Below are 57,215 nucleotides of genomic sequence, written 5' to 3' on the forward strand. Positions count from 1 at the left end.
CGAGTACGGCGTAGCCGACCTGCGCGGCCTGGCGCCGAAGGAGCGCGTGGAGAAGGTTATTTCCGTGGCGCACCCGGATTACCGTCCGTTGCTCGAGGAGTACTTCAACCGTGCCAAGGAAAACAAGTTCCAGCACACTCCGCACGACCTGAAGACCGCCTTTGACTTCCAGGTCCGCTTCATGGAGAAGGGCGATATGCGCGGCTAATGTAGCCACGCCCCGGCAGGCGCTCAGCGGCGAGCTGGGCGCCTTTCGCTTGCCGACGCCCCCCTAATTAGGACTTTGCAAATACCGCACGCTAAAATGTAGCGACGTTGGGCCTTTAGCTCAGTTGGTAGAGCTACGGACTTTTAATCCGCAGGTCGTGGGTTCGATCCCCACAGGGCCCACAACGGGAGCCACCTTTTTGGGTGGCTCCTTTTAGTTTTTGACCATCTTCTTAATGGCGCGCATGGCCTCTTCTAGCTTCTCGGTGGCTATCTCACCGTCCTCGGCGGCGGCACCAGCCACACAGTGCTCAATATGGTCTTCTAGGAGCGCCAGTGAGACATTCTCCAGCGCCGACTTCACCGCCGAAATCTGGGTAATGATGTCGATGCAGTATTGGTCTTCCTCAACCATGCGGTGGATGCCGCGTGCCTGCCCCTCAATGCGCTTGAGTCGGGCAAGGTAGCGATCCTTGCTCTTAGAATCCGCGTTATATCCGTGCACGTGCGGCTCGTGGCAGGAGCACGTTTGATGCTGGTCAGACATGGTTCCTAATCTTTCTTGGGGAGCGATTTTGTAACTAGGTGAGGTCTCCAGTATATTTCTAGAGGTCGCCTTAGCGCGACGGGCCCCCATCGTCTAGCGGCCTAGGACACTGCCCTTTCACGGCAGCGGCACGGGTTCGAATCCCGTTGGGGGTACCAACACGAAAGTGTTGGTTCGAATTGGATATTCGATTGGCCTTGTGGCGCAGTTGGTTAGCGCGCCGCCCTGTCACGGCGGAGGTCGCGGGTTCAAGTCCCGTCAAGGTCGCAGAATGAGCAGCAATCGCTTCGGCGGTTGCTGATTTTTGTTTTGTTAGGCTGGCGCTATGGAGCCATACGTCGGAATCGCTGTCTTTGAACTCGCCTCCGAAAGCTCGGAGCATTCTAACTTCTTCCGAGAGGACTTCTTTCTCGTCTATGCAGGCTCGGATGAGGAGGCGCACCGGAAGGTCGAGGCACGGGCCCATGAGCAAGAATATGAGGGCCTGTGGCTGCGCCACATTGTCGACGTTGCACCCGCTCTCTACGGCCATGTGGACCGAGATTGCGACCTTTACTCGCGGCACTTTGCTGCAATGGAAGACTATGAGCGCTTTGAGATGAACTTGGGCGGAAAAGATCCGCTGCAGGCCTCTAAATAGCTTTCTGACGTGCTGATTTGGTGAGTATTGGGAGTCTTCTGTAAAGTATCTATCCGTGCCCAAGAGCACACACATAATTAAAAATGGCCCTGTGGCGCAGTTGGTTAGCGCGCCGCCCTGTCACGGCGGAGGTCGCGGGTTCAAGTCCCGTCAGGGTCGCGGAAACCTTCGGGTTTCTGGCCAGATAGCTCAGTCGGTAGAGCACACGCCTGAAAAGTGTGGGGTCGCCAGTTCGATCCTGGCTCTGGCCACAACAATGGCTCCTCGTAAGAGGGGCCATTTTTGCTTAGTATGGGCACATGGAACATGCTATTGCACACCAGACAGATAAGTCCCGCTACGTCCTTACCGTGGACGGCGTCGAGGCGGGCGCGTGCCACTACGTAGATGCCGGCACGACTCGCGAGTTCAACCACACGGTCATCAAGGATGCTTTCCGCGGCCAAGGATTGTCAGCGCCGCTGATTAAGGCTGCGCTTGACGACGCCCGGGGCGTCGGCAAGCAAGTCATTGCTTCCTGCTCCGCCGTGGCGCACTTTATCGAAAAGAACCCCGAATACCGCGATCTGCTGCGCCCAGAAGGCATGTAAAAGCGGCCCACAGTAGCCTGTGAGCCGCCGGGAGAGAATTTAGATGTAGTAGTCAGGGTCGACCAGTTTAATGCGCTCATTCGGGTTGCGCGGACGGTTCTTGGCCGGAATGCCCACCGCGATATTTTCGGCGGGAACATCCTTCGTCACCACGGCATTGGCGCCAATGGCCGATCCTTCACCGATCGTAATGGGACCGAGCACCTTGGCACCCGCACCGATGGTCACATTGTCTTCGACGGTGGGGTGGCGTTTGGTTTGGGTAAGGACCTGGCCGCCGAGGGTGACACCGTGGTAGAGCATGACACCATCGCCAATCTCTGCGGTTTCACCAATGACAATGCCCATGCCATGGTCAATAAAGAAGCGGCGGCCGATAGTTGCGCCTGGGTGGATTTCCACGCCGGTAAAGAAGCGGTTAATCTGCGCCAAGATGCGCGCGGGCCCGCGCAGCCCTCGCTTCCACATCCAGTGCGAAATGCGGTGAGACCACACCGCGTGGAGGCCGGAGTACACTACTGCATTTTCGATGTCGCCACGCGCGGCCGGATCGTGATCTCTTGCATTTGCTAAGTCTTCACGGATGTAGCTCATAATGTTCATGCCCACATAGTACTGGCATAAAAAAGGCACCCGCCAAGGTTGGCGGGTGCTTTTATTCAAGCGAAGTAATTTAAGCTTCGCGGATGTCCTCGAAGAGGATGGTGGAGACGTAGCGCTCACCAAAGTCTGGCAGGACAACTACGATGGTCTTGCCCTCGAGCTCTGGGCGCTCCGCCAGCTTCAGAGCTGCGGAAACGTTAGCGCCGGCGGAGATACCAACCAGCAGGCCTTCCTGGGTAGCCAGGTCGCGGGATGTCTTGATGGACTCCTCGGTGGTGGCCGTAAAGACTTCGTCGAGAAGCTCGCGGTTAAGTACCTCAGGAACGAAGTTAGCGCCAAGGCCCTGGATCTTGTGCGGGCCAGCGTGGCCTTCAGACAGGACAGGGGAGTCGGACGGCTCGACGGCTACCAGGTGCAGGTCCGGATTCTTGGACTTCAGGAAGCGGCCTGCACCGGTAACGGTGCCGCCGGTGCCTACGCCAGCAACGAAGGCGTCAACCTTGCCCTCTGCGTCTTCCCAAATCTCCGGGCCGGTGGTTTCCTCGTGAATCTTCGGGTTCGCCTCGTTAGCGAACTGTGCAGCCAGGATGGCGTTATCGGTCTCGGCGACAATTTCATTCGCCTTGTCGACGGCGCCCTTCATGCCCGCCGCACCCGGGGTCAGCACGATTTCTGCGCCGTAAGCACGCAGCAGCACCTTGCGCTCGTTGGACATGGTCTCCGGCATGGTCAGGATGACCTTGTAGCCCAAGGTGGCGCCAGCCAGGGCCAGGGCGATGCCGGTGTTGCCGGAGGTGGCCTCCACGATGGTGCCGCCTGGCTTGAGCTGGCCGGACTTCTCGGCCGCTGCGACGATGGCCTTGCCGATGCGGTCCTTCACGGAGTTGGCCGGGTTAAAGGACTCAACCTTGGCAAGCACGGTGGCGCCCTTGCCCTCGGTGAGACGGTTCAGGCGGACCAGCGGGGTGCCGCCGATGGTTTCCATAATGTTGTTGTAGACAGCCATTCTGTGGACTCCTTTGGGAATCAGATTTGGGTTCAAATCGCGTACAACGCAAGCGTACACTACACAAGTAGACCAGTCAGTATATAAATTCTAGACCGGGCATTCGGGCATTCCATGTGGGATTGCAGCGCCGGATAAGCCGAGGGCGATTTCGAATTACCCCCACATGCTGTCTATACTTCCACTCAGTTGCCCGCTGATCCCCAAATTCCCGGGGGAGGACGGGTACACCTACTTGGTTACCCCCGACGAGGAAAGAGTCTCATGGAGTCGCATCGCCTCAAAGATGATGAAGAATCCGTACGCGCGGCCCTGTCGTCCCTGAAGACCGCTACAGGTATTCCGGTGACGATGTACGCCACGCTGCTGCCCGATAATCGCCTGCAGATCACACAGTGGGTGGGGCTACGCACCCCAGCGCTGCAGAATCTGATCATTGACTCCGGCGTCGGTGTAGGTGGGCGAGTGGTCAGCACTCGCCGTGCGGTAGGTGTATCCGACTACACGCGTGCCACCACCATCTCGCACGAGAACGACCGCGTAATTCAGGACGAGGGCCTGCACTCCATTGTGGCCGTGCCCGTTACTGTGCAGCGCGAAATTCGCGGTGTCCTCTACGTCGGCGTTCACTCCCCAGTTCGTTTGGGCGACAAGGTCATTGAAGAAGTGACGATGACCGCGCGCACCCTCGAGCAAGACTTGGCCGTTAATTCCGCCATGCGACGTGCTGATGGGTCCAAGGGCGGAGCCGCCCGCGGCCACGTCATGAACGGTGCCGAGTGGGAGCAGGTCCGTTCCACTCACTCCAAGCTGCGTATGCTGGCCAACCGCGTAGAAGACGAAGAACTGCGCAAGGAGCTAGAGACGTTGTGTGACCAGATGGTCTCGCCGGTGCGCGTGAAGCAATCCACCAAGCTCTCCGCCCGCGAACTCGACGTTCTCTCTTGTGTGGCCCTAGGCCATACCAACGTAGAAGCAGCTGAGGAAATGGGAATCGGCGCAGAAACCGTGAAGTCTTATTTGCGCTCGGTAATGCGCAAACTCGGTGCGCACACCCGCTACGAGGCGGTTAATGCCGCTCGTCGTATCGGCGCATTGCCTTAAGAACCGGTAGCGTAGGCAGTTGTGAAAGATCAGTTTATTGTTTCCGGCGGTGCCCGCCTAGAGGGCACCGTTAAAGTAGATGGCGCGAAAAATAGCGTCTTGAAGCTCATGGCCGCATCCTTGCTGGCGGAGGGCACTACGACGCTGACGAACTGCCCAGAAATTCTGGACGTCCCCCTCATGAAGAAGGTTCTCGAGGGGCTCGGCTGCGAGGTAGTTATCGAGGGTTCTGAAGTCCGGATTACGACCCCTGCACAGCCGCAATCCAACGCGGATTTTGACGCGGTCCGCCAATTCCGCGCATCCGTCTGCGTGCTCGGGCCTTTGACCTCCCGCTGTGGCCACGCGAAGGTAGCGTTGCCTGGTGGTGACGCGATTGGTTCCCGCCCGCTCGATATGCACCAAACCGGCCTAGAAAAGCTCGGCGCCACCACCCGTATTGAACACGGTGCCGTCGTGGCAGAGGCTACGCACCTGCGAGGTGCGAATATCCGCCTGGACTTCCCGTCCGTAGGCGCAACCGAAAATATTCTTACCGCTGCGGTCCTCGCCGAAGGGGAAACCGTTCTGCATAACGCAGCTCGCGAGCCGGAAATCGTCGACCTGTGCACCATGCTCAAGTCCATGGGCGCCGATATCGAGGGCGAGGGAAGCTCGGTGGTGACTATCCGCGGCGTCGATAAGCTGCAGCCCACCCAGCATGAGGTTATTGGTGACCGAATTGTGGCCGGCACGTGGGCGTACGCCGCGGCCATGACCCAGGGCGATATCACCGTGGGTGGAATTTCCCCGCGCCACCTGCATCTGCCGCTCGAAAAGCTGAAGTCCGCCGGCGCGGAACTAGAGACCTATGAGAATGGTTTTCGCGTGCGCATGGATCAGCGACCACAGGCTGTGGACTACCAGACCCTGCCATTTCCGGGATTTCCCACCGACCTGCAGCCGATGGCTATTGGCATCTCTGCCATTGCGGACGGAACGACCGTCATTACGGAGAATGTCTTTGAATCCCGCTTCCGCTTTGTGGATGAAATGCTGCGCCTGGGTGCCGACGCCCAGGTTGACGGTCACCATGTAGTAGTCCGCGGTAAAGAGCGGCTCTCTTCTACTCACGTATGGAGTTCCGACATCCGTGCGGGTGCGGGTCTTGTGCTTTCTGCACTGTGTGCGGATGAAACCACCACCGTCCACGATGTCTTCCACATCGACCGCGGATATCCCAACTTTGTAGAAAACCTGCAGCGCCTCGGCGCCACAATTGAAAGAACTCAAGAAGAAGAGCTCTTTTAACGACGTCCCCAGCGCACCGTTTTCCCTTGTGTGCTGGGGATTTGTCATTATTGGTGGGGTTGGGCTAGATTAATCCAAGTCGCCGCGAGGTAGCCGGTTGGTTACTTTGAAGCGAATTTTGTACGGACTTGGTTCGATGATTTGACTTGGTTCATTTGGTTGGGTAAGTTTGTACGAGCCGCCAACGAGAGGTTAACGGGAAGTTAATTTTCTTGTGGTGTGTGGATGATGTTTGAGAACTCAATAGTGTGCCAATGTACTTTTTATTTTTTGTGTGCATGGTTGTGTGTTGATTGGTTTGTCTGCCAGCAGGCCTAGTGGTTTGTTGGTTGGTGTGTGCCGGTTGGGTATGTGGAATACGTACCTTTTTGAATGCTGTTTGGTGTTTCGGCTGCATTGAGATGGATTGGTTGGCATGTGATTGTGTTCAACTTTGTGGTTTCCTCTTTTTTGCCCCGTCGGGTTGAGGGAACTGTATTTTTCTTTGTAGTAATTTTTGGACGCCAGCACGGGCTGCATTGTTGTGTGGTTTGTGGTGGTTTGTTCTTTTGTTGGGTTTCGGGCTTTTCACGGCCTGTTTCGGAATTTTGTTCTGAAATTTTTTTGTGGAGAGTTTGATCCTGGCTCAGGACGAACGCTGGCGGCGTGCTTAACACATGCAAGTCGAACGGAAAGGCCCTGCTTGCAGGGTACTCGAGTGGCGAACGGGTGAGTAACACGTGGGTGATCTGCCCTGCACTTCGGGATAAGCCTGGGAAACTGGGTCTAATACCGGATAGGAGCCATTTTTAGTGTGATGGTTGGAAAGTTTTTTCGGTGTAGGATGAGCTCGCGGCCTATCAGCTTGTTGGTGGGGTAATGGCCTACCAAGGCGGCGACGGGTAGCCGGCCTGAGAGGGTGGACGGCCACATTGGGACTGAGATACGGCCCAGACTCCTACGGGAGGCAGCAGTGGGGAATATTGCACAATGGGCGCAAGCCTGATGCAGCGACGCCGCGTGGGGGATGACGGCCTTCGGGTTGTAAACTCCTTTCGCTAGGGACGAAGCTTTTTGTGACGGTACCTAGATAAGAAGCACCGGCTAACTACGTGCCAGCAGCCGCGGTAATCCGTAGGGTTCGAGCGTTGTCCGGAATTACTGGGCGTAAAGGGCTCGTAGGTGGTTTGTCGCGTCGTCTGTGAAATTCCGGGGCTTAACTCCGGGCGTGCAGGCGATACGGGCATAACTTGAGTACTGTAGGGGTAACTGGAATTCCTGGTGTAGCGGTGAAATGCGCAGATATCAGGAGGAACACCGATGGCGAAGGCAGGTTACTGGGCAGTTACTGACGCTGAGGAGCGAAAGCATGGGTAGCGAACAGGATTAGATACCCTGGTAGTCCATGCCGTAAACGGTGGGCGCTAGGTGTGAGGGTCTTTTCACGACTTTCGTGCCGTAGCTAACGCATTAAGCGCCCCGCCTGGGGAGTACGGCCGCAAGGCTAAAACTCAAAGGAATTGACGGGGGCCCGCACAAGCGGCGGAGCATGTGGATTAATTCGATGCAACGCGAAGAACCTTACCTGGGCTTGACATACACTGGATCGCTGCAGAGATGTAGTTTCCCTTTGTGGCTGGTGTACAGGTGGTGCATGGTTGTCGTCAGCTCGTGTCGTGAGATGTTGGGTTAAGTCCCGCAACGAGCGCAACCCTTGTCTTATGTTGCCAGCATTTGGTTGGGGACTCATGAGAGACTGCCGGGGTCAACTCGGAGGAAGGTGGGGATGACGTCAAATCATCATGCCCCTTATGTCCAGGGCTTCACACATGCTACAATGGTCGGTACAACGCGCAGCGACACTGTGAGGTGGAGCGAATCGCTGAAAGCCGGCCTTAGTTCGGATTGGGGTCTGCAACTCGACCCCATGAAGTCGGAGTCGCTAGTAATCGCAGATCAGCAATGCTGCGGTGAATACGTTCCCGGGCCTTGTACACACCGCCCGTCACGTCATGAAAGTTGGTAACACCCGAAGCCGGTGGCCCAAACTTGTTAGGGAGCCGTCGAAGGTGGGATCGGCGATTGGGACGAAGTCGTAACAAGGTACCCGTACCGGAAGGTGCGGGTGGATCACCTCCTTTCTAAGGAGCTTTTATTATTCGGGTGCAGTTGCACCCTTTGGTTGGTTGAGTATGCGAGTGTCATGCTGCCGACCTTATTGTTGTAAAAATTGTCCGGGTGAAACACACACCCTATAAGACATGACCAAGTGTTTGAATGGCGCTTTGTGACACACGTGCCGTGCACAGTTGTAAAAGTAAGTTGTTTGTATGTTGGTGCATTGTTGGGTGTCTGGGGCATTATTCCCCCTTTTTTGTGCCTGACCTTTAGTCTTGCTGACACTGTGTGTGTTGGCTGGGTGTGGTTGGGGTGTTGTGTGAGAACTGTATAGTGGACGCGAGCATTAAACACGCCGGATGGGCTGCATTTGTGTGGTTTGTTTGTGTGTGTTTGTGTGATTTCTTTTTTCTTTAGTCAATTTTTTTGTCAAGTTCACTTGTGTGGCCACCCGCTTGTTTGTGTGGTGGTTTGTGTGTTCGTTATTAAGGGCGCATGGTGGATGCCTTGGCATGCTGAGCCGATGAAGGACGTGAAAGGCTGCGTTAAGCCTCGGGGAGTTGTCAATTGAGCGTTGATCCGAGGATGTCCGAATGGGGAAACCTGGCCCTGGTTATGTGGGGTTACCCTTCAGTGAATTCATAGCTGTTGTGGGGGTTTACGCGGGGAAGTGAAACATCTCAGTACCCGTAGGAGGAGAAAATAATAATGATTCTGCTAGTAGTGGCGAACGAACGTGGATGAGGCTAAACCGTGTGCATGTGATACCTGGTAGGGGTTGTGTGTGCGGTGTTGTGGGCCCCAATTGACGGTGACTGCCATCATCGTGCTTGTGTGTTGTTGTTAGGTGAAGTGGTTTGGAATTACCTGCCGGAGAAGGTGAGAGTCCTGTAGTTGAAGACAATGGCATGCGGGTTGTTGGGTTGCCCGAGTAGCAGCGGGCTCGTGGAATCTGTTGTGAATCTGCCGGGACCACCCGGTAAGCCTAAATACTCAGTGTGACCGATAGTGTATTAAGTACCGTGAGGGAATGGTGAAAAGTACCCCGGGAGGGGAGTGAAATAGTTCCTGAAACCATGTGCTTACAATCCGTCAGAGCATCTTTTGTGTGTGATGGCGTGCCTTTTGAAGAATGAGCCTGCGAGTCAGCGGCATGTCGCGAGGTTAACCCGTGTGGGGTAGCCGTAGGGAAACCGAATCCTAATGGGGTGTCAAGTGGCATGTCCTGGACCCGAAGCGGGGTGATCTACCCATGGCCAGTGTGAAGCAGCTGTAAGAGGTTGTGGAGGCGCGAACCCACGTAGGTTGAAAACTGCGGGGATGAGCTGTGGGTAGGGGTGAAAGGCCAATCAAACTCCGTGATAGCTGGTTCTCCCCGAAATGCATTTAGGTGCAGCGTCGTATTATAGCTTGGTGGAGGTAGAGCGACTGGTTGGTTGAGCGGGACTACAATCTTAGCAATGTCAGCCAAACTCCGAATGCCACTAATTGTGTTGTACGGCAGTGAGACTGTGGGGGATAAGCTTCATAGTCGAGAGGGAAACAGCCCAGATCGCCGGTTAAGGCCCCTAAGGGTGTACTAAGTGGAAAAGGATGTGGGATCGCGAAGACAGCCAGGAGGTTGGCTTAGAAGCAGCCATCCTTGAAAGAGTGCGTAATAGCTCACTGGTCGAGTGGTTCTGCGCCGACAATTTAGTGGGGCTCAAGTACACCGCCGAAGCCGCGGCAAACAATTTTTGTTTGGGTAGGGGAGCGTCGTGCATGGGTGGAAGCGTTACCGTAAGGAGGCGTGGACTGTGTGCGAGTGAGAATGCAGGCATGAGTAACGAATTGATAGGTGAGAATCCTATCCGCCGGATGACTAAGGGTTCCTGGGTCAAGTTCGTCTTCCCAGGGTGAGTCGGGACCTAAGGCGAGGCCGACAGGCGTAGTCGATGGATAACCAGTTGATATTCTGGTACCCGTACATGCGCGCCCATGATGAAGCACTGATACTAACCACCGCGGATGCACTACTGGTACTCTTTGAGTGTTGGTGGTGTTGATGTCGTGGGGCCTGATGTGTGGTTCAAGTGATGGGGTGACGCAGTGAGGTAGCCACGCCACTTAGTGGATTGGTGGTGTAAGCGTGCAGACCGTGTGGTAGGTAAATCCGCCGCACATATGGTTGAGGCGTGATGCGTAGACCCATTGGGGTTGATGGTGGTGATCCTGTACTGTCGAGAAAAGCCTCTAGCGATGTGTGTGTATGGCCCGTACCCTAAACCGACACAGGTGGTCAGGTTGAAAATACTAAGGCGTTCGGGTGAACTGTGGTTAAGGAATTCGGCAAAATGCCCCCGTAACTTCGGGAGAAGGGGGGCCTCACGGCGTGAGCACTCTTTGCGGTGTTAAGCGTTGTGGGGTCGCAGAGAATAGAGGGAAGCGACTGTTTATCAAAAACACAGGTCCATGCGAAGACGTGAAGTTGATGTATATGGACTGACGCCTGCCCGGTGCTGGAAGGTTAAGAGGACCGGTTAGTCAACTTTGTTGGCGAAGCTGAGAATTTAAGCCCCAGTAAACGGCGGTGGTAACTATAACCATCCTAAGGTAGCGAAATTCCTTGTCGGGTAAGTTCCGACCTGCACGAATGGCGTAACGACTTCTCTGCTGTCTCAACCACAGGCCCGGTGAAATTGCACTACGAGTAAAGATGCTCGTTACGCGCGGCAGGACGAAAAGACCCCGGGACCTTCACTATAGCTTGGTATTGGTGTTTGGTTCGGTTTGTGTAGGATAGGTGGGAGACTGTGAAGCCGTCACGCTAGTGGTGGTGGAGTCGTTGTTGAAATACCACTCTGATCGGATTGAGCATCTAACCTTGGCCCATGATCTGGGTTGGGGACAGTGCCTGGTGGGTAGTTTAACTGGGGCGGTTGCCTCCCAAAATGTAACGGAGGCGCCCAAAGGTTCCCTCAGCCTGGTTGGCAATCAGGTGGTGAGTGTAAGTGCACAAGGGAGCTTGACTGTGAGACAGACATGTCGAGCAGGGACGAAAGTCGGGACTAGTGATCCGGCACCTACTTGTGGATGTGGTGTCGCTCAACGGATAAAAGGTACCCCGGGGATAACAGGCTGATCTTCCCCAAGAGTCCATATCGACGGGATGGTTTGGCACCTCGATGTCGGCTCGTCGCATCCTGGGGCTGGAGTAGGTCCCAAGGGTTGGGCTGTTCGCCCATTAAAGCGGCACGCGAGCTGGGTTCAGAACGTCGTGAGACAGTTCGGTCTCTATCCGCCGCGCGCGTTGAAACTTGAAGAAAGCTGTCCCTAGTACGAGAGGACCGGGACGGACGTACCTCTAGTGTGCCAGTTATCCCGCCAGGGGTATGGCTGGTTGGCTACGTACGGAAGGGATAACCGCTGAAAGCATCTAAGCGGGAAGCCTGTTTTAAGATGAGGTTTCGTTAAGGTCCCCTAAAGACGATAGGGTAGATAGGCCAGACCTGGAAGCACTGTAAGGTGTGAAGGCTACTGGTACTAATTGACCACAACAAACACCAACACCAAGAAAATAACTTGGCAAAAGGTAAGAAAGAAGAAGAAACAATGTCACTGTCGTGACCGCGTCCACTATGCAGTATCTGACACAACACCCACCCCTAGGTGGGCACCCAAAAAGAAGGGGTTTGTGCTTCGCATGTTTGTCGGTGGTCAATAGCTGCAGGGAAACGCCCGGTCCCATTCCGAACCCGGAAGCTAAGCCTGCACACGCTGATGGTACTGCAACCGGGAGGTTGTGGGAGAGTAAGTCACCGCCGACACCAAACAACAACAAACAACAAAATAATGAAACAAGAAGGGAAGGAGACGGCCAAGCCACCGTCTCCTTCTCTTTTTACGTTTTGCCGCAACAGGCGCCACACGACGGAACTTCGCCACACACGTCCAGTGGCTTTAGACCCCATGGAACTGCACACCTGCCGGGAAAGTGGCAGGCAAAGAACCCTAAACCTTTGCTTTTACCCCCGCTTTCTTGTGGGGTGCGACTCTGGGGATCCCTGCGGTTTTAGGGTGCCCTATTCGAACACAAACACCCCCACCACAGCCTCACGTCCGGCACTCGGGATACTATAAGGGCACTTGTTAGAAAACACGTACGAACCCTGTTCTTCTCTGCTGGAGTGCCCCATCCATGACTGCCACACTAAGCCCGCCCGAACCAGATACCACCCTCGACTACCCAAACACCCTCCTCATCGGCGACCAGTCCGACGCTTATTACCTAGACGACGGTGATGTGCCGGAAGCGTTCTACACCACCAACGCCCCCGGAAACCACATTGGTAAAGCCGGCACCTATACGCGCAAAACCTCCTGGTTCCTCTACCGCGCCATCCTCCCCCAACTAGACGAAGATGTTGACCTAAGCCTGACCAGTCTTGCCAAAGACCTCGGCATCTCCTACTCCAAGCTCCTCGGATACATCCTGAAGTGCCCCGAGTTTTGTTCCTAGGCATTTGCCTTGATTTCTATTATTTCCTGTGGCGGTTTCTGCTTCCAAAATTCGGTTTCCACTTCGACTGGGGTTCGGTATCCCAAGCTTTGGTGAAGCCTCGTCTCGTTCCACCATGACACCCACTCGAACGTCGCGATTTCTACCTCGACAACATCCTCCCACCTGCGAGTATGGATCAGCTCGTTCTTGTAGGAGCCGTTAACGTTTTCAGCCAGAGCATTGTCATAAGAATCCCCGACAGTTCCGGTGGAAGCGGCAATCCCGTGCTGGGCAAGGCGCTCGTTGTAGACCACGCTGACGTACTGCGAGCCGTGATCCGAATGGTGAATGAGACCTGTTGTTTCCTCAGCACACACGATCGCCTGATTAAGAGCTTGCAGCGGCAACGCTTCGGTGCGCATGGAGTCTGATAACGCCCACCCAACGATCCGTCGGGAGTAAACGTCGGTGACAAACGCGGCATACACAAAGCCTTTCTTCGTGCGCACATACGTAATGTCAGCCACCCACAGTTTGTTCGGGCCGGGGGCTTTGAATTCACGCTCGACCAAGTCTGGGCGCAGATCAGGCACGTTAGGCTTACGGGTTGTAAGAGGTGATCTGCCTTTGCCTTTGCCTGATACACCGGCCAAGCGCATTAAACGGGCAGTTTGTTCACGACCGATATCGATTCCGTCACGGCGGAGAGCATGCCACATTTTCCGTACACCGTAGACACCGTAATTATCCCAATGAACAGTTCTAATGCGTTCGACCAGCACAGCATCACGAAGGCGACGAGCACTTAACCCACGGGCCTTGGACTGGCGATAGCCACGCGAGGTGATGAACCCACCAGACCGGTTTTTCTTCAACGTCTTACAGATGAACTCGACAGAGAAACGATTCCGGTATTCATCGATGAACCGGATCATTTCCGACGTTTTGGGTCGAGTTCCGACGCGAAAAAAGCTGAGGCAGCCTTTAAAAGTTCATTGGTGTCGCGTAGCTCTTGATTTTCACGGCGAAGCCTCGCGTTTTCGGCGGCCAGATCTTCAGGCACGGGTTCTGGGATGTTTCCCGCACGGCGGGCCTGTTGGGTCCATTGACGGGCTGTGTGCCATGACACCCCCAGCTTTGGGGCTACTGCCTGGCACGCGGCTTGCATCGACATATTTTCCGCCAAGATGCGGTCCTCTACAAGACGGACCACACGATCCTTCGCATCCTGGTCAAATTTTCTTGGCATATTCCAGATTTTCCCATCTACTCAAACGGAACAAAACCTGGGACACTTCATCCGTGCCCACTTCCGCGTCCGCCAACTACCCCTAGTCACCGAAGTACAAGGCCACCACTGGATCCTCGACCTTAACAAGCTGCGCATCATCGACCGCGAACTCAACAGGCTTGAAGACAACCCAGAGCATCTTGAAGCCATCGACGCCGCACTCGCAGACTTCCTCACCCCCACCACACCCAACCAAACAGTACCCACCGATGCTGATCTGCGCCGATTTATCCGCACCTTCATCGACTGCCACCTGCGCCCCGAAGACAAAGAACAACAACCCCAACCACGACTGCGCATCAACTACAACCCAGATAACACCACCACATTCACACTCACCTGCGATAGCGCCACCGCCACCATCATCGCCCGCCACATCGACGCCCACACCAACCAGGCCACAACCACCGCCGCACAAGGTCTTATCGACCTCATCCTCGAAGACACCCACACCAGCGTCGCCATCAACACCTTTACCACCAACCCCGACACCAACCTCGTCTTCCACCCCGGTGCCGGATGGATAAACCTCAACCACGCCCCTATAGACAACACCTTCATCCGCCGACTTAAAGCCGACGAGGTAGACTCCTACACCCCCAACACCGACATCCGCGCCTACACCCAAGGCAGAGACGGCACCTGCCGCTGGCCCGGCTGCACCGTCCCCGCCACCAGGTGCCAACTCGACCACCGCATCGAATACCACCACGGCGGGCCCACCAGTCCGGATAATTTAGTAAACCTCTGCCAAGGGAGTGTCAGGGAGTTTGTGTGTGAGGCTCTGATCTAGAAGGAGTTTCACCGATAATGACTACGGTGTCACCGAAGAAAAACCATGACCCGGCGAGGGTCAACGAGATCAGCGAGAAGCTGATGGAAAATTCTGAAATCGCCAGCTTGATTAGCGAGTTGTCGAGCTCCGCTGATGATGCAAGCGAGCTGATCAAAGGCCTGCTACAGGCATCGATCAACGCTGGCCTTAAGGCGGAGATGGATGCGCACTTGGGCTACGGCCATTGCGACCGCAAAGCGAAATCCCAGGTCGAAACCACACAGGAGAATAATCACCGTAACGGGTCGTACACCAAGACCGTCAATTCTGGCTACGGCGCAGTTGAGGTGACCGTGCCTAGGGATCGTGCCGGCACGTTTACTCCCCGGATGGTGCCCAAGGGTGCACGCAGGCTCACAGAGCTCGACGACATGATTATCTCGCTGTATGCCGGTGGGATGACCGTGCGCGATATTCAGCACCATCTCGCAACCACCCTGGGGGTGGATATGAGTCCGGATACGATCAGCACCATTACCGATGCGGTCTTGGACGAGGTCATGATCTGGCAAAACCGCCAGCTCGACGAGTTCTACCCGGTGATCTTCCTCGACGCGCTACGCGTCAAAATCCGTGACGGCCACCGCGTGGTCAACAAGGCTTGCTATATGGCGGTTGGTGTCGATATGGACGGCATCAAGCACATCCTGGGATTGTGGATCGCCGACAATGAAGGCGCCGCATTCTGGGCATCGGTGTGTGCGGATCTAGCCAACCGCGGTGTCCAAGACGTGTTCATCGTGTGCTGCGACGGGCTCAAAGGCCTGCCTGAAGCAGTTGAGGCAACCTGGCCGAATTCCATGGTGCAAACCTGTATCGTGCACCTGATTCGGGCGGCCAACAGGTGGGTGTCCTACCAGGACCGCAAAGGTGTCTCCCGCGCGCTGCGTGAGGTCTACACAGCCGCTAACGAGGACACCGCACGTGCCAGCCTGGATGCTTTCGAGGCCAGTGAACTTGGCCGGAAATACCCCCAGTCGGTCAAAGTCTGGCGCGACGCTTGGGAGCGGTTCGTGCCGTTTCTACAGTTCCCACCGGCGGCACGCCGGGTGCTCTACACCACCAACTCGATCGAGTCGCTGAATGCTGAACTGCGTAAAGCTACCCGTAACAGGGGCCAGTTCCCGAACGATACCGCAGCGCTGAAGACGCTGTGGCTGATGATCTGCAACATCGAAGACAAGCGCGCTGCCCAGCGAGCGAAGAAAGCAAAGCGCGACGTTGAGTGCAACGGCTATATTGAAGGAGCGAAAGCCACCGGGTGGAAACAAGCCATCAACCAACTAGCCGTGGCTTACCCCAACCGATTCGCGGACTACTTGTAAACCAAGCCCCCGCACACAAAAAATCGGACACTCTCTCTGCCAACACCACCACAACATCAAAACCGACCGCAGAATCCACTACATTCTCGACCCCATCACCGGCACCATCGCCTGGCTCCACCACGACGGCACCTACCAACTAGACCACGCCACCGGACCACTAGCGACCTCCCAAGCCCACTGGAACCACACCTGGGCCCAATACCTCGCACTACAACAACAAAGAACAAAAAGAAGGGAGGGCTAGGGAGTAGACCGGAGCCTGCGGTGTTGTGACCAGGAGAACGGTCGTGCCGGCTTCTCGCATGCCGTTTTCCTCCTCAGGGATGATGTCGGCCGGAGACCACGGTCGCTAGACTTAAATTGGTAATTTCCCATTTACAAGGAGAACTTGTCTCATGACTGATGCTGCGGCTCGCGCCGTTGACTTGTTTAAGCAATACGGAAGCGATGACACAGCCGTCGTCGCTCTTGATCATGTATCCATTGATTTCGGTAGGAACGAATTCACTGCGATCATGGGCCCATCGGGTTCCGGTAAGTCGACGCTGATGCACACCATGGCTGGTCTCGATTCAGCGACCTCCGGATCAGCATTTATCGGTGATACCGATATTTCTGCGCTCAATGATAAAGACATTACGTCGCTGCGTCGTGACCGGCTGGGCTTTATTTTCCAGTCCTTTAACCTTGTGCCCACGCTGACTGCGGCGGAAAACATTACGCTGCCTACGGATATTGCGGGTAAGGACGTCGATAAGCAGTGGTTTGAGGAGGTCACTAACCGCCTTGGCCTAGCGGAGCGCCTGGAACACCGCCCAGCTGAATTGTCTGGCGGACAGCAGCAGCGCGTGGCCTGTGCTCGTGCATTGGTTTCTCGGCCGGAAATCATCTTCGGCGATGAGCCAACGGGCAACCTGGATTCGAATTCTTCGGCCGAGGTGCTCGACATTTTGCGAACCGCGGTGGATAAAGACAACCAAACAGTGGTCATCGTGACGCACGATGCCAAGGCCGCCTCGTATGCGGACCGGGTGGTTTTCCTTGCTGACGGCAAGCTTGTGAATGAGTTGCACAATCCGACGATGGAGGCCATTCACCAGGTAATGGCGGAGATTGAGGGCTAAATGGCACGCGGAAACGCAATGCGCAGAGTATCTCTGCGTAATATTGTGGCGCATAAGTTGCGCCTTGGGCTGACGATTCTTGCGGTGGTTTTGGGCACTGCGTTTATTGCCGGCTCGTTTATGTTTACCAATTCGCTGAAGTCTACGTTTGACTCCGCCGTGGATAATCAGTTCCGCGGCGTGGATGCAGTGGTGAGCCAAAAGGACGACAATGGCGCGAAACTGGATGACAAGTTGCGCCAAAAGTTGGCCGACGATAAGGATGTCAAGAACATCAATATCGCGGATTCGGAGACCGTTGTCGCGGCCGATGAGAACTCGGAGGCCTATCAAACCCAGGGCGGCACGGCCAGCGTTGTCCCGTTCTACCCAGAAGACAAGGTCGTTGGTGGCGCCGATGAGCTGAAGGAGGGCGAGGAGCCTAGCGGTAAGAACGAGGTCCTCGTCAACTCTTCCGCGGCCGACAAATACGACATTTCCGTGGGCCAGAAGCTGACTGTGGTTCACCCTGATGAGCAGGATACGGTGACGGTTTCTGGCATCTCGGAGCCCGCGGTCGACCAGGGCGAGAGCATCGTGCTGAGCATGGCTGAAAAGGATTACCTGGAGCGCTACGGTGAGCCGAGCCAGCTCAAGGTTTCTGCAGCCGATGGAGTGGATGCGAATGCCTTGGTGGACCACCTGAATGAGAAGTATGAAGTCGAAGCGGAGTCGGGTGAGCGCCTGGCTGAGGAGACCTCGGAGATGATGTCTTCTGCTTTGAAGTTCATCAATTACTTCCTCATCGCGTTCGGCCTAATTGCGCTGCTGGTGGGCACCTTCATCATTGCAAATACTTTCTCGATGATTGTCGCACAGCGCACCAAGGAGTTTGCTCTCTTGCGTGCGCTGGGTGCTTCCCGTCGCCAGATCACAAACTCGGTGGTGGTGGAGTCCGCCATCGTTGGTGTTCTGGGGTCCATAGTTGGCGTAGTTGCTGGTATGGGGTTGGTCGCAATCATTAAGGCAGTCATGAGCGCGCAGGGAATGCCTCTCGATGGCGGCTTGGGCCTGAGCGTTTCGGCAATCGTAGTTCCAATCATTTTGGGCACTATCGTGACGGTTGTATCTGCGTGGGCGCCGGCACGGCGCGCGGGCCGCGTGCAGCCGGTTGAGGCAATGCGCACTACCGAATCTGCTTCCGGAACTTCCCTGAAGGTACGCACGATTTTCGGTGCCATTATCTTGCTGGTGGGTATTGTTGCGGCGTTGGCAGGCGTGCTTTCCGACGGCGAGACGAACGTCCGCGCCATCCTCGTCGGCGTCGGCGCATTCGGTGTCATCGTGGGATTCTTCCTAGTCGGCCCTGCTTTGTCGCTGCCTTTGGTGCCGACGGTGGGCAAGGCAATCGGTAAGCCGTTCGGCGCCATCGGTTCGTTGGCGGCTACCAACTCTCGTCGCAATCCGCGCCGCACCGCCGCCACTGCCTTCGCGCTGACTTTGGGTGTGGCCCTAGTGACCGCTATTGGCATGCTGGGCGCAACTATGAAGTCCTCCGTGGCCGATACCGTGGAGCAAAACATCACCTCTGATTACCTGCTTTCCGGTCCTAGCTCTGGTGAGTTCCCGACGCCGAAGGACACGGGTAAACGCGCGGCGGAGGCCGAGGGCGTCGATAAGGTGATTACCGTCGGTATGGCTCCGGTGGCCGTCGATGGTCAGGCATCGATGGATTATGGTCCACAATTCCAGCAAACGATGACTGCGGATGGAGATCCGTCGTCGATGATTGCGCTCGATATGGTCGAGGGTGATGCCAACTTGGAGAAGGGCTTCATTGCTACCGAGGACTTTGCCAAGGAACACGGCTGGAAGGTAGGAGAGACCTACAAGGTTACTTCTGCGGAAAAGGACAAGAAGGCCGAGGCGAAGCTGGTCGGTACCTTTAAGCCCACCGATGTAGTGCAGAACATGGTGCTCTCGCAGGATGTGGCTGAGAAGGTTGCGCCGGAGAGGTCCTTTACCGTCCAAATGGTGGGCGTCTTGGGCCAAGAAGGCTATGACAAGGAAGAACTGCGCCATAATCTGGAGGATGCGGTCAAGGATTTGGTCGTGGTTCAGGTTAATTCTGGTGAGGAGTATGCCGGCCAGGCGGCTGGCTTTATCGACCAGATGCTTTCCATCCTGTATGGCCTGCTTGCCCTTGCGGTGATTATTGCCGTGCTGGGAATTGTCAATACCTTGACCCTGGGTGTTATTGAGCGCCGCCAGGAGATCGGCATGTTGCGTGCCGTGGGTACGCAACGCCGCCAGATCCGCACGATGATTACCCTGGAGTCCGTGCAGATCGCGCTCTTTGGCGCGGTGATGGGCATCCTCATTGGTCTCGGCTTGGGCTGGTCCTTCATTGAGATCCTCGGCGATGAGGGGTTGGACTCTGCGCAGATTCCGTGGGCGATGGTGCTCATCATGTTGGTGGGCTCGGCCATCGTGGGTATTATCGCGGCAGTATGGCCGTCGCACCGCGCGGCGAAGACGCCGCCATTAGAAGCAATCGCTGACTAGCTGCATAGTCTAAGGCCTCCCCTCATCACACGACGAGGGAAGGCCTTATTGCTTTTTATGCGGCCATCCACGCTTTGAACGCCGATATTGCATCCTTGGTCTTCATCTCGGGCAGGTAGGCGTGCATGGTGGCCAGCGCGATGGCAGGAAGCTTCAATTCATCGTGATAGCACAGGTACCACGGGTGCTCTTCGGGCTGAAATTTGCGCTTGCTGGCCGCGAGGGTGCGGAAGCCGTAGAGCGGTTCGACTTCTTCTCCAATGCGATTGAGGGCGACGTCGAGCCAGCTAGGATCGTCTGGCTGTCCGGCCAAAGGCGCACCGGACAAGGAGATCCAGGCAAGGCCTTCGGACTGGGCAATGAGCATAGCCTCTGAGATGAGGAGCTCAATTACTCCCTTAAAGCCGTGCTCGTTGCGGCGCATGACGTCGAGAACGTAGCCGGCAATAGCACCATCTTCGTATACCGGCATCCAACTGGTCACACCATGCAAAGTGCCATCGGCGGACTCAGCGAGCAAAACCCGGGTGCCGTTCACCATCATTTCTTCTAAGCCGCCGAGGGTGAAGCCCATCTCGGGCAGGGCCTTGTCGGAGACCCAGTCCTCGCTTAGTGCGCTAATGCGGGCGATAGAGGTAATATCTAGCTCCTCCCAGGTGGTCCACCGAGTGCTAATCCCTTCTTTCTCGGCTTTATTTCGTGCAGTGCGCACATTTTGGAATTTCTTTCCTTTGAATTCCACGGACTCGCAGTTGAGAACTGCTTCTTCTGCAACTTGAAGGCGTTTGAACTGCGGGTGAGCATCGGCGAACTGCGCGTTGACGGAATACCACGCCACGGCCCAGCCTTGTTCGGTAGCAAAGCGCTCGAACTCAGCGCTGATATCGCGGCCGACGGGGGCGCCCAGCGTGAGGGCGATGCCATTGGAGACTCGATACGCCACATAGGAGTCGCCGTGGAAGAAGTACCGGTTGGATTTCCACAGCGTCATAAAGGAAAGATGATCACCGGTACCGGCTTCGAGTAAGCGCCGCGCGGTGCCGCGGTCGGACTCTAGTGCAGGGTTAACAGGGCGAGAAAAGCCGAGGTAGAGCCGGACTGCCAGAAGCATCCAGAAGGCGTTTCCAACCCATAGGTAGATGAACCAGGAAAACATCGTTGCCGGCGCGACGTGGTGGGGGAGGATAAACGCAACGACGGCCGGAACGAAACGCAATGGGGTTTCTGCGAGGATGTCGGCAAGATTCGCTGGGGGAACGGTGTTGTGCAACGAGGCGGTAAGGATCCACAAGCCCGCACCGAGAGCGGCGGCAAGTATAGCGAAGGCAATAGTGCGGGTGAAAAACGTGCGGTTTTCCCGGATCCGGAAGAGCGAACGATTGATAAGCAGCATGAACAGTGCCAAGAGCCAGGGCAGGATGACGAGCACGAGGTTGGGCAGAAGGTAGCTCAGGCGGGAATCGTCCCAAAGCTGGTAGGTCAGCAAGGCGATGGCCAGTATTTGAGTGATAACCGCCATCCACCACGCGAGCACGCGGCCGCGCATGAGACCAAAGCACACCACCAGCTGGATGATGAACGGCATGATATTGGCTACCAAGGCGCCGATGCCTTGGGCACGGGCAAGATCGACTGCTGCGGTGCAGCTGGTAGAAGTTAGCGAATCTGTGCAGACTTGGGTCGCCTCCAGAGCAGAAAGGTGTGGCGCCCACAGGAGCTGTGTGATTTGGGAGAAAGGACCTTCGGCCATGGGGTCGAGTGCCACGAAGGCGGGGCCAATGGCTACGCAGGCGACACCGACGGCGAGGAGCACGCGATGCTCCCTGATGGAAGGTGGTGCGGATTCGGGCTTAAAGAGTAATTGGCCAGCCGTAATAGAAAGAGTGGCGGCGACGATGCCGAGAACGTCTGACATGGTGCCGGAATAGAACACAAAAGTGGTGGTAAGCACGATAAGCGAAACGCGCAGACGGCGGCGCCATAAGCGGGGGAGTAAAGCGGAGGCAAAACCGGCGGCACCGGCGATGAAGCCGATAGGGGTGAGGAAGGTATCGCTCAATAAGTCATTTCCCCATCGATTTAGGCCTACGGTCTCAATGCCGCGGGCAAGGACGATGGACAGTGGGACGCTGATGAGCTGGGAGACAACTCCTACCGCCAATGTACGCAAGGACCCCAAGCGCCATTCTGCGGGTACGAGCCATAGCACGATGAGCGCTGACAAGATAATGGCGCCGCCGGGGTGCGCGGTAGTCAGCGCCAGCCAGTGGGAGGTGGGGAATTCCACTAGGTGGAGCGCCCACATGATGACTAAGATGGACAGGGAAACAGGAAACCTGGTCAGGATGGTTTTAAGAACGGACATCGTTGGCTCCAATTCCGTCGAAGGGATCCTTAATCGCTGTCATGCCACCGCGACGGGCGGCCCAAGCGAAAGATTCGCGCAGAGCTGGGCGCCACACCTGAAAGGAGTGGCCGCCGGGGCGGGTGCCGAAGTATGTTTTCATGCCAGCGTTGCGGGCGGCGTCGGAAAGCGAGCGCAGGGCGTTGACGGAAGCTGTGTCCTTATCGCCAGCGATGAAGATGGCCTGGGCGGAGTAGCGCTTGTGGGCGAGCAAGTGGGAGGGATCCTGGTCATTGAAGGCGGACTCGTCGCCAGCGAAGAATTTCTTCACTGTTGCCGCGTGGTTGCCAATGGTGGGCTCGGCTTCGCCGGAAATGTCGATGATGGAACCATAGGCTTCAGGGCGGTTGGTAGCGATCTGCAGGGAGCAGGTGCCGCCGTAGCTTAATCCGCCCACGGTCCAAGTGCGCTGATCCGGGTTGACTTTGAATTTTTGCTTAATGGCTTGTGGTACGTCCTGGCTGAGGTAGGTCATTACCCTGGCCTGGGAGCTATCGGCGCAAATGGGATTGGCGGTTTCAGAGCCGGTGGCGTCTACGGCAACGACGATGGGGCTGCGGCCTCCATTCGCCGCCTGGAATTGGTCCGCGGTTTCGGCAGCCTCTCCTGAACCGAACCACTGCTCCGGGCCGCCCGGGTTGCCGTGCAGGAGGACGATGACGGGCAGGGTGTGGTCCGTCCAGTATGCAGGCGGGATATATGCCGTAGCTTGGCGGGCGGAGAAATGGGAGGTGGTGCCGGGAAGATCGACATGGACGATGGCTGCACCAGATTTGGTGTGGGAAAACTCTTCGTAGTTCATTTCCTTTGCCACAGGGCGCGGGTCAAGGGACGCAATATCTGGATAGGTTTGGTACTCCATGTTGACGATGCCGACCATAGCCAAAAGGGAAAAGATTCCGGCGGTGACCGTGACAATCTTGGGTTTGCGCACCACTGCCGCTACGGGGATGAAAGCTGCGAGGAAGATGTACCACGGCACTTGCCAGTGCCGGAGAAAGTACCAAGCGATGACGCACAGCAGGGCCGCGATGACCAGCGGCCATACCTTGCGTTGGAGGAGAATGATAATGCCCGCAATCGCGAGGATGGCGTAGAAGATCACTCCATTGATGGGATCCGCCAAAGGCAGATTCAAAAGGAAACTCACGCGGAAAATATTAAGCTTGAGCAAGCCAAAAGTAACTGCCAGTTAGCTGGGAGTTTACCCTTAAAACCCGTGATAAATGCGGGCCGCCCAGATGGTGCCGCGCCAGGCTAAAACGATGCCGAGGCCAATGGTCCAGAAGAGGTACTTGCACAGTCGCCACCACTGCTTACGTTTGACCATTTCGCCCAGTTCTTTCGCCAATGTGGACCAGGTGGAAAGGCCGCCGGCGAGGCCGAGGGCGAGGAAGGGGTGGATAAGGGGGACGTCGGCAAGCTGGGCGAAACCATAGGCCAGGCCAATGGCGAGGGAGCCCAAAATATTCGCCACGAAGGTGCAGTAGGGGGCGGGTATAAGCCGGGCAAAGCCATAGCGCAGGCTACCGCCGATGAAGCCGCCGAGAAGGACGCACAGAAGATTCATCGCAGCTTGTCACCTGCCAGGTAGCCGCCCACGCAGCCGCCAATGGTGGCTAGGGCATAGGCTAAAGCGATGGTCCAATGGGCCTCGGAAGTCAGGAAAGCGAAGGTGGCAAAGCTAGTGAAACCGCCGAGCACGCCGGTGCCCCAAAATGGGCTGGGGCGGAAATATCCCATTAGGGCACTGCCGAGGACATTGATAAGGAGCAGCGGGAGCATGCCGCCGCCGAGCGCTACGGAAAGCAAGTATCTGGCAGCCGCACCGAGCGCAGCGCCAGCACCCACGACGAGGAATTGAGGCATGCGGCCTATGTTACTTCCAGTTCATCCCTTGGGACTCTACGAACGCGCGCACCTCATCCACTGGCTTGTTGAGATTGGGGTCGAAGGCTAGGTAGGCCTTGGTCTCGCGGGCCACAAGGCCGGAGAGGAGGAGCAAGCCAATGAGGTTCGGGATGGCGATGAGACCGTTAGCCAGATCGGACAAGGTCCAAGCGAGCTCGAGTTCCGAGACGGAGCCGACAAAAAGGAGACAGGCAAAGAACATGCGGTAGGGGATGGAAGCTTTGCGCCCGCACAGGGATTCCAGGGAACGCTCGCCGTAATACGCCCAGGCCATGATGGTGGAAAAGGCAAAGAAAATAATGGAGAGCGAAACGATGGTGCCGCCCCAATCTCCCGGTAGTACGCGGGAGAAGGCCTCGGCCGTCATGATTCCGGCCTCGTCGCGGCCCATATCCCAGGTGCCGCCTACAACAATGACCAAGCCGGTGATGGTGACCACGATGATGGTGTCGATGAAGGTCTGGGTCATCGATACTAACCCCTGGCGCGCTGGGTGCGGGGTTTTGGCGGCCGCGGCGGCGATGGCGGCGGAGCCCATGCCGGACTCATTGGAGAAAATGCCGCGGGCCACACCGTATTGAATGGCCATCATGATGGTGGAGCCCACGAACCCGCCACCTGCGGCGGTGCCGGTGAAGGCATCGCTGAAGATCATGGCGAAGGCTGCGGGGATCTCCGTGGCGTGCGAGAAGATCACATAGAGCCCGCCCAGGACGTAGACGATGATCATCAACGGGACGAAGGCGGCGGTAATGCGCCCAATGGCCTGGATTCCGCCGAGGAGCACGGAGCCCACCAGGACGAAGAGGATCGCGCCGGTGGCCGCCGGGGCGATGCCGAACGTCGATTCCATATTGGTGGCCACAGCATTGGCTTGGGCGAGGTTGCCGATGCCAAAGGACGCGCAAATTGCAAAGATGGCAAAGAATACTGCTAGTACCGATCCGAGTGGTCCGGGGATGCCACGCTTCAGGTACTGCTGTGGCCCACCGGACATCTCGCCCTTGGAATCCGTGGTGCGAAAACGCACGCCCAGGTAGGCCTCGGTGTACTTGGAAGCCATGCCTACGAGGCCAGTAATCCAGATCCATACCAGTGCGCCAGGGCCGCCGATGGACAGTGCAGTGGCCACACCTACGATATTTCCCACGCCTACGGTCGCGGCAAGGGCGGTGGTCAGCGCCTGATAATTGGAAATATCACCCTCGGTGGACTCATCGTCAGAGTCTGTGGCAAAGATGTGACGCATCGCGCGGCCCAGCGCTCGGAATTGGAGTCCTCCCAAACGAATGGTCAGCCACAGGCCGGTTCCCAGCAGGAGGGGAATGAGGATGAACGGTCCCCACACCACAGTGCTGATGGCGGAGAGGATGGAATTAAGCGAGTCCATTCTGTAAATCTAGCGAACTATAGAAATAGAGTAAATTTGCCTATACCCCCAGCCGGGGGAATATCCGTCCTGCGCAAACGCGGAAGAGCAGGCAAGCTGGATATATACGTCGTCCCCACTTCTAAGGAGCACGCTATGGCCCACGAGCGCGCCGGCACACTGGCACAACCCACGGATCTTATTGATATTGCAGAATTGGTCACCGCCTATTACACCCGTACCCCGGATGCGGATAACCCGGATCAGCAGGTGTCCTTCGGAACCTCTGGCCACCGCGGCTCCGCGCTCGATTGCGCTTTTAATGAGGCTCATATCCTAGCGATTACCCAGGCCATTGTGGATTACCGTGCGGAACAAGGCGTTGCTGGGGCGATTTTCATCGGCCGCGATACGCATGCGCTCTCCGAGCCTGCCATGGTTTCCGCCCTTGAGGTGCTGCTAGCCAACGGTTTGGAGGTTCGCGTCGACGAGCGCGGTCGCTACACGCCGACGCCGGCGGTCTCCCATGCAATCCTGACTAACCCTGGCACCGATGGCATCGTGATTACCCCGTCCCATAATCCTCCCCGCGATGGCGGTTTCAAATACAACCCGCCTACCGGCGGCCCGGCCGGCGCTCAGGCTACCGATTGGATTGCTGACCGCGCGAACGAGTACTTGCACGCTGAGCTGGAGGGCGTCAAGCGAACGCCTGTCGACGGCGTGCTGGACGAGCGCTGCATCAAGCATGACTACGTACACAACTACGTGGCTGACCTTAAGAATGTGGTGGATATGCAGGCTATTAAAGATTCCGGCCTGCGCATCGGCGCAGATCCCATGGGTGGTGCCTCCGTGGATTATTGGCAGGCCATTGCGGACCATTACGAGCTCAATATGACGGTTGTGAATCCGGAGGTGGATTCCACTTTCCGCTTTATGACCTTGGATACGGACGGCAAGATCCGCATGGATTGTTCTTCGCCGGATGCTATGGCCTCGCTTATCGACGCCCGCTCTAAGTTCGACCTTGCCACCGGCAACGACGCCGATGCGGACCGCCATGGCATTGTCACTCCCGATGCCGGCCTGATGAACCCCAATCACTACCTTGCCGTGGCTATCGAGTACCTCTTTAGTCACCGCCCGCAGTGGGGAAATGCCGGTGTGGGAAAGACCCTGGTGTCCTCCTCCATGATTGACCGCGTGGTGGAAAGCTTGGGTCGCGAATTGGTGGAGGTTCCCGTCGGCTCCAAGTGGTTTGTTCCGGGATTGGTCGAAGGCGCCATTGGTTTCGGTGGTGAGGAATCCGCCGGGGCGTCTTTCCTGCGCTTCGATGGCTCCGTGTGGTCCACCGATAAGGACGGCATCATTATGGACCTGCTCGCCGCGGAGATTACCGCCGTCACCGGCAAGACTCCGTCCCAGCGTTATGCAGAACTGGCGGAGAAATTTGGCGCCCCAGCCTATGCTCGCACCGACGCCCCCGCGAACCGCGAGCAGAAAGCCATCCTCAAGAAGCTGTCTCCTGAAAAAGTTTCCGCCACGGAACTGGCGGGCGAAGACATCGTGGCCAAGCTGACGGAGGCACCCGGCAACGGTGCGGCCATTGGCGGCCTGAAGGTAGCGACGGAAAATGCTTGGTTCGCCGCTCGTCCTTCCGGCACTGAAGATAAATACAAAATCTATGCCGAATCTTTCTTGGGTGAGGAACATCTCAAGCAGGTGCAAGCAGAAGCACAGGCAGTTGTTTCCCATGTATTAGGGGTTTAACGCTACACTCAACCTCATGAGTAGCAAGATTAATGGGAAGCTGGTGCTCGACGTCATCAGCTTCATCGCCCGTTTCTATATGGCCTGGGTGTGGATTGACGCCGGCGTGCATAAGCTCGGCAAAACTTTAGACATGACCCAGGCCATTAAAGGCTATGACATTTTTACGCCTGATTGGGCTCTTTACCTCGCAACGGTCATTGGCCCACTGGAGGTTATTGGTGGCGTGCTCTTGCTGCTCGGGCTGTTTTTGCGAAAGTCCTCCATCGTGGCCACCTGCGTGTTGCTGCTGTTTATGGTGGGTATCGCACAAGCCTGGGCCCGCGGACTAGATATTGACTGTGGCTGCTTTGGCTATGACGCCCAAAATCCCGACCGCGGAATGGATTATGCGAAGACGCTGCTGCGCGACGCAGCATATCTATTCCTGACCCTATGGACCATCAAGCGCCCCTTCACCAAGTTTGCCCTTCACCCCTAAACGGTGGGCAAGGTAGGCTGAATTGGTCCGAAGATTTTTAAAGGCAAGGTTCAAATGAGCAAAGTAACTGACCCTAACGCCAAGGGCGGCAACGGTTTTATTTGGGGAGTCGGCGTACTCCTCGTCATCATTGCCGTTGTCATTGGCTACATCGTGTGGAACGGTAAACAGTCCGATGATGGCATCGAAGACGTCAATATGACGATGGAGTACAGCGACGGCGCTATCACGCTGAAGGGCGAGAATGCTACAGACGATACCCCTGAGGTGGATCTGTACGAAGATTACTCCTGTCCACATTGCGCTGAATTGGCACAGGCCACTGATGGCAAAATGAAGCAGGCTATCGAGGACGGAAAGCTTGTTGTACACGTTCGTACCTTAAACTTCCTAGACGGTAGGGAGATTGAAACCCAAGAAGGGTATTCTACGAAGGCTGCTGCTGCTATGTCGGAGTTGGCAAAGTCCGGCGACGCCAAAACCTACTGGAATTTGCGTGACTTCCTCATGCAAAATCAACAAAGTGTTGCTAATAAGTGGGAGACCGGAGACATCGCTGACAAAGCCAAGGAACTTGGTGCGGAAGATGATGTCGTTGAGTCCATAAAGAACGTGGACATCAAGCAGGGCAATAAGGTGGCGAAGACCAACTACGACAAGCTGGATAAAGAAACCGGCTCTGTCTCTTCGCCGCGCATTGTCCAAAATGGCAAGGATGTTCCATCAGAAAAGGATCAAAAGGCCGGCAAGAACCTGGGTGATTGGGTAGAGATCGTCACCCAGTAGCAGGCGATTTGGAGAGTTAAATACCCTCCATGTATATTTAAGCGAGTTGCAGCCCACAAGGTTGCACCTCGTTTGAGGGGCTATGGCGCAGCTGGTAGCGCACCACACTGGCAGTGTGGGGGTCACGGGTTCGAATCCCGTTAGCTCCACCATATAAAGGAGAGGAACATTAGTTCCTCTCCTTTATCTTATTGCGGTGGGCTAGAGCTTCGCCAGGTCTTCATCGAGCATGCGCTGATCGATGGCGATGCCCACGGCCGCGCCGCTGCCCATCGCTTGCGAGACTTGGTCCGGTGAGCTGACCACATTGCCGGCCGCCCACAGGCGCGATACCGAGGTCTGGCCATGCTCTACGCTGACCCACCCGTTGGCCGATTCGCAACCGGCATCCCGCAGCAGTGCGTCATTGGGCAGAAAATCGGGCCCGGTAAAGCATGCTTCATAGGTGTCTTCTCCAGTAGAGCTTTGCACTACTACGCCGGTTGACGATGTCTCCTCTGGCCGGACCTGTGTCACCTCTGCATCGACTACTTTTACGCCCAATCCGGCGAGTTGAGTGCGATCAAGATCGGTGAGCTCAAGGCCGTTGGGATAGAAGGTCAGCGTGTCCGACCACTTGGACAGCAGCTTGCTGATCCGGATGGTAAAAGGCGGATTCGCGCCGCCGATGAGCGCAACCTTCTTCCCAGTGACTTCGTAGCCATGGCAGTACGGGCAGTGAAAGACCCTGGTGCCCCACAAATCGCTGAGGCCGGGAACTGCAGGGAGCTTGTCCGTGAGCCCCGTCGCGATGAGAACGTGGCGGGACTCGAGAACCTCGCCGCTGGCAAGTTTTGCCTGCCAAGGCTCGCGCTCGGAAACACGGGTGAGTTTCTCCACCGAGCCCTGGGTAATGGTTCCGCCGAATTTCTTGACCTCGGTGTGACCGCGCTGAAGCAGTTCGGTAGGAGCCGCGCCATCGAGGCCAAGGATGCCGTGGGCATGGTCACTAAAGCGATTGCGGGGAGCCCCGGAATCGATTAATTGAGTATTTCGGTTAGCGCGGGCCAAGGTGATGGCGGCTGCGGTGCCGGCAAAGCCACCGCCGATGATGATGACGTCCGAGTACATTGCTCCTTCTTTATGGGAAGTGGGTAGCATGGTGCGCAGCCGAGTATATGCAGTCAACATCAAAGGGGGCTCGCGCGCAGAATGAATCGTGATTCCACAGGGTTCTTTACGCACGAAGCGCTCTATGGGGCGTCGCCTGTACAGGCGGTAGGCAGGTTCTTTGTAAAGTACTTCAACTTTCGTGGCCGGGCGTCCATGAGTGAGTTTTGGTGGGTCTTTGGCTTCCTCGTGCTGAGTTCTGTGGCAATCGGCATTATCGACCGGCACTTTGGCGTGGATATTGAGACTATTGCAGAGGCGGTGCTTGTGATTCCAGTCGTTTCCTTGATGTGTCGGCGCTTGCATGATTCCGGGCGGACGGGGTTGTTATGCCTGATTGGGTTCATTCCCGTGCTCGGTGGGATTGCGTTGCTCTTTATGATGGCGCTGCCCACGCGCGAGCGCGCGGCGCTTTAAAAATTTCCTTGCCTGATTAGGCTGGGTGACATGCAGACTTTTTCAAAGCGAGTACGCGAGACGGATCAAGCAGGTGCCGAGGCGGCCGGATTGCGGTGGCTCGGGGAAGCCACCGACGCGGTGGTCAACGTCGTGAGCGCCGACGGGCTAGAAATCGTTACCGAGCGCGTGGACGAGGTCATGCCCACGCCGGAGGCGGCGAGGAAGTTTGGTGCGGAGTTGGCTCGCATGCACCGTGCGGGAGCCGAAGCGTTTGGCGCGCCTCCTACCGGGTGGGAAGGAAAAAACTTCATCGGCAGTATCGAGCAAGACTGCATCCGGACGGATAATTGGGGCGAGTTCTACGTTAATCAGCGCGTATTGCCCTTCGCGGAACTTGCGGGGATAAGTGCGGCGCAATTGGACTTGGTAAGGCGTGCTTGCGACGCCATCGCCGCGCGCAGTTGGGATGTGGCACCGGCGCGCATCCACGGCGATCTATGGGCGGGCAATCTGCTTTTTGGGTCCGACGGCGGCATCATGATTGACCCCGCCGCCCATGGTGGGCACCCGCATACGGATTTGGGGATGTTGGCGCTTTTCGGGGCACCGTACCTCGAGGAAATCTTCCAGGGGTATGGTGCGCCGAAGGACATAGAGAAGTGGATTCCCATGCACCAACTGCACCCGTTGGCGGTGCATGCGCTTACGCACGGCGCTAGCTATAACCGGCCGCTGGAGCGCGCGGCGGCCGCAACCTTGGAGGCGCTGGGCTAAAGGTTCGGCCCCTGCGGCATGATGCGCTTATGGGCACCGCGGCGCCATAAGGTTTCGATGCGTTCGCGGGCGGCGTCGGGAACCGTCTTGCCCTCTAGGTAGTCATCGATGTGGGCGTAGGTGACGCCGAGGGCCTCTTCGTCAGGAAGCTGAGGCTTATCGTCCTCCAAGTCCGCGGTGGGAACCTTTTCCCAGGTAGAGCGCGGGGCGCCGAGGTGCTTCAGGAGGGCGGCACCTTGGCGCTTATTGAGGCCGGCCAAAGGGAGGAGATCTGCCGCGCCATCGCCCCACTTGGTAAAGAAAGCGGTGACGTTTTCCGCCGCATGGTCGGTGCCAATGACTAGCGCGCCGACCTCGCCTGCGATGGCGTATTGGGCGGTCATGCGCAGGCGCGCTTTGGTATTGCCGCGGTTGAAATCGGTGACGTCGGCAAGCTGCAATGCATCCGCCACCTGCTCGTCGAGGGCCAGGGTGGCCGGCTTGATATCGACGGTGGGGCGGTGATCGGGCTGGATGAAATCTAAGGCAATCTGGGCATCGTCCTCATCGGCCTGCACGCCGTGGGGTAGGCGCACGGCCCAAAACTCCGCGCCGTCGACGCGCTCCACCGCCAGCTGCGCAAGCTTTCCCGCCAAGGTGGAGTCCTGGCCGCCAGAGATACCCAGCACGTAGCCTTTAGCGCCGGTGGTGCGCAGGTAATCAACCAGGAAATCCACGCGGCGCTGCACTTCGGCTTCTGGATCGATAAAGGGGCGCACACCCAGGGCTTTTATGATGGTTTGCTGCAGATTTTTGGCATCGTTCGACATGACGTTCATGGTAGCCGCCTGACACAATATTGTGCTGTGAATAAGGAAGTTTATGTCAAGGTAGTAGCTGGCATAGCGGCCCTGGGCGGGCTGCTATTTGGATACGACACCGGCGTGATGTCCGGTGCCTTGCTTTTTATTAGCCCCGCATTCGATATGAGCGCGCACCAAGAGGGCTGGGTGACCTCGATGCTGCTCGTGGGTGCTGCAGTAGGGGCGCTGACGGCCGGGCGCATCGCCGATAGATTCGGCCGGCGGCTTACGCTGATTGCCGGCGGCATCATTTTCGTGCTGGGCTCCGTCTGGTGCGCCCTGTCCGGCTCGGTGGGAATGCTGGCAACGGCACGCACCTTTTTGGGCTTTGCCGTGGGTGCAGTCTCCATCGTGTCCCCCATGTACATCGCGGAGATCGTGCCGGCCAAGGTGCGCGGGCGCATGGTCTCGCTCAATACCCTAGCGATTGTGGTGGGCCAGTTGATGGCCTACCTGGTCAACTCCGCGCTGGCTTCTACCGGTAGCTGGGAGTGGATGCTGGGCCTAGCCGCCGTGCCGGGCCTAGCGCTGGCGCTCGGAATGGCTTTCCTGCCAGAGACGCCGGTATGGCTGGCTACTAACGGCCACATGGCTAGCGCCCAGGAGATTGCCGGGCGCGCCGGGATGGATATTTCGGAGCTGACCTCGCAGGAGACCGCGCGAAAGTCCAGCGGATCCGAATGGAAGGCGCTGAAGGCCAATCGGTGGATGCAGATTACGGTGCTGCTTGCCATGCTGATGGGGCTGACGCAGCAGATTACCGGCGTCAACGCCATCGTGTACTTCGCGCCGACCATGATGAACCAGGTGGGGATTTCCACGGCCAACTCGGTTTATACCTCCATCGTTATCGGCACGGTATCCGTGCTGGCTTGCTGGGTGGGGCTCAAGGTCGTGGACCGCATTGGGCGAAAGCGACTATTGCTTACCGGTCTGACCGGCAACGTGGTCTCGCTGTTTATCCTCTCCTTTGCCTATTCCCATGCGCAGGACTCCACCGCCATGGCGATGGTCTCGTTGGTCTTTATGGCGCTGTTTATCGCCTTCCAGCAGGCTGCAGTGTCGCCCACTACCTGGCTACTCATCTCCGAGCTGGTGCCGCTGCAGGTGCGCGGCCTAGGCATGGGCATTGCGGGACTCTCGCTATGGGCCACCAACTGGGCCGTGGCGCAGTACTTCCTGCCGCTAGTGGAGTGGCTGACCGGCCCGGTGGCGTTTATCGTCTTCGGAGTCTTTGGTCTCATTGCCATCGGCTACACCAAGGTTTTGGTTCCAGAGACTATGGGACGTAGCCTGGATGAGGTAGGCGAGGAGATGAAGTCGCGCTACGAGCGCGAGTCCGCACCCGTGAAGCCTTAGTGTTTTGGTATTGACGGCCGTGTGAGGTAACATTTTTCCTCGTGTCATGGATGGGGATTCCCAGTCCGTGCTTTACTTATTCAACCGCATGTAGATTGCGCATAACGAAAGGAGCGCCCGATGAAGGTCCGTAAGTCCCTTCGGTCGCTGAAGAAGAAGCCGGGCGCCCAGGTTATTCGCCGCCACGGTAAGGTCTTCGTGATCAACAAGAAGGATCCCCGTTTCAAGGCTCGTCAGGGCTAATTGAGACGCGATTCCATCCGCTCCCTCCGGCTTTCCGGAGTGGGGCGGATTTTTTCATGCGTGAGCTCTGGCACAAAAGGATACATTCTCTTCAGTTCCGGTAAACATAAAGGCAAATATATGAATATAATTATTTTGTCTATTGATGTCGTGAGAAAGAAGAATAATGTCCCAGCGGATCGTCGCCGCGCTCACTGCCGCCGCACTCGGATTGTCTGCCCCAGTGGCTCATGCCGCAGAACCACAGTGGGAATCCTCTGCACCGGAGTCTCTTGGTATCAATGACCCGTCCTGTGTGCCTTCAGGGGACATCACTGAGCCCGTTGTGCTGCTGCATGGAACCTCGAATAATGCTTCCGTGTGGGGAAATTTGGTCCATCTCTTGCAAGATCAGGGGGCGTGCGTGTGGGCCTTTGACTACGGCGCCGATGATGTCACCTTGCAGAATATGATTCCAAGCGTCAAAGCCATCGCGGACCTGGATGATTCGGCCGCGGAAATTGCGGATCAGGTGGACTATGTCCGCGAGGTCACTGGCTCGGACAAGGTGAACTTGGTGGGCCATTCCCAGGGCGGTATGCACATCAAGACGTATACACAGATGCATGATGGGGCGGGTCATGTGTCCCATGCGGTGGCGCTAGGTGGCAACTTCCACGGCACCACGCTTAACGGGCAGGGGGAGACGCTTTCTAAATTCATTGCCTTCGCACCGCACCTCGCCGCCTTCCTGGCTAGTACGGCCGGCATCCAGCAAGTAGTGGGGTCGGAGTTTATGAAACGGCTCAATGCGCTGCCGGATACCGCGCCAGGCGTGCTTTATACCTCCATTTACTCACCGGGGGATACGACGGTGACTCCGAATAGTTCTTCGCAGCTGGCGCTTGGCGACGGCGCCGATGTGGTCAACCTCGACCTGGGCGAGATCTGCGGCGTGGCTCCTCGGCACGACAAGCTGCCGACCAACTGGACGGTGTTGAGTCAGGTCATCTTTGGTCTGAAGCGCGCCCCGGGGGAGGGACCGAACCCGTCGACCTGCGTCTCTGAGGGGGTGCCGATAAGCGGGGCCTAGAGCGGGCCGCCAGCCCCTTAAATGTGAACTTTGACACACAAAATCGTGAACTCCAGGTAAACCTGCAGGAATCCCATTGGTGTAGTTTCATGGCTGTCCTTAGGTGTGGTCAACATGTGGGGTCCGGGGGTGTGCCATCCTGGGAATACCATGGCTGTAACTACTACATATTGTGTTAGTTGCGGGTATTTCCCCCAAAGTATAGTGTCGTTGATGTTGCTCAGAGCGGCGCAGGAAGCGCCCGTTTAGGCGGGAAAACGCTCCCCGCTCTGACGAATTTTTCAATGCAGGAGCTTTAAGGATCTATATGTCTATCACCGTTTACACCAAGCCAGCTTGCGTCCAGTGCAATGCCACCAAGAAGGCCCTCGACCGCGCCGGGCTCGATTACAACCTGGTCGATATTTCTGTTGATGATGAAGCCCGTGATTACGTCATGGCACTGGGCTACGTTCAGGCACCAGTAGTTGAAGCTAATGGCGAGCACTGGTCCGGTTTCCGCCCTGACCGTATCAAGGGCTTGGCTTCCGTAGCGGCATCCGCCTAAGAGGTAGGGAGGCCAGTAGCCATGTTGGTCGTGTATTTTTCCTCCGCGACGGAAAATACGCACCGGTTCGTGCAGAAACTGGGCTTTCCCAGCGCGCGCATTCCGCTGCGCCGCACGGAGGAGCTCCTCAAGGTCAACGAACCTTATGTCTTGGTGTGCCCCACCTATGGCGGGGGCGCTTCCATCAGCCACCAAAACTCCCGGCCCGTGCCAAAGCAGGTTATTAAGTTCCTCAATGATGAGCACAACCGCAGCCTCATTCGCGCGGTAATCGCGGGTGGCAATAGCAATTTCGGTGCCGATTTTGGCAAGGCTGGTGACGTCATCAGTGCCAAATGTAAAGTGCCCTATGTATATCGTTTCGAGTTGCTGGGAAACGATGACGATATAAAAATTTGTCGTGAAGGTTTATTGGCTAACGCCGCCGAGCTCGGGCTCGAGGCCGCGGCCTAGCGCCCACTACGACTTAAATAAAGATCCTGATTTTTAAGAAAGGCCTTGTCAGCTGTGAGTACGCAATTGGGGAAGACCGTCGCCGAGCCAGTAAAGCCAGAAGAGCAGTTGGATTACCACGCTCTGAACGCGATGCTGAATCTCTACGATGATAACGGCAAGATTCAGTTTGAGAAAGACCGCGAGGCCGCTAACCAATTCTTCCTGCAGCACGTTAATCAAAACACGGTCTACTTCCATGATCTGGAAGAAAAGATCGATTACCTGATTAATAACAAGTACTACGACCCGCAGGTCATTGAGCAGTATGATTTCTCCTTTATTAAGGAGCTATTCAAGCGCGCTTATTCCTATAAGTTCCGCTTCAAGTCCTTCCTGGGCGCGTATAAGTACTACACCAGCTACACGCTGAAGACCTTCGACGGACGCCGCTACTTGGAGCGTTTTGAAGACCGCGTCTCCATGACGGCTCTATTTTTGGCGGATGGCGATACTGGCCTAGCGGAGCACCTCGTAGACGAGATCATGACCGGCCGCTTCCAACCGGCTACCCCGACCTTCCTCAACGCCGGCAAGGCCCAGCGCGGCGAGCTCGTCTCCTGTTTCCTGCTGCGCATCGAGGACAACATGGAGTCCATTGGCCGCTCCATCAACTCCGCGCTGCAGCTTTCCAAGCGTGGCGGCGGCGTGGCCCTCCTGCTGTCTAATATCCGCGAGTCCGGTGCACCAATTAAGCACATTGAGAACCAGTCTTCCGGCGTCATCCCCGTGATGAAGCTGCTGGAGGATTCCTTCTCCTACGCCAACCAGCTCGGTGCCCGCCAGGGTGCCGGTGCGGTTTACCTCAACGCGCACCACCCAGACATCATGAACTTCCTGGACACCAAGCGCGAGAATGCGGATGAGAAGATCCGCATTAAGACCCTCTCGCTGGGCATCGTCGTGCCGGATATCACCTTTGAGTTGGCTAAGCGTAATGATGATATGTACCTCTTCTCGCCGTATGACGTCGAGCGCGTCTATGGCAAGGCCTTCGGTGACATCTCCGTGACCGAGCACTATGAGGAGATGGTGGAAGACCCACGCATCCGCAAGAAGAAGATCAACGCCCGCCACTTCTTCCAGACCGTGGCAGAGCTACAGTTCGAGTCCGGTTACCCGTACATCATGTTCGAGGACACCGTAAACCGCGCGAACCCAGTGAAGACCTCGTGGATCAACATGTCCAACCTGTGCTCGGAAATCCTGCAGGTTAACTCCGCATCCGAATTCAACGCGGACCTGACCTATGAGGAGTTGGGCAGCGATATTTCCTGCAACTTGGGTTCCCTGAATATCGCGATGACCATGGATTCGCCGGACTTTGCCAATACGGTGGAAACCGCCATCCGCGGCCTGACCGCCGTGGCGGATAAGACCTCCATTGACTCCGTGCCGTCCGTGCGCCGTGGTAATGATGAGTCCCACGCCATCGGCTTGGGCCAGATGAACCTGCACGGTTACTTGGGCCGCGAACACATCGAGTATGGCTCGGAAGAGGGCTTGGACTTTACCAATGCTTATTTTGCCGCCATTTTGTATGCGGCGCTGCGTGCCTCCAATAAGATTGCCCGCGAGCGCGGCGAGTACTTCACGGAGTTCCCCCAGTCCGAGTATGCCTCGGGCGAATTCTTTGACCGCTACGATCCGGAAGAGTTCAAGCCGAAGACCAAGAAGGTACAGGAGCTTTTCGACGCCTCTTCGATCCACACCCCGTCCGCCCAGGACTGGGAGGACTTGAAGCAGGACGTGGCTAAGTACGGCCTGTATAACCGCAACCTGCAGGCGGTACCGCCGACGGGTTCGATTTCCTATATCAATAACTCCACCTCGTCCATCCACCCGATTGCCTCCAAGATTGAGATCCGCAAGGAGGGCAAGATCGGCCGCGTCTACTACCCGGCGCCGCACATGGATAATGACAACCTGGAGTATTTCAAGGATTCTTATGAGATCGGCTACGAGAAGATCGTCGATACTTATGCCGTAGCCACGAAGTATGTGGACCAGGGCCTATCGCTCACGCTCTTCTTCAAGGACACCGCGACCACTCGTGAGGTCAACCGCGCGCAGATTTATGCGTGGCGCAAGGGCATTAAGACCTTGTACTACATCCGCCTGCGCCAGATGGCGCTGGAGGGCACCGAGGTCGAGGGCTGCGTATCCTGCATGCTCTAAACCGGTGGTAGGGCGCCTCGATGCACGTCGCGGGGAAGGACGTGCATCGAGGCGTTTAGCCGTTTTCGGCCCTAGTGCGGTCGAGAATGGTGCGGGAGGTTTCTTCGGCGGCGTCGGCAAGCCCGGCATCAATGGCGCGGGCCAGTTCCATGTGCAGCTGTGTGGTGCCGCTGATGGGGTCGCGTTTGCGGGAGCCGAAGACGGACTTACCCTTGAGCATCGCCACTAGGGAGGGGGCGAGCGCGGCGAGCATTTCATTGCCGGAGGCCCGCAGGATGAGGGTGTGGAAGCGCAGATCGGTTTCCAATTCTTCACCCACGCGCGGAGACGGGGTGGATTCCAGCTCGGCCAATCGCGCGGCGAGGCGCAGCAATTCTGCCCGCTGCTGGGCGGTGGCGTTGCCGGCAGCCAGACGCGCGGCCACCGGTTCGATGCCAAGCCTTAGCTCGTTGAGCCGGGCCACTTGCTGCCCGCGCGTTTTATCGTTGTCTAAGCGCCAGCCAATGATCGCTGGGTCATATACCGCCCACTTCTCCATCGGTAGCACCGTGAGGCCCACGCGGCGCCCAGAGCTCACCATGCCGAGATGCTCCAAGGCGCGCATGGCCTCTCGGGCTACGGTGCGGGAGATGCCAAAGCGCTTTTCGACGTCCTCCAGCCGGAACCGCTCGCCCTCCGCGAGGTCTCCGCTTACTATATCCGCGCCGAGCTGGTCCACCACGGAGCCGAGTAGGGGAGGGGTAGCGCTCATGCGGAAATCCTTTCTTTGCATGCTCCGAAGTAACTGGGATCAGTATAGGTAAGTGGTATCCAGCACAATGGCTTAGAGGGGCGGCCGAATTGGGTATGCTGGGGAGCTAAAATTGTCCGTATTATGTATTGGAGTGACGCCGCGTGTCGCACGAGTACGATGACTATCTTTCTAGTCATGAAAAGCCAGTTGAAGCCATTAACTGGAATAGCATCCCGGATGAAAAGGACCTTGAAGTGTGGGACCGTCTCACCGGTAACTTCTGGTTGCCGGAAAAGGTTCCAGTCTCCAATGACCTTCCCAGCTGGAAGACGCTGACGGAGAAGGAAAAGGAAACCACCATGCGGGTCTTTACCGGCCTGACGCTGCTGGATACCATCCAGGGCACAGTGGGTGCGATTTCGCTTCTTCCGGATTCCCAGACTCTGCATGAGGAAGCGGTCTACACCAATATCGCCTTCATGGAGTCCGTGCATGCCAAGTCCTATTCCAATATCTTTATGACCCTGGCGTCCACGCCGATGATCAACGATGCCTTCCGCTGGTCCGAAGAAAACGAGAACCTGCAGAAGAAGGCCAAGATCATCTTGTCCTACTACAAGGGCGATAATCCGCTGAAGAAGAAGGTGGCGTCCACGCTGCTGGAGTCCTTCCTGTTCTACTCCGGCTTCTACCTGCCGATGTACTTCTCCTCCCGTGCGAAGCTCACCAACACTGCCGATATCATCCGCCTGATCATCCGCGATGAGGCCGTGCATGGTTACTACATTGGTTATAAGTTCCAGCAGGCGTATAAGCAGCTGGATGAAGAGCGCCAGGCGGAGCTGAAGGAATACACCTTCGACTTGGTCTATGACCTCTATGACAATGAGATCGACTACACCGAGGATCTCTACGATGACCTGGGCTGGACCGAGGACGTTAAGCGCTTCCTGCGGTACAACGCCAATAAGGCGTTGAATAACTTGGGCTTCGAGGGGCTCTTCCCGGCCGATGAGACCCGCGTTTCCCCGGCTATCTTGTCCTCGTTGTCGCCGAACGCCGACGAGAACCATGACTTTTTCTCTGGTTCGGGTTCTTCCTATGTCATCGGCAAGGCTGAGGACACTACGGATGATGACTGGGACTTCTAAGCATTCCTGCTGATCAGCGTGGTCTAGCGGCACACCTTCTGCTCGAACTCAACCGAAAGGTTGATAACGAGCGGGGGTGTGTTTTTACGTTTTGGGGCCGCACAATTCGGCGCGACTGTGACATATAGCACGCTGTATCTTTGGCGAAAACCGTAGGTGGAAATAGTGGCTGCGCCACGTGCAGGGGCAATGTGGCAGATGTGGTCAGTGGTGAGGTGTGTCCTTGCGTCCGAGTATTGGGGGAAGCTGGAAAGAACAGGGGAAAATGGCCTAATATAAGGCGAGTAAACCTAGGTGTAGGTGGAGTCTGTCCACAGACACTTTGTTATTCAGGAGGATTTTATGACCGCTGTGGCGCCACGGGTCGACGACTACGTCGCCCCCACACGTCCAGAGCCAACCGGTAACGCGAAGACCGGTTCAAAGGCTTGGGTATTTCTAACCACCACCGACCACAAGCAGCTGGGCATCATGTACTTGATCATGTCCTTCAGCTTCTTCTTCCTCGGTGGCTTTATGGCACTGTTGATCCGCGCGGAGCTGTTCACCCCGGGTCTCCAGTTCTTGTCCAATGAGCAGTTCAACCAGCTGTTCACCATGCACGGCACCGTGATGCTGCTGCTGTTTGCAACCCCAGTTGTGTGGGGCTTTGGTAACTACATTCTGCCGCTGCAGATTGGTGCGCCGGACGTGGCCTTCCCGCGTCTGAATGCCTTCGGCTTCTGGGTTACCCTGCTGGGCGGCATCGTCATGCTGCTGGGCTTCGTTACCCCAGGTGGTGCGGCTGACTTCGGCTGGACCATGTACATGCCGCTGGCTGATGGTGTCCACACCCCGGGCATCGGCGCGGATATGTGGATTGTCGGCGTGGGCGCTACCGGTGTCGGTACCATTGCCTCCGCTATCAACATGATTACGACCATCCTGACCCTGCGCGCACCGGGCATGACCATGTTCCGTCTGCCGGTCTTCAGCTGGGCTGTGTTTACCGCATCCGCCATCGTGTTGATGATTTTCCCGCTGCTGACCGCTGCGGCACTGGGTGTTCTGTATGACCGCAAGCTGGGCGGCCACATCTACGATTCCGCTAATGGTGGCGCCATCCTGTGGCAGCACCTGTTCTGGTTCTTCGGCCACCCTGAGGTCTACGTCCTCGCGCTGCCGTTCTTCGGCGTTGTGTCTGAGGTCGTTCCGGTCTTCTCCCGCAAGCCGGTCTTCGGCTACATCGGTCTGGTCTTCGCACTGCTGGCCATCGGCTCCCTGTCTATGGCTGTGTGGGCACACCACATGTTCGTCACCGGCGCTATCCTGCTGCCGTTCTTCTCCTTCATGACGTTCCTGATTGCGGTTCCAACCGGCGTTAAGTTCTTCAACTGGGTCGGCACCATGTGGAAGGGCCACATCACCTGGGATACCCCGATGATCTTCGCCATGGGCTTCATGGCAACCTTCCTCTTCGGCGGCATGACCGGCGTTATGCTGGCATCCCCGGCACTGGACTTCCAGCTGGCTGAGTCCTACTTCTTGATTGCACACTTCCACTACACCCTGTTCGGTACGGTTGTGTTCTCCGCCTTCGCCGGCCTGTACTTCTGGTTCCCGAAGATGACCGGCCGCATGCTGGACGAGCGTCTGGGCAAGATTCACTTCTGGTTGACCTTCATCGGCTTCCACGGCACCTTCCTGGTTCAGCACTGGGTCGGCAACATGGGTATGCCGCGTCGTTACGCTGACTACCTGGAGTCCGATGGCTTCACGGTCTTCAACCAGATTTCCACCATCTTCTCCTTCGTCTTGGGCGCTTCCGTTATCCCGCTGATTTGGAACGTGTTCAAGTCCTGGCGCTACGGCGAGATTGTTACCGTGGATGACCCATGGGGCTACGGCAATTCCCTCGAGTGGGCAACCTCCTGCCCGCCGCCGCGCCACAACTTCGTGTCGCTGCCGCGTATCCGCTCCGAGCGTCCGGCCTTCGAGCTGCACTACCCGCACATGGTTCAGCGCATGCGCGAAGAAGCACACGTGGGTAGCCACTAAAGCGATATAACTCGCTAAAGCACTCCTGACTTAAGCCGCCTCCCAGCCCGCCAATGAACTGGCCCCCGAAAGTTGGACTGGTTTAATTCTAGGCGGTTAGGGCTTCAAGGGTCTGATTTCGATATTGCATCGGGGTCAGGCCCTTGAGTCGTTGTTGGATGCGTTCGGTGTTGTACCACCGGATGTACTCGTCGATTGCCTGGTTGAACTCTGCGACGGTGTCGAAGGCTTCTCCGTGGTACATCTCGGTTTTCAGGTGGCCGAAGAAGTTCTCCATGACCGCGTTGTCGTAGCAGTTGCCTTTGCGTGACATCGATTGGACTCCCTGGTGCTGGCTAATCAGGGTGCGCCATGATGAGTGCTTGTATTGGAATCCTTGATCGGTGTGGATCATCCAGCCCGGCTCTGGAGCACACGCTTTGATCGCCTGCGCCAACGAAGCCGAGGTAAACGCCGTAGACGGCGATGTGGCCACTGTGTGGGCGACGATTGAGCGGTCGAACAGGTCCATCACCGGTGAGAGATACACCTTGCGGCCAGCGACTTTGAACTCGGTGACGTCGCTGACGAAGACAGTGTTGAGCCTATCGGGGGTGAAGTTGCGCTCGAGTGTGTTCTCAGCGATGTAGCTGATTGTGCCAGTGTAGGAGATGTAGGGCCTGCGCTGGCGGATCTTGGCTTTCAAGCCCATGGCGCGCATGAGCTTGTAGACAAGTTTGTGGTTGACCACCCAGCCCTGGTTACGCAGGTCGAGCAGTACCCGCCGGTAGCCGTAGCGGTGTTTGTTGCGCTGAAAACTGTCCCGGATCGCTTGTTTGAGCTCGGCATGTTTATCCGGTGCGGTGAGTCGTTTTTGGTGGTAGAAGAATGTCGAGCGTGCCATGCCGGCCGCATCCAGGAGGTAGTCCAAGCGGTGGTGTGACTTGAGGATGACGATTGCCTGGGCTTTCAGGCGTGTCCCTGGTTCCTCAAGTCTCGCAATTTTTTTAAGTAGGCGTTTTCCGCTTCCAGCCGCTCAACCTGGCGGCGAAGCTTTTCCTCTTCCGTGAGGCGTTTCGGCGCAGCCGATCCTTTGGGCCTGCCCTTCGGCTTCGGGCGCAGAGCCTCGTCGCCGCCTCTGCGCCACTTAGCCACCCAGTCCTTGACGAGGTGGTCGGATGAAAGATTGAACTCTCGGGCAAGATCCATCATCGACTCACCCGCAAGATGACGTTCTACAACTTCCTTCTTCGCCTCGAAGGAGTAGTGCTGCTTGTTTGGTTTCTCCACGAGACATAGTCTGCCACGCAGTTGGAAACGGCGATAAAGTCTACGCGTTGCGTCTCTCGAGACACCGACAACACGAGCAGCGGCTCGGCAACCCATTCCCTGCTCGAAAAGCTCCACTAACTGCTCACGCTGAACTTCACTCAGCGAACTACGTGCTCTCAAAGAAAATGCTCCCCACTAGTTGTTGGCAACTGATTTCTCAGTCCAACTAATGGGGAGCAGTTCACAAGGGCCGTGGGAGGCGGCTTTGGCGTATCTTATTTGCCCCACGTGCGATAATGGGCCGCGTGAGTACCCAAGTTGATACCTATGCCGTCATTACCACCACTGGACCGGACAAACCTGGGGTCTCGGCTGCCTTCTTCCGCGTGTTGGCGTCTTATAGCGCCGCGCTTGTCGACGTCGAACAGGCCATCTTTTCCGGCCGTATCACCCTCGCTGCCCATACCCGCATTCCCAGTGCGCGCGCCGAGCAGATTGCACAGGGGTTGCGCAATACCTTGAGCATCTACGGGCAGCAGGTATCCGTGGACGTACGGGAGGAGGAATCTAGCGCGCGAGCTCGCTCTACGCATGCGGTGGTCCTCATGGGAACGGAAGTAACCGCCCACCACGTAGAGGAGGTCGCCCGCGTATTGGCCAACTTCGATGCCAATATCGATCGCATCCGCGGGCTTTCCACCTCTCCACTGACCGGCCTAGAGCTTTTCTTGTCCCTCGATGGTTCCGCGGCACCCGTACGCCAGGCGCTGGCAGAGCTGGCACAGCAGATTGGCATCGACATTGCCATCGAACCGGCGGGTCTGGGCCGGCGTTCCAAGCGCCTCGTCTGCTTCGACTGCGATAGCACCCTCATTCAAGGCGAGGTCATCGAGATGCTGGCCGCGCACGCCGGCAAGGAGGAAGAGGTTGCCGCCATCACGGCCCGGGCTATGCGCGGCGAATTGGACTTTGAGGAGTCCCTGCGCGAGCGCGTGGCCGTTTTGGCCGGCCTGGATGCTTCCATCGTTGATGAAGTAGCCCGCGAGATTCAGCTGACCCCCGGTGCCCGCGAGACTATTGCCACGCTCAACCGCATCGGTTATCGCACCGCTGTGGTCTCGGGCGGGTTCATCCAAGTCCTAGAGGGCCTAGCCGCAGAAATGCAATTAGATTACGTCCGCGCCAATACCTTGGAAATCGCCGATGGCAAGCTCACCGGCCGCGTAACCGGCAGGGTGGTTGACCGCAAGGCCAAGGAGGAATTCCTGTGGGAATTCGCCGCAGATTCCGGGGTAGGCATGCGCCAGACGGTCGCCGTGGGCGATGGTGCCAATGACATCGATATGATTACCGCCGCGGGACTGGGCATTGCCTTTAACGCTAAGCCGGCGCTGCAAGAAGTGGCGGATACCTCGGTAAATCACCGGCGGCTGGATGAGGTACTACAGATTTTGGGAATCCCGGCCGAGGAGGTTGTGCATGGATAAGTTTGGAAACGCCCACCAGCGCTTGGTAGAAGCTTGTGACTCGCGCTCGTGGCGCGATGACCCAGAAAACCCTGACGAGCCCGCCACCATCCAAGCGATGCAGATTGCGCTTAACCTGCCAAAGCAGGAGCCGCCGGCGCGCACGGAGGTGCTGGAGGCGGCCGCCAGCGCCGTTGTGGCCGTGTGCTTGGACGAGCGCGCGGGGGAGGACGGGGCCTTCGCCCACGCCCTGGACCAGTGGTACGGCCACCGCATCCGCAAGATCGCCCGCCGGGCCCGCAATAAGGCCTGGCGCGATGTGCAGAGCCTGCCCGGCGTGACCGTGGCGGACCGTGCCCGGGCCTTCGCGCCTTCGGCTGTGGGGGAGGTGGATCCGCTCATCGGCAAGCTGCAAATCGGTCACACTGACCTTGCTTATGATGAGCCGGGAGCCCCGCTTGGCGATGCCCCCGTTATCTACGTCGACCGCAGCCTCAACATGTCTGCGGGCAAGGCCGCAGCGCAGGTGGGCCACGGTTCGATGATGCTCGCCGCGGCGATGTCGGTGGGGGAGGCCCGTGCCTGGGCCGACACCGGTTTTAAGCTTTCGGTTCGCGAGGTATCCGGAGAATATTTTCGCACCGCCTGTGCGCAGGACGGCGCCGTGGTCATCGTAGACGCCGGCTTTACGGAGATTGCGCCGGACTCGGCTACCGTGTGCGCCCTGCGGCGACCAATCGCTTAAGCGCGCCGCGCACCGTATCCGGGTCGGTGGTTTGCCAAAAGCGCGGCATGGAGGCCTTGAGGAAGCTGCCGTAGCGCTTATACTCCAAGCGGCTATCGAGCACGGCCACCACTCCGCGGTCGGTCACGTGGCGCAGCAGGCGGCCTGCGCCCTGTGCCATGAGCAACGCGGCGTGGTTGGCGGAAACCTCCATGAACCCGGAGCGGCCCGCAGCATCGGCTGCCTGGGCGCGCGCCTGCATCAGGGGATCGTCCGGCCGGGGGAACGGAATGCGGTCGATGATGACCAACGAACAGGCCGGTCCTGGCACGTCCACGCCTTGCCACAGGGTAAGTGTGCCGAAGAGGCAGGAGTTTTCCTTCTGGGAGAATTTTTCTACCAGTGCGCCGATGGAATCCTCGCCTTGCACGAAGAGGTCAAAGGGGATGCGCGGCTTGAGGGTGGTGGCCGCCTCTTCCGCGGCGCGGCGGGAGGAGAACAGACCAAGCGTGCGCCCGCCGGCGGCCATAATGAGCTCGTAGATCTCATCGATGGTTTCTTTGGGCAGGCCATCGCGGCCCGGCGCGGGTAGGTGCTTGGCGGTGTACAGGATGCCGGATTTGGCTGGGTCGAAAGGCGTGCCCGCATCCAGGGTGTCGTAGGTGCCGCTCGGCATGCCCCACTGCGCGGCCATGGCATCGAAGCGGCCGCCGAGGGCGAGGGTGGCCGAGGTCAGCACCACCGTCTGCTCCCCAAAGAGGTTCTCGCGCAGCATGTGGGCGATCGACAAGGGAGCCACGGCGAGTGTTTCGGCGTCGCTGCGCGGATCGCGCTCGAGCCAGACGACGTCGTCTTGCTTGGCCGGGTCATCGGTGGCGAAGACCTCCAGCATGCGCGCTACGGCCTGCGCGAGGTCGGAGAGGTGGTTGCTCAAGTTTTGGCGCTCGGCGTTTTTCTCCGGATCGTCGGTGGCCTCGCCTTCTGGTGCGTGAGAAATGAGGGACTTAACGCGCAGGAATTCGTCGGCAAGCGCGCGCAAGTGGCCCTGTGAGGTTTCATCTAAGTCCGTCCAGCGGCCTGGCTCTTGGATTTTCATCAGGTCATCAAATTCCTCGGCCAAGTCCGAGAGACTGCCAGCATTGCCCAGCGACTTCGCGCGGTTGGCAGCCATCTTGATGGCGCGGGTAGTAATCTCCGCGGTAGATACAGAGGTGATGCGGCCATCGAGCTCGTGGGCCTCATCGATAATGGCGACGTCGTGCTCCGGCAAAATATTTGCCTCAGAAACCGCGTCGATGGCGAGCATGGCGTGGTTGGTGACCACGATATCGACGTCGGCAGCCGCCCTGCGAGCCTCTTCTGCAAAGCAATCTGGCCCGTGCGGGCAGCGCGACGCGCCCAAGCACTCGTTGGACGTTACGGAAACCGCCCGCCACACCAAGTCCGGCACGCCCGGCTCTAGATCATCGCGGTCACCGGTGTCGGTTTCCTGCGCCCACTCGTGGATACGGCGCACGGCCTTGCCGCGGTGGGAGATCTCGGATTCGTCGATAAGAGCTTCCGGGTCATCCGGCGTAGCCGCAATCTTATTCATGCACAGGTAGTTATTGCGGCCCTTCATGATGGCGAAGGTAGGCGTACGCTCCATAACAGGGGCGAGTGCCTTAGCAAGCCGCGGCAGATCGCGCTCCACCAGCTGGCGCTGCAAGGCTAGCGTCGCGGTGGAGACGATGACGGTGGACCCCGAGTTCATCGCATGCCGGATAGCCGGGACCAAGTAGGCCAGGGATTTACCGGTACCGGTACCTGCCTGCACTGCCAGGTGGCGCTCCTTTTCGAGCGCAGCCGTGACGGCCGTGGCCATGCGCACCTGGCCTTCGCGCCGGCTGCCGCCCAGCGCGTCAACGGCCTTGCCCAGCAGCGTTTCCGTGTCGAGGTTTAGGGGCTCATCTGCGTGCTCACTCACCCCACACAGTCTAGCGGCCTACTTTTTAAAGCCCACCATCCGCGTGGGCACGGCCGCCTCATCGCGCGAGAGCGCCAGGCCTTCCCACGGCAGGGTCTTGCGGGCCTGATCCAAATACTCGCGAGAGGCATGCAGATTCGGCAAGCCGTCAACGATGTGCCCATCGCGCATGAGCGGAATGGTCATCTCGCGGGTATCGAGCTGGCCGGTATCTGGCGCCGGTTCCTCAAAGGGGTAGACGATTTCCTCCACCGCCACGCCCGAGGAACGGTAGGTGCGCAGCGCCCGCTTGGCACCGCCGACGGACTGCTTGGAAGTAGAGCGCTTGGCCACTGGGATGCCATCTACCTCCACTACCTTGTAGACCATGCCGGCTGTAGGCGCGCCGGAGCCGGTGACCACGGACGTGCCGACGCCATAGACATCGACCGGATCGCCGCGCAGGCCAGCGATGGCAAACTCATCGAGGTCAGAGGAGACCACGATATTGGTATTGTGGTTGCCCAAATCATCCAGCTGCTTGCGTACGCGGCGGGTGACGGCGCCCAAGTCACCGGAATCTATGCGGACCCCACCTAGCTGCGGGCCACCTACTTTCACTGCGGTTTCTACGCCCTTGGTGATGTCATAGGTATCGACCAGCAGGGTGGTCTCTACACCCAGCGTGTCGATCTGGGAGCGGAAAGCGGCTTCTTCGTTCGGGGTGTCGTCCGGGTTGGTATGCGCCAAGGTCCAGGAATGAGCGGCAGTGCCGGAGACCGGGATGCCGTAGCGGTAGCCTGCCTCCAAATTGGAGGTGGCTTCGAAGCCAGCCAGGTAGGCCGCGCGGGCGGCGGTTACCGCCGCATACTCGTGGGTGCGGCGCGAGCCCATCTCGATAATCGGGCGGCCATCGGCAGCCGTGACCATGCGGGAAGCAGCCGAAGCCACCGCGGAATCGGCGTTCAGGATGGACAGGATGACGGTCTCAAGGATTAAGCATTCACCAAAAGTGCCGCGCACGGTCAGGATGGGGGAGTTGGGGAAATAAAGCTCACCCTCGCGGTAGCCGTCAATCTGCCCGGAAAAGCGATAGTGACGCAGGTATTCCTTGGTTTTGTCATCCAGGAAGTCCATCTCTGCTAACTGATTGGCCGAAAAGCGAAAATCCTCCACCGCACGCAGGACCCGCTCGGTGCCGGCAACCACGCCGTAGCGGCGCTCATTGGGCAGACGGCGGCCGAATACCTCACAGGTGACCTGGCGGTTTGCCGAGCCGTCTCGCAGCGCGGCCTGGAGCATAGTGAGCTCGTATTTATCCGTCAGTAGAGCAGTGGAGCGATCATTAGGAATAGCTTTGTCATTCACGGGAGTGATAATACCCACTGACTAGGTGTTTTTCAGAGGTTTAGATTCTTAGGGCCTAGATTGTCCGCAGTCAGATTGGGCTGGCCCACAATAAATCCCCAAAAGTGGTTAGGCTAGAAAGCATGAAGGCGCAATTTCCCGTAGTCCGCATGAGCTCTCCTATGGCTACGCCCGAATTGGATGAAGAACTCGACGTAGATGTGGCCACGAGTGAGAACCTCCCGTGGATGTGCATCGTGTGGGATGACCCAGTCAACCTAATGACCTACGTGTCCTACGTATTCCAAACCGTTTTGGGATATGACAAGAAGCGAGCCAATGAACTCATGATGCAGGTCCATACTGAGGGCAAGGCCGCCGTCTCCAGCGGCGAGCGCGACAAAATTGAGGCAGACGTGAAAAAGCTCCAGATCGCGGGTCTGTGGGCAACGATGCAGCAGGCAGGTTAAATATATGCAACCGTGGAAGAAAAAGAAGTCCCTCATGCGCGCGCCGAAGATAACGGCCGTTTTTGAGCCAATGGAGCGCGAGGTATTAGGTGATCTCACCGCTACCGTCTCCGAGGCGATCATCGGGCGCGCGCAGTCCGCACCTAAGGATGAGCTAGCAGAGATGCTGGACATGCCTACCGGCCACACCGAAGCCCCGGACGATCCTTCACTGGCCCGTCTCTTTCCAGACTTTGAAATGCCCGGCGATGAGGAATACGAAGGCGATGCTTCTTTGCTGCGCTCGCTGCACGAGAATGACATTGCGCGCGCAAAGCTAGAAAACCTTCAAGTCATCGGTTCGGCCCTTGGCCCCACCGGCGGGGTAGAGGTCACCATTAGTGAGCAGGAGGCCCAAGCCTTTGTTGCCGGCCTTAATGATTTGCGCCTCTATGTTGCGGCAGGCGATGTTTCCGATGAAAACCTGATGTTGGACCGCGACAGCCTCGTGGAATGGTTGGCTTTCTGCCAAGATTCGCTGCTGCAGGTGCTGATGGACTAATGCTAGACGGCATGAGCATCGGGCACTATAGCGGCACCGATACCGGAGTCACAGTGCTCTACTGCGGGCCGGGTGGCGCGCTCGGCAGCGTCGACGTGCGCGGTGGCGGCCCTGGCACCCGCGAAACAGATCTTTTGCAGCCGCATAATACGGTCGAGCGCGTCCACGCCGTGGTGTTGGCGGGCGGTTCCGCCTTTGGCTTGGCGGCTGCCGATGGCGTAATGAATGAGCTGGCACACGAGGGGATTGGCTTCCCTGTCTTTGGCGAGGATAAGCCTGGACCGCGCGTGCCCATCGTCCCCGGAGCCGTCATCTTTGACCTCTTGGTCGGGCCTTCCCGCCCTGGGCCGAAAGAAGGCGCAGCCGCGCTGCGAGCCGCGTTCGCGGGCAGCGACGAATCCATGGGGTCGGTGGGAGCCGGCGTGGGGGCTACCGCTGGCAAGCTGCGCGGTGGGTTTGGCCTCGCTTCGCGCCGAGTGGGTGAGTATGAGGTCTCCGCCGCGATGGTCGCCAATCCCGTAGGCGAGGTCATCGATCCGCAGTCCGGCCGGCTGTACGGCGCGCCGGGTCGCACCCCGGTCAATGCGGCCGCCTACCGCGCCTTGCCGCACCCAGCGGAGTCCAAGCTCAATACCACCATCGGCGCGGTGCTTACCGACGCCCCCGTAACCACCGCCCAAGCCCAACGTCTGGCAATGACTGCCCACGACGGCATCGCTCGTGCGGTGCGGCCTGCCCATTCACCGCTAGACGGCGACACCATCTTTGCCTTGTCGACCGCGCAGCGCCCAGCTGAACTCAGCACGCAGGAGATCACCCAGCTATGCGCCGCAGCCGCCGATGCCGTGGAGGAGGCTATCGCCAACGCGGTTACCGCCGCCGATCCCGGCCTAGGCTTGAGCGCGTACCGCGATCTGCTGGACTAAGATAAAGCGCATTATGACTTCAGGCGGAATATCTAACTACCGGCCGGCGCCCTCGGGGCCGGTCAATCGCGGCGATTCCAAGAATTACACCCGCAGCGGCCGCATCACCACCGGCTTTTCCATAGCCTTTGGCTTCCTTGTCGTGGAGTGGGCAGTCCATATTGTCAACGCCTATCTCTTTGGCGGCCAGCTATCCAATTACGGCATCCGCCCGTTAGATTTCAACGGCATTTGGGGGATTTTTGCCGCTCCACTGCTCCACGCGAACTTTGAGCACTTGATGTCTAACTCGGTGCCCGGCGCCATCTTTTGCTTCCTCATCGGTCTTTCCGGCCGCAAGGCCTGGTGGGAGGTCACGCTGATTACCACGCTGGTTGCGGGCCTCGGAACCTGGTTTATCGGCGGTCCCGGTACCTCGCATATCGGTGCCTCCAGCTTGGTCTATGGCTGGCTGGCATATCTGATTGTGCGCGGAATTTTTAATCGCTCGCTCATCCAGACCATCTTGGGCATCGTGCTCGGCTTCGCTTACTCCGGCTTGGTATGGGGCGTGTTGCCCGTCTACGAGGGCGTGAGCTGGCAGGGCCACCTCTTCGGCGCCATCGGCGGAATCCTCGCCGGCATGACCATTACCTCGGACGACCCGGTTAAGGCAGTGAAGCGTTAATGCCAACTGCAACCTCTCCCATCGGCATCTTTGATTCCGGCGTGGGCGGGCTCACCGTGGCCCGCGCGGTGATGGAACAGCTGCCGCACGAATCCGTCATCTATACCGGTGATACCGCCCACAGCCCTTATGGCCCGCGGCCCATCTCTGAAGTCCGCGCCTTTTCTCAAGACGTGGCCGATCGGCTGGTGGAGCGTGGTTGCAAGATGCTGGTCATTGCCTGCAATACCGCCACCGCCGCCTTCTTGCACGATGCGCGCGAGCGCTACGATATCCCCATCGTGGAAGTCATCCGGCCCGCGGTGCGCCGCGCCATGTCCACCACGCGCAACGGAAAAATCGGCGTCATCGGCACTGAGGGCACCGTCAAATCCGGTGCCTATCAGGATCTCTTCGCGCTCAACCCCAAGGTGCAGGCCTTTGCCACCGCCTGCCCGGATTTTGTTCCCTTTGTCGAGCGCGGCATTACCGCCGGCCGCCAGATCCTCGGCGTCGCCGAGGGCTACCTGGCCCCGCTGCAGGAACAAGGGGTAGACACGCTGGTTCTAGGCTGTACGCATTATCCGCTGTTGACCGGGATCATCCAGCTGGCGATGGGCGATAATGTCTCGCTGGTGACCTCTTCGGAGGAGACCACCAAGGATGTGATGCGGATCCTCACGGAAACGGATATGTTGGCCCCCGCAGAGAATCAGCCGGTCCACACTTTTGAATCCACCGGAGATCCGGAGGCTTTTGCCCGCCTTGCCAGGCGCTTTCTCGGCCCCCAGATTGCATAAGGAAGTGGAATTTCTCCCCCGTTTGCACGTTGAATACGCATGCGGGGTGATTTCATGGAACTATTGAGCCCATGAAGCTGACCATCCTAGGCTGCTCCGGTAGCGTCCCCACCGCCCAGAATCCCGCCTCCGGCTACTTGCTGTCCTTCGATAATGCGCCGTCCATCGTCCTCGACATGGGCCCTGGCACCTTGGCGCAGCTGGAACAGCAGCAGGATCCTTGTGATGCGCACGTGGCCTTTAGCCATCTGCATGCCGATCACTGCCTGGATTTTCCTTCCCTGATGGTGTGGCGCCGCTTCCATCCCACCGCGCCGGCTGCTTCGCGCAATATGTGCTTCGGGCCGAAAGCTACGCCCACGCACCTGGGTCGCCTGTCCTCTGATGAGGTCGATGGCATCGATGACATGTCCGATACCTTCGCCTTTAGTGCCTGGGAGCCGGGCGAGCGCCAGCTCGTGGATGATGTCTATATCACTCCCTTCCCTGTAAACCACCCGGTAGAGGCCTATGCCTTGCGCGTGGAGCACACGAAGACCGGGCACACCATTACCTATTCCGGTGACTCTTCGTATACGCCCGCGCTTGTCGAAGCCGCCTGTGGTGCCGATATCTTCCTCTGCGAGGCGGCCTGGGGTGAGACCTCTGAGGGCAAGGCGCCGGACATGCACATGTCGGGCGCGGAAGCCGGTAGGGCGGCACGCGAGGCGGGTGTGGGCAAGCTGGTGCTCATCCACATTCAGCCGTGGGGCGATGCGCAAGCTACTTTGGAGGCAGCCCGCTCCGAATTCGATGGCGAGATTGTCCTCGGCGCCGCGGGGATGGAGTTCTAAGATACGCTGGACGGCATGACTGAATTTACTCGTGCCGATGGGCGCGCGCTCGACCAGATGCGCAGCGTCCGCATTACCCGCAGTTTCACCACCAACCCGGCCGGCTCGGTGCTGGTGGAGTTTGGCAATACCCGCGTCATGTGCACCGCATCCGTAGATTATGGCGTGCCGCGCTTCAAGCGCGATTCGGGCGAAGGCTGGCTTACCGCCGAGTACGCCATGTTGCCTTCCGCCACCCACGACCGCATGCCGCGCGAATCCATGAAAGGCAAGGTCAAGGGCCGCACCCATGAGATTTCCCGCCTCGTCGGCCGCTCCCTGCGCGCCGCGGTGGACCTGGAGGAGCTGGGCGAGAACACCATCCAGCTCGACTGCGACGTCCTCCAGGCCGATGGCGGCACCCGCACTGCGTCTATCACCGGCGCCTACGTTGCGCTTGCCGACGCCATCGCACACCTCAAGGCCGAGGGCGTTGTCCCCGGCGAGCCGCTGCTCGATCCCATCGCTGCGGTCTCGGTAGGCATCATAGACGGCGAAATCTGCCTCGACCTGCCTTATGAGGAAGACTCCCGCGCCGAGGTCGACCTCAACGTAGTAATGCAGGAATCCGGCGATTTCGTGGAAATCCAGGGCACCGGTGAGCACGGCCTCTTTGGCCGCGAGGAGCTCAACGAGATGCTGGACGTAGCCCAGAAGGGCTGCCGCGAGCTCATCGCCGCACAAAAGGCGGCGCTGGGGTGGTAATTCTCGTCGCGTCCAATAATCCGAAAAAGCTCGCGGAGCTCGAGCGCATCCTGGCCGATGCCGGCATCGAGGGCGTCGAGCTGCGCCCGCTATCCGCTGTGGAGCCTTATCCGGAGCCGGTGGAAGACGGCCGCACTTTTGCCGATAACGCGCTCATCAAGGCCCGCGCCGGCGCGGCTGCTACCGGCTTTGCTACCGTCGCGGATGATTCCGGCCTGGCCATCGAAGAGCTTAACGGCATGCCCGGCGTGCTTTCCGCCCGCTGGTCCGGCCAGCACGGCAATGACCAGGCCAATAATGACCTGGTCTTGGCACAGATGGCCGATGTTCCCGATGAGCGCCGCGCCGCCGCCTTTGTCTCCGTCTGCGCGCTCGTGACTCCCGATGACACCGAGCACGTGGCTGAGGGCCGCTGGGAAGGCCGCTTCCTGCGCGAGCCGCGCGGGGACAACGGCTTTGGCTATGACCCGCTCTTTCAGCCAGAAGGCGAGTCCCGGTCGGCTGCGGAGATGTCCCCAGAAGAAAAGAACGCGGTCTCGCATCGCGGCCGCGCTCTAAGTCAACTAGTCCCCGCCATCGCGGAGCTGGTTCGCAGTTCCTAAAGCTGGAACTCTTCCTCAATTTCCCTGCGGCGCTTGTGCTCCATCCAGAAGGACAGGAAGGGCACCACGCCGGCAAGGGCGGTGGTAAAGAGCTTGCCCACCGGCCACAGCGCGCGCGGGCCGAGGATGAGGATGGACAGCAGGTAAGTCATGTACGCGATGCCGTGAACGATCGCGATGTAGGTGGCCCACTCTGGGATCTCCATGCCGATGAGGTACTGGCAGACCATGCGGATGACCAGGATAATCAGGAAGATACCGGTCACGGTGGCTGCGATGGAGAAAAACTTCAAAGGTCCGCGGATGCGGGCCTGGCGGGCGGGGTGAACTTTATTGGTCATAATCAGCTTTCTTCGTTCTCGCCGCGCCGGCGGCGCGGGGTATTCATGGCGTTAAACGTTTCCACATCTATCTGAGGCCGCTGGGGCAGGAAATCTTCATCGATTTTGGTTTCCGCCTGCGGTTGTGCAGGAGACTCAGCCGGGGCCTCAGTGACGGTGCTATCCATGTCGCGGGCTTCTTCCTCGGCCGCGAGGCGCTCGTTTTCATAGCGCAGCGTGGTGCGATAGGCGTAGACCACGAACACGGCGAACAGTGGCCACTGGAAGGCATAGCCCAAGTTTTGGAAGGTGCCCGAGCCGGAGCGGAAGCGTGTCCATTGCCAATAGGCCAGGAATAGGAAGAGCACGACGAAAAACGCGATGAGGAGGATGTGCCACCACCGCACCTGCACGCGCTTGTTCTTCTTTTCCTCTTGAGTGCTCACGCGATCCACCCTACCCACCAGCGGCCGGAAAACAGAACACCCCTGGTTTCTGGATTGCCGGCATGCCGTGTACACTATGGCAAGTCCCCCGCGCCCGTGGCGGAATTGGCAGACGCGCTAGATTTAGGTTCTAGTGTCTTAGGACGTGTGAGTTCAAGTCTCACCGGGCGCACAATCGGCGCCGTCGGCTCGCAGAGCCGGCGGCGCTTTCGCATATCACCGCCCGCATAGTTGCCCTAAGATAGTCATCATGAAAAAGCTGCTTTCCACCCTTATCGCCGTCATTCTCATTGCCGCCGTGGCTGCCGCCGCGGTGTTCGTTTGGCAGGTACGGGAACCGGTGGAGGTGGAGACCGAATCGAGTAATACCAAGGTCATCAAGGCCGTGGAGCGCGAAGAGCAGGTGGTGCTCGTCTCGCTGGGTGTCGAGGGCCTATCGGAGGAATCCGCCACGAGCACGCTGTGGAATTGGCAGGTCCCGGGCAGCGAGCGCACCCAATACATCAAGTACTCTTACCGCGCCAAGCTCGGCATCGAAGGTTCGCAGGTTCAGGTGGAAGAAGAATCCCCGCGCCACTTCCGCGTGGAGATCCCCGAGTTCATTTTCATCGGGCACTCGGATGAGAATTTCGAAACCGCGGTGGAGGACAATGGCGCGTTGAGCTGGATTACCCCGGATATCGATAAGGCGGAAACCATCACTAAGATCCTCAACGAGGACAAAAAGAAAGAGGACATCGCGGATAATCGCGATGTCCTCCAATCCCAGGCCAAGCAGTTCTACACCGGCATTATTTCCGGTGTGGACCCAGAGGCCGAAGTGGACTTTTCCTTTCGCTAACTAGTCCACCTCGGTGAACTTGCGGTCCCACGAGGAGCGGACAGGGTTGGCGTCGGCCAGCAGAATATCGAAGCGGTCGTTGGCAATTTCTACGATTTCGCCCAGCGCGGTGCGGTACTCCTGCTCCGGGGAGTTGGCCAGGCGGCGCACGCCGGCATCAATGACGCGGTCGACGGTGTCATTGGTATCCAAATAGGCCACAAAAGGCATGTCAAAGCGCTCGCGGTAGGCGGCGGAAAGCTCGGTGATGCGCTCGGTCTGCACATCATCTAGGTCGGTCAGACCGAGGGAGCCGCGGTCGGCGGAGATGGTGGCGGCTTCGTTGGCGTCGGCAAGCAGCAGCTCATCCATGGCCGGGTAATCGTGGATGAGGGCGGCGCGGCGGGAATCATCCGCGGTCAGCACGGCCACCTGAATGGCCGCCCGCAGCTCATTAATATCGCCGAACGGCCGCGACTCCCACGCCAGCTCCAACGGCCAGGTCTCGTTATTAAACAGCGGGCGCAGGGCCGAGACGAATTCCTCGCGGGAGGCGCCATTGAGTTGCTGCAGGCTCACGCTCTTGCCGACGGCCCGAGATACCTGCGTTCCCTGCTTGCCCCCAGTGTGGAAGAACAAAAGGTTGAGCACGATGGCCGTAATCGCGCCGATGGACATGCCAGAAGAGACAAAGGTTTGTGCCCACTCCGGGAAGGCGGAGGCGATATCCGGCTTGAAGGTCACCAGCATGGCCAGCCCCAGCGCGGAGGTAACGATGACGGAGTTGCGACCATCGGAAAGGTCGGCCTTGGCGATGGTCTGCAGGCCCACCCACGCCACGTTGGCGAAAAGTGCCAGGGAGGCGCCGCCGAGAACAGGGGAGGGGATGGAGGCCACGACCGCGCCGGCCTTAGGCAAAATGCCCAGCACCATCATGAACCCCGCGGCAGCAACGGCCACCCAGCGCGATTTCACGCTGGTCAGGCGTACCAGGCCAACGTTTTGGGCAAAGCAGGTATAGGGGAAGGAGTTCATCACGCCGCCCACCAGGGTGGACAGGCCATCGGCGCGAATGGCACGCACGACGTCATCGCGGCGGATGCGCTTTTTTACAATCTCGCCGGTGGCAAAGACGTCACCGGTGGTCTCCACCATGGTGATGATCATGACGATGATGAGCGAGAAAATCGCTACCAGGTCAAACTTCGGCATACCGAAGTAGAACGGGGTAGTAATGCCGAGGGCGGGGGCGGAGGAGACCTCGTCAAAGGAGGCGTCGCCAAGCACGAGGGCCACGCCAGTGCCTAAGACTAGGCCGATGAGCACGGCCAGGGTACCCAGGAAGCCGGAGGAAAAACGCTGCACCAAGATGATGACCGCGAGCGTGCCAAAGCCATAGAGCAAGTCGCGGGTGGCCGGCACGCCCTCGGCGTAATTGACAAAGTCATTGGCCGACACCCCAAGCAGTGACGTACCCATGACCAGCAGGACCGAACCGGTGACCACCGGCGGGAAGAAACGCAGCACCTTGCCAAAGACCGGCGCCGCGAAGAAGGTAAAAAGGCCGGCGACAATAATGGCGCCATAGATGGTTGGCAGCGAGGCCACCCCACCCGCGCCGTCGGTCGCGTCCAGTCCAATGGCAATAATTGGGGAGACGGCCGTTGTAGTCACGCCCTGCACGATGGGCAGGCGCACGCCAATGTGCTTGCCGACGCCCAGGGACTGAATGATCGTCGCTATGCCACAGGTCAATAGGTCCGCATTAATGAGGTGGATGGTGGTTTCCGCATCCAGATTGAGCGAGCCGGCAATGAGCAGCGGGACGATGACTGCGCCGGCATAAAACGCCAGCACATGCTGTATACCCAAGGCAGCTAGTTTGGGAGTGGGTGGGACGATATCTACTGGATGCTTGGGCTGCGAAGCCACGAAGTCCTCCTTTGTG

At 58.2% G+C, this 57,215-nt stretch carries 51 protein-coding genes, 7 tRNA genes, 3 rRNA genes and 1 pseudogene (1 of these 62 only partly in view); 44 read left to right on the plus strand and 18 right to left on the minus strand.

The annotated features are described in order from the left end of the window. A protein-coding gene (locus LG376_RS05770; protein WP_225746464.1) for an acetyl-CoA hydrolase/transferase family protein crosses the window boundary here: on the plus strand, positions 1-208 show its 3' portion. It extends 1,295 nt beyond the left edge of the window; only the last 208 of its 1,503 coding nucleotides appear in the window; its start codon lies off the left edge, out of view; its stop codon occupies positions 206-208. Between the two features lie 109 nt (positions 209-317). Further along, positions 318-390: transfer RNA gene (locus tag LG376_RS05775), tRNA-Lys, on the plus strand. A 31-nt stretch (positions 391-421) separates the two neighbouring features. On the opposite strand, the gene LG376_RS05780 is transcribed toward LG376_RS05775, so the two are convergent. Further along, on the minus strand, positions 422-754 hold the full coding sequence (locus LG376_RS05780; RefSeq protein ID WP_225746465.1) for a metal-sensitive transcriptional regulator: 333 nt from the start codon (positions 752-754) through the stop codon (positions 422-424). 82 nt (positions 755-836) lie between these two features. Between LG376_RS05780 and LG376_RS05785 the strand changes: the two genes are divergently transcribed. The 6 genes from LG376_RS05785 to LG376_RS05810 all read left to right on the plus strand — a co-directional run bounded on the left by LG376_RS05785 (position 837) and on the right by LG376_RS05810 (position 1,984). Continuing rightward, positions 837-912 (plus strand) — tRNA-Glu (locus LG376_RS05785). A 35-nt stretch (positions 913-947) separates the two neighbouring features. After that, positions 948-1,021: transfer RNA gene (locus LG376_RS05790), tRNA-Asp, on the plus strand. Between the two features lie 58 nt (positions 1,022-1,079). Then, complete coding sequence (locus LG376_RS05795) at positions 1,080-1,394, plus strand: DUF4288 domain-containing protein (protein WP_225746466.1); 315 nt, start codon at positions 1,080-1,082, stop codon at positions 1,392-1,394. 85 nt (positions 1,395-1,479) lie between these two features. Continuing rightward, positions 1,480-1,553 (plus strand) — tRNA-Asp (locus LG376_RS05800). Positions 1,554-1,572: 19 nt separating this feature from the next. After that, positions 1,573-1,645, plus strand: a tRNA-Phe gene (locus LG376_RS05805). Positions 1,646-1,693: 48 nt separating this feature from the next. Next, entirely contained in the window at positions 1,694-1,984 is a 291-nt protein-coding gene (locus LG376_RS05810) for a GNAT family N-acetyltransferase (protein WP_225746467.1), read from the plus strand. A gap of 39 nt (positions 1,985-2,023) precedes the next feature. On the opposite strand, the gene epsC is transcribed toward LG376_RS05810, so the two are convergent. Together epsC and cysK are read right to left on the minus strand one after the other, a co-directional pair. Beyond that, complete coding sequence (gene epsC, locus LG376_RS05815; protein WP_225746468.1) at positions 2,024-2,587, minus strand: serine O-acetyltransferase EpsC; 564 nt, start codon at positions 2,585-2,587, stop codon at positions 2,024-2,026. Between the two features lie 70 nt (positions 2,588-2,657). Next, positions 2,658-3,593 (minus strand): cysteine synthase A, encoded by a 936-nt coding sequence (gene cysK / locus LG376_RS05820; protein ID WP_225746469.1) that lies wholly within the window; start codon positions 3,591-3,593, stop codon positions 2,658-2,660. 264 nt (positions 3,594-3,857) lie between these two features. Here cysK and ramA point away from each other — a divergent pair, with 264 nt between their 5' ends. The 6 genes from ramA to LG376_RS05850 all read left to right on the plus strand — a co-directional run bounded on the left by ramA (position 3,858) and on the right by LG376_RS05850 (position 12,582). After that, positions 3,858-4,697 (plus strand): acetate metabolism transcriptional regulator RamA, encoded by an 840-nt coding sequence (gene ramA / locus LG376_RS05825; RefSeq protein WP_005325834.1) that lies wholly within the window; start codon positions 3,858-3,860, stop codon positions 4,695-4,697. A gap of 21 nt (positions 4,698-4,718) precedes the next feature. Next, positions 4,719-5,987: a UDP-N-acetylglucosamine 1-carboxyvinyltransferase gene (murA, locus tag LG376_RS05830; RefSeq protein WP_005325837.1), complete on the plus strand. Its 1,269-nt coding sequence runs from the start codon at positions 4,719-4,721 to the stop codon at positions 5,985-5,987. Between the two features lie 602 nt (positions 5,988-6,589). After that, positions 6,590-8,107: ribosomal RNA gene (locus LG376_RS05835) — 16S ribosomal RNA — on the plus strand. Positions 8,108-8,559: 452 nt separating this feature from the next. Next, positions 8,560-11,629 (plus strand): 23S ribosomal RNA (locus tag LG376_RS05840). A gap of 143 nt (positions 11,630-11,772) precedes the next feature. After that, a 5S ribosomal RNA gene (gene rrf / locus LG376_RS05845) occupies positions 11,773-11,890 on the plus strand. Together the 16S, 23S and 5S rRNA genes form the textbook arrangement of a ribosomal RNA operon. A gap of 371 nt (positions 11,891-12,261) precedes the next feature. Continuing rightward, positions 12,262-12,582, plus strand: a complete 321-nt coding sequence (locus tag LG376_RS05850) for a hypothetical protein (RefSeq protein ID WP_225746470.1) — start codon at positions 12,262-12,264, stop codon at positions 12,580-12,582. Here LG376_RS05850 and LG376_RS05855 read toward each other — a convergent pair. Next, positions 12,579-13,813 (minus strand): IS3 family transposase gene (locus LG376_RS05855; protein ID WP_225746471.1). Its coding sequence is split into 2 segments (ribosomal slippage): positions 12,579-13,525 and positions 13,525-13,813, totalling 1,236 coding nucleotides; the frame shifts between segments, so codons are not numbered across the junction. The two genes, LG376_RS05850 and LG376_RS05855, sit on opposite strands and share 4 nt — an antisense overlap. Between LG376_RS05855 and LG376_RS05860 the strand changes: the two genes are divergently transcribed. From LG376_RS05860 to LG376_RS05875, 4 genes are all read left to right on the plus strand, one after another. Next, on the plus strand, positions 13,752-14,648 hold the full coding sequence (locus LG376_RS05860; RefSeq protein WP_225746472.1) for an HNH endonuclease signature motif containing protein: 897 nt from the start codon (positions 13,752-13,754) through the stop codon (positions 14,646-14,648). The genes LG376_RS05855 and LG376_RS05860 overlap by 62 nt on opposite strands. A 17-nt stretch (positions 14,649-14,665) precedes the next feature. Continuing rightward, entirely contained in the window at positions 14,666-16,015 is a 1,350-nt protein-coding gene (locus LG376_RS05865; protein WP_225746473.1) for an IS256 family transposase, read from the plus strand. Positions 16,016-16,413: 398 nt separating this feature from the next. Beyond that, a complete protein-coding gene (locus tag LG376_RS05870) occupies positions 16,414-17,142 on the plus strand; it encodes an ABC transporter ATP-binding protein (RefSeq protein ID WP_225746474.1) in 729 nt (242 codons plus the stop codon). Further along, positions 17,143-19,686 (plus strand): ABC transporter permease, encoded by a 2,544-nt coding sequence (locus LG376_RS05875; RefSeq protein WP_225746475.1) that lies wholly within the window; start codon positions 17,143-17,145, stop codon positions 19,684-19,686. Between the two features lie 55 nt (positions 19,687-19,741). Here LG376_RS05875 and LG376_RS05880 read toward each other — a convergent pair whose 3' ends face one another. Genes LG376_RS05880 through LG376_RS05900 form a run of 5 tightly spaced genes read right to left on the minus strand, consistent with a single transcriptional unit; the run spans position 19,742 to position 25,391 of the window. Further along, positions 19,742-22,051, minus strand: a complete 2,310-nt coding sequence (locus tag LG376_RS05880; protein WP_225746476.1) for a bifunctional lysylphosphatidylglycerol flippase/synthetase MprF — start codon at positions 22,049-22,051, stop codon at positions 19,742-19,744. Next, on the minus strand, positions 22,038-23,240 hold the full coding sequence (locus LG376_RS05885; protein WP_065422228.1) for an alpha/beta hydrolase family protein: 1,203 nt from the start codon (positions 23,238-23,240) through the stop codon (positions 22,038-22,040). Before LG376_RS05885 ends, LG376_RS05880 begins: the two co-directional genes overlap by 14 nt. A gap of 60 nt (positions 23,241-23,300) precedes the next feature. Further along, a complete protein-coding gene (locus LG376_RS05890; RefSeq protein WP_225746477.1) occupies positions 23,301-23,660 on the minus strand; it encodes a CrcB family protein in 360 nt (119 codons plus the stop codon). Beyond that, positions 23,657-23,959 carry a fluoride efflux transporter family protein gene (locus tag LG376_RS05895; protein ID WP_225746478.1) on the minus strand — a complete coding sequence of 101 codons (303 nt, stop codon included), beginning with the start codon at positions 23,957-23,959 and terminating at the stop codon, positions 23,657-23,659. Before LG376_RS05895 ends, LG376_RS05890 begins: the two co-directional genes overlap by 4 nt. A 10-nt stretch (positions 23,960-23,969) precedes the next feature. Then, positions 23,970-25,391, minus strand: coding sequence for a sodium:alanine symporter family protein (locus tag LG376_RS05900; protein WP_225746479.1), 1,422 nt, complete (start codon positions 25,389-25,391; stop codon positions 23,970-23,972). Positions 25,392-25,526: 135 nt separating this feature from the next. On the opposite strand from LG376_RS05900, the gene pgm reads away from it, so the two are divergent. The 4 genes from pgm to LG376_RS05920 all read left to right on the plus strand — a co-directional run bounded on the left by pgm (position 25,527) and on the right by LG376_RS05920 (position 28,562). Then, on the plus strand, positions 25,527-27,143 hold the full coding sequence (gene pgm / locus LG376_RS05905; RefSeq protein WP_225746480.1) for a phosphoglucomutase (alpha-D-glucose-1,6-bisphosphate-dependent): 1,617 nt from the start codon (positions 25,527-25,529) through the stop codon (positions 27,141-27,143). 16 nt (positions 27,144-27,159) lie between these two features. Then, positions 27,160-27,624: a MauE/DoxX family redox-associated membrane protein gene (locus LG376_RS05910; RefSeq protein ID WP_225746481.1), complete on the plus strand. Its 465-nt coding sequence runs from the start codon at positions 27,160-27,162 to the stop codon at positions 27,622-27,624. A 54-nt stretch (positions 27,625-27,678) separates the two neighbouring features. Next, on the plus strand, positions 27,679-28,410 hold the full coding sequence (locus LG376_RS05915) for a thioredoxin domain-containing protein (RefSeq protein WP_225746482.1): 732 nt from the start codon (positions 27,679-27,681) through the stop codon (positions 28,408-28,410). Positions 28,411-28,486: 76 nt separating this feature from the next. Beyond that, positions 28,487-28,562: transfer RNA gene (locus LG376_RS05920), tRNA-Ala, on the plus strand. Positions 28,563-28,611: 49 nt separating this feature from the next. Here LG376_RS05920 and LG376_RS05925 read toward each other — a convergent pair. Further along, positions 28,612-29,520, minus strand: coding sequence for an NAD(P)/FAD-dependent oxidoreductase (locus LG376_RS05925; RefSeq protein ID WP_225746483.1), 909 nt, complete (start codon positions 29,518-29,520; stop codon positions 28,612-28,614). A 195-nt stretch (positions 29,521-29,715) separates the two neighbouring features. On the opposite strand from LG376_RS05925, the gene LG376_RS05930 reads away from it, so the two are divergent. Both LG376_RS05930 and LG376_RS05935 read left to right on the plus strand, forming a co-directional pair. Then, positions 29,716-29,976, plus strand: coding sequence for a DUF805 domain-containing protein (locus LG376_RS05930; RefSeq protein ID WP_255632128.1), 261 nt, complete (start codon positions 29,716-29,718; stop codon positions 29,974-29,976). 30 nt (positions 29,977-30,006) lie between these two features. Beyond that, positions 30,007-30,732: a fructosamine kinase family protein gene (locus LG376_RS05935; RefSeq protein ID WP_225746485.1), complete on the plus strand. Its 726-nt coding sequence runs from the start codon at positions 30,007-30,009 to the stop codon at positions 30,730-30,732. Here LG376_RS05935 and nadE read toward each other — a convergent pair. Continuing rightward, positions 30,729-31,550, minus strand: a complete 822-nt coding sequence (gene nadE, locus LG376_RS05940; protein WP_225746486.1) for an ammonia-dependent NAD(+) synthetase — start codon at positions 31,548-31,550, stop codon at positions 30,729-30,731. The genes LG376_RS05935 and nadE overlap by 4 nt on opposite strands. Positions 31,551-31,577: 27 nt before the next feature. Between nadE and LG376_RS05945 the strand changes: the two genes are divergently transcribed. From LG376_RS05945 to nrdE, 6 genes are all read left to right on the plus strand, one after another. Then, positions 31,578-32,933, plus strand: a complete 1,356-nt coding sequence (locus LG376_RS05945; protein ID WP_049378439.1) for a sugar porter family MFS transporter — start codon at positions 31,578-31,580, stop codon at positions 32,931-32,933. A gap of 120 nt (positions 32,934-33,053) precedes the next feature. Then, on the plus strand, positions 33,054-33,176 hold the full coding sequence (gene ykgO / locus LG376_RS05950) for a type B 50S ribosomal protein L36 (RefSeq protein ID WP_003847162.1): 123 nt from the start codon (positions 33,054-33,056) through the stop codon (positions 33,174-33,176). A gap of 166 nt (positions 33,177-33,342) precedes the next feature. Next, the gene (locus LG376_RS05955; RefSeq protein ID WP_225746487.1) at positions 33,343-34,248 is read left to right on the plus strand and encodes an alpha/beta fold hydrolase; all 906 of its coding nucleotides are present in this window, start codon (positions 33,343-33,345) and stop codon (positions 34,246-34,248) included. Positions 34,249-34,555: 307 nt separating this feature from the next. Continuing rightward, positions 34,556-34,795, plus strand: coding sequence for a glutaredoxin-like protein NrdH (gene nrdH, locus LG376_RS05960; RefSeq protein WP_198491999.1), 240 nt, complete (start codon positions 34,556-34,558; stop codon positions 34,793-34,795). Between the two features lie 21 nt (positions 34,796-34,816). Then, on the plus strand, positions 34,817-35,248 hold the full coding sequence (gene nrdI / locus LG376_RS05965; RefSeq protein WP_225746488.1) for a class Ib ribonucleoside-diphosphate reductase assembly flavoprotein NrdI: 432 nt from the start codon (positions 34,817-34,819) through the stop codon (positions 35,246-35,248). Between the two features lie 54 nt (positions 35,249-35,302). Then, positions 35,303-37,465, plus strand: a complete 2,163-nt coding sequence (nrdE, locus tag LG376_RS05970) for a class 1b ribonucleoside-diphosphate reductase subunit alpha (RefSeq protein WP_049378443.1) — start codon at positions 35,303-35,305, stop codon at positions 37,463-37,465. Positions 37,466-37,520: 55 nt separating this feature from the next. Here the strand turns inward: nrdE and LG376_RS05975 are convergent, their stop codons facing one another. Beyond that, complete coding sequence (locus tag LG376_RS05975; protein WP_225746489.1) at positions 37,521-38,216, minus strand: FadR/GntR family transcriptional regulator; 696 nt, start codon at positions 38,214-38,216, stop codon at positions 37,521-37,523. Positions 38,217-38,359: 143 nt separating this feature from the next. On the opposite strand from LG376_RS05975, the gene nrdF reads away from it, so the two are divergent. Both nrdF and ctaD read left to right on the plus strand, forming a co-directional pair. Then, entirely contained in the window at positions 38,360-39,349 is a 990-nt protein-coding gene (gene nrdF / locus LG376_RS05980) for a class 1b ribonucleoside-diphosphate reductase subunit beta (RefSeq protein WP_225746490.1), read from the plus strand. Between the two features lie 342 nt (positions 39,350-39,691). Further along, complete coding sequence (gene ctaD / locus LG376_RS05985) at positions 39,692-41,386, plus strand: cytochrome c oxidase subunit I (protein WP_049378446.1); 1,695 nt, start codon at positions 39,692-39,694, stop codon at positions 41,384-41,386. A gap of 88 nt (positions 41,387-41,474) precedes the next feature. On the opposite strand, the pseudogene LG376_RS05990 reads toward ctaD, so the two are convergent. Further along, positions 41,475-42,735 (minus strand): annotated as a pseudogene (locus LG376_RS05990) (IS3 family transposase). A gap of 198 nt (positions 42,736-42,933) precedes the next feature. Between LG376_RS05990 and serB the strand changes: the two are divergent. Together serB and LG376_RS06005 are read left to right on the plus strand one after the other, a co-directional pair. Then, positions 42,934-44,124, plus strand: a complete 1,191-nt coding sequence (gene serB, locus LG376_RS06000) for a phosphoserine phosphatase SerB (RefSeq protein ID WP_049377282.1) — start codon at positions 42,934-42,936, stop codon at positions 44,122-44,124. Beyond that, positions 44,117-44,848 (plus strand): aminoacyl-tRNA hydrolase, encoded by a 732-nt coding sequence (locus LG376_RS06005; protein WP_225746491.1) that lies wholly within the window; start codon positions 44,117-44,119, stop codon positions 44,846-44,848. The genes serB and LG376_RS06005 overlap by 8 nt, the downstream gene beginning before the upstream one ends. Here the strand turns inward: LG376_RS06005 and LG376_RS06010 are convergent. Together LG376_RS06010 and LG376_RS06015 are read right to left on the minus strand one after the other, a co-directional pair. Then, positions 44,814-46,793, minus strand: coding sequence for an ATP-dependent DNA helicase (locus LG376_RS06010; RefSeq protein ID WP_225746492.1), 1,980 nt, complete (start codon positions 46,791-46,793; stop codon positions 44,814-44,816). The two genes, LG376_RS06005 and LG376_RS06010, sit on opposite strands and share 35 nt — an antisense overlap. A gap of 18 nt (positions 46,794-46,811) precedes the next feature. Next, positions 46,812-48,140, minus strand: a complete 1,329-nt coding sequence (locus tag LG376_RS06015; RefSeq protein WP_225746493.1) for a nicotinate phosphoribosyltransferase — start codon at positions 48,138-48,140, stop codon at positions 46,812-46,814. A 122-nt stretch (positions 48,141-48,262) separates the two neighbouring features. On the opposite strand from LG376_RS06015, the gene clpS reads away from it, so the two are divergent. The 8 genes from clpS (at position 48,263) to rdgB (ending at position 53,681) form a co-directional block, all read left to right on the plus strand. Then, a complete protein-coding gene (gene clpS, locus LG376_RS06020; protein WP_225746494.1) occupies positions 48,263-48,589 on the plus strand; it encodes an ATP-dependent Clp protease adapter ClpS in 327 nt (108 codons plus the stop codon). A 4-nt stretch (positions 48,590-48,593) separates the two neighbouring features. Continuing rightward, positions 48,594-49,130: a DUF2017 domain-containing protein gene (locus tag LG376_RS06025; RefSeq protein WP_049377279.1), complete on the plus strand. Its 537-nt coding sequence runs from the start codon at positions 48,594-48,596 to the stop codon at positions 49,128-49,130. Then, entirely contained in the window at positions 49,130-50,056 is a 927-nt protein-coding gene (locus tag LG376_RS06030; protein WP_225746495.1) for a P1 family peptidase, read from the plus strand. Before LG376_RS06025 ends, LG376_RS06030 begins: the two co-directional genes overlap by 1 nt. Before the next feature lie 13 nt (positions 50,057-50,069). After that, on the plus strand, positions 50,070-50,723 hold the full coding sequence (locus LG376_RS06035; RefSeq protein ID WP_225746496.1) for a rhomboid family intramembrane serine protease: 654 nt from the start codon (positions 50,070-50,072) through the stop codon (positions 50,721-50,723). Further along, the gene (gene murI, locus LG376_RS06040) at positions 50,723-51,502 is read left to right on the plus strand and encodes a glutamate racemase (RefSeq protein WP_049377276.1); all 780 of its coding nucleotides are present in this window, start codon (positions 50,723-50,725) and stop codon (positions 51,500-51,502) included. Before LG376_RS06035 ends, murI begins: the two co-directional genes overlap by 1 nt. A 71-nt stretch (positions 51,503-51,573) precedes the next feature. Next, positions 51,574-52,335: an MBL fold metallo-hydrolase gene (locus LG376_RS06045; protein ID WP_225746497.1), complete on the plus strand. Its 762-nt coding sequence runs from the start codon at positions 51,574-51,576 to the stop codon at positions 52,333-52,335. A gap of 15 nt (positions 52,336-52,350) precedes the next feature. Further along, on the plus strand, positions 52,351-53,079 hold the full coding sequence (gene rph / locus LG376_RS06050) for a ribonuclease PH (protein ID WP_225746498.1): 729 nt from the start codon (positions 52,351-52,353) through the stop codon (positions 53,077-53,079). Beyond that, positions 53,073-53,681, plus strand: a complete 609-nt coding sequence (gene rdgB / locus LG376_RS06055) for an RdgB/HAM1 family non-canonical purine NTP pyrophosphatase (RefSeq protein WP_225746499.1) — start codon at positions 53,073-53,075, stop codon at positions 53,679-53,681. Before rph ends, rdgB begins: the two co-directional genes overlap by 7 nt. Here the strand turns inward: rdgB and LG376_RS06060 are convergent. Continuing rightward, positions 53,678-54,022 carry a DUF3817 domain-containing protein gene (locus LG376_RS06060; RefSeq protein ID WP_225746500.1) on the minus strand — a complete coding sequence of 115 codons (345 nt, stop codon included), beginning with the start codon at positions 54,020-54,022 and terminating at the stop codon, positions 53,678-53,680. The genes rdgB and LG376_RS06060 overlap by 4 nt on opposite strands. 2 nt (positions 54,023-54,024) lie before the next feature. After that, positions 54,025-54,447: a hypothetical protein gene (locus tag LG376_RS06065; RefSeq protein WP_225746501.1), complete on the minus strand. Its 423-nt coding sequence runs from the start codon at positions 54,445-54,447 to the stop codon at positions 54,025-54,027. Between the two features lie 90 nt (positions 54,448-54,537). Between LG376_RS06065 and LG376_RS06070 the strand changes: the two genes are divergently transcribed. Both LG376_RS06070 and LG376_RS06075 read left to right on the plus strand, forming a co-directional pair. Beyond that, positions 54,538-54,619: transfer RNA gene (locus LG376_RS06070), tRNA-Leu, on the plus strand. Positions 54,620-54,697: 78 nt separating this feature from the next. Beyond that, positions 54,698-55,288, plus strand: coding sequence for a hypothetical protein (locus LG376_RS06075; protein WP_225746502.1), 591 nt, complete (start codon positions 54,698-54,700; stop codon positions 55,286-55,288). Here the strand turns inward: LG376_RS06075 and LG376_RS06080 are convergent, their stop codons facing one another. Beyond that, entirely contained in the window at positions 55,289-57,199 is a 1,911-nt protein-coding gene (locus tag LG376_RS06080; RefSeq protein WP_225746503.1) for a solute carrier family 23 protein, read from the minus strand. Positions 57,200-57,215 lie beyond the last annotated feature (16 nt).

Origin of the sequence: Corynebacterium sp. Marseille-P4611 (assembly GCF_916618765.1) — a bacterium.
GTDB classification, from domain to species: Bacteria; Actinomycetota; Actinomycetes; order Mycobacteriales; family Mycobacteriaceae; genus Corynebacterium; species Corynebacterium marquesiae.

Coding starts and splice junctions, on each gene's coding strand:
- LG376_RS05780 (WP_225746465.1), bottom strand. CDS start 754: ATGTCTGACCAGCATCAAACGTGCTCCTGCCACGAGCCGCACGTGCAC.
- LG376_RS05795 (WP_225746466.1), top strand. CDS start 1,080: ATGGAGCCATACGTCGGAATCGCTGTCTTTGAACTCGCCTCCGAAAGC.
- LG376_RS05810 (WP_225746467.1), top strand. CDS start 1,694: ATGGAACATGCTATTGCACACCAGACAGATAAGTCCCGCTACGTCCTT.
- epsC (WP_225746468.1), bottom strand. CDS start 2,587: ATGAACATTATGAGCTACATCCGTGAAGACTTAGCAAATGCAAGAGAT.
- cysK (WP_225746469.1), bottom strand. CDS start 3,593: ATGGCTGTCTACAACAACATTATGGAAACCATCGGCGGCACCCCGCTG.
- ramA (WP_005325834.1), top strand. CDS start 3,858: ATGGAGTCGCATCGCCTCAAAGATGATGAAGAATCCGTACGCGCGGCC.
- LG376_RS05850 (WP_225746470.1), top strand. CDS start 12,262: ATGACTGCCACACTAAGCCCGCCCGAACCAGATACCACCCTCGACTAC.
- LG376_RS05860 (WP_225746472.1), top strand. CDS start 13,752: ATGCGGTCCTCTACAAGACGGACCACACGATCCTTCGCATCCTGGTCA.
- LG376_RS05865 (WP_225746473.1), top strand. CDS start 14,666: ATGACTACGGTGTCACCGAAGAAAAACCATGACCCGGCGAGGGTCAAC.
- LG376_RS05870 (WP_225746474.1), top strand. CDS start 16,414: ATGACTGATGCTGCGGCTCGCGCCGTTGACTTGTTTAAGCAATACGGA.
- LG376_RS05875 (WP_225746475.1), top strand. CDS start 17,143: ATGGCACGCGGAAACGCAATGCGCAGAGTATCTCTGCGTAATATTGTG.
- LG376_RS05880 (WP_225746476.1), bottom strand. CDS start 22,051: ATGTCCGTTCTTAAAACCATCCTGACCAGGTTTCCTGTTTCCCTGTCC.
- LG376_RS05890 (WP_225746477.1), bottom strand. CDS start 23,660: ATGAATCTTCTGTGCGTCCTTCTCGGCGGCTTCATCGGCGGTAGCCTG.
- LG376_RS05895 (WP_225746478.1), bottom strand. CDS start 23,959: ATGCCTCAATTCCTCGTCGTGGGTGCTGGCGCTGCGCTCGGTGCGGCT.
- LG376_RS05900 (WP_225746479.1), bottom strand. CDS start 25,391: ATGGACTCGCTTAATTCCATCCTCTCCGCCATCAGCACTGTGGTGTGG.
- pgm (WP_225746480.1), top strand. CDS start 25,527: ATGGCCCACGAGCGCGCCGGCACACTGGCACAACCCACGGATCTTATT.
- LG376_RS05910 (WP_225746481.1), top strand. CDS start 27,160: ATGAGTAGCAAGATTAATGGGAAGCTGGTGCTCGACGTCATCAGCTTC.
- LG376_RS05915 (WP_225746482.1), top strand. CDS start 27,679: ATGAGCAAAGTAACTGACCCTAACGCCAAGGGCGGCAACGGTTTTATT.
- LG376_RS05925 (WP_225746483.1), bottom strand. CDS start 29,520: ATGTACTCGGACGTCATCATCATCGGCGGTGGCTTTGCCGGCACCGCA.
- LG376_RS05930 (WP_255632128.1), top strand. CDS start 29,716: ATGAGTGAGTTTTGGTGGGTCTTTGGCTTCCTCGTGCTGAGTTCTGTG.
- LG376_RS05935 (WP_225746485.1), top strand. CDS start 30,007: ATGCAGACTTTTTCAAAGCGAGTACGCGAGACGGATCAAGCAGGTGCC.
- nadE (WP_225746486.1), bottom strand. CDS start 31,550: ATGAACGTCATGTCGAACGATGCCAAAAATCTGCAGCAAACCATCATA.
- ykgO (WP_003847162.1), top strand. CDS start 33,054: ATGAAGGTCCGTAAGTCCCTTCGGTCGCTGAAGAAGAAGCCGGGCGCC.
- LG376_RS05955 (WP_225746487.1), top strand. CDS start 33,343: ATGTCCCAGCGGATCGTCGCCGCGCTCACTGCCGCCGCACTCGGATTG.
- nrdH (WP_198491999.1), top strand. CDS start 34,556: ATGTCTATCACCGTTTACACCAAGCCAGCTTGCGTCCAGTGCAATGCC.
- nrdI (WP_225746488.1), top strand. CDS start 34,817: ATGTTGGTCGTGTATTTTTCCTCCGCGACGGAAAATACGCACCGGTTC.
- LG376_RS05975 (WP_225746489.1), bottom strand. CDS start 38,216: ATGAGCGCTACCCCTCCCCTACTCGGCTCCGTGGTGGACCAGCTCGGC.
- ctaD (WP_049378446.1), top strand. CDS start 39,692: ATGACCGCTGTGGCGCCACGGGTCGACGACTACGTCGCCCCCACACGT.
- serB (WP_049377282.1), top strand. CDS start 42,934: ATGGGCCGCGTGAGTACCCAAGTTGATACCTATGCCGTCATTACCACC.
- LG376_RS06005 (WP_225746491.1), top strand. CDS start 44,117: ATGGATAAGTTTGGAAACGCCCACCAGCGCTTGGTAGAAGCTTGTGAC.
- clpS (WP_225746494.1), top strand. CDS start 48,263: ATGAAGGCGCAATTTCCCGTAGTCCGCATGAGCTCTCCTATGGCTACG.
- LG376_RS06025 (WP_049377279.1), top strand. CDS start 48,594: ATGCAACCGTGGAAGAAAAAGAAGTCCCTCATGCGCGCGCCGAAGATA.
- LG376_RS06030 (WP_225746495.1), top strand. CDS start 49,130: ATGCTAGACGGCATGAGCATCGGGCACTATAGCGGCACCGATACCGGA.
- LG376_RS06035 (WP_225746496.1), top strand. CDS start 50,070: ATGACTTCAGGCGGAATATCTAACTACCGGCCGGCGCCCTCGGGGCCG.
- murI (WP_049377276.1), top strand. CDS start 50,723: ATGCCAACTGCAACCTCTCCCATCGGCATCTTTGATTCCGGCGTGGGC.
- LG376_RS06045 (WP_225746497.1), top strand. CDS start 51,574: ATGAAGCTGACCATCCTAGGCTGCTCCGGTAGCGTCCCCACCGCCCAG.
- rph (WP_225746498.1), top strand. CDS start 52,351: ATGACTGAATTTACTCGTGCCGATGGGCGCGCGCTCGACCAGATGCGC.
- LG376_RS06060 (WP_225746500.1), bottom strand. CDS start 54,022: ATGACCAATAAAGTTCACCCCGCCCGCCAGGCCCGCATCCGCGGACCT.
- LG376_RS06075 (WP_225746502.1), top strand. CDS start 54,698: ATGAAAAAGCTGCTTTCCACCCTTATCGCCGTCATTCTCATTGCCGCC.